Origin of the sequence: Nonomuraea sp. NPDC050663 (assembly GCF_044456985.1) — a bacterium.
Classification (GTDB): Bacteria; Actinomycetota; Actinomycetes; order Streptosporangiales; family Streptosporangiaceae; genus Nonomuraea.
In genome coordinates, this window is sequence record NZ_JBITGL010000022.1 from 1 (window position 1) to 55,767 (window position 55,767).

The window sequence follows — 55,767 nt, forward strand, 5'->3', positions numbered from 1 at the left end:
CCCGGCGCCCGCGCCCCCCCCCCCCCCCCCCCCCACCCCCCCCCCCCCACACCCCCCCCCCCCCCCCCCCCCCCCCCCCCCCCCCCCCCCCCCCCCCCCCCCCCCCCCCCCCGAGTCCGCTGTGTCTCTGGTCGGCCGAGCAAGCTCGGCCGACGTGTTCACGCATGTGGATGGCGTTGTTTGATATCCTGAGAGCCCGTGGACACAAGGCCACACCTCGAGCCACGGGAGACTCCTTGCGCAGCGCATCGCAAACCAAGCATCTGTTCGTCACCGGCGGTGTCGCCTCCAGTCTCGGCAAGGGCCTGACCGCCTCCAGCCTGGGCAGGCTGTTGAAGGCGCGGGGGCTGCGGGTCACGATGCAGAAGCTCGACCCCTACCTCAACGTCGACCCCGGCACGATGAACCCGTTCCAGCACGGCGAGGTCTTCGTCACCGACGACGGCGCCGAGACCGACCTCGACGTCGGCCACTACGAACGATTCCTCGACACCGACCTGCACGGCAGCGCCAACGTCACCACCGGCCAGGTCTACTCCAACGTGATCGCCAAGGAGCGCCGCGGCGAATACCTGGGCGACACCGTCCAGGTCATCCCGCACATCACCAACGAGATCAAGGAGCGCATCCGCGGCATGGCCGGTCCCGACGTGGACGTGGTCATCACCGAGGTGGGCGGCACCGTCGGCGACATCGAGTCGCTGCCCTTCCTGGAGGCCGTGCGCCAGATCCGCCACGAGGTGGGCCGCGACAACGTCTTCTTCCTGCACGTCTCGCTCCTGCCGTACATCGGGCCCTCCGGCGAGCTGAAGACCAAGCCGACGCAGCACTCCGTGGCCGCACTGCGCAGCATCGGCATCCAGCCCGACGCGATCGTCTGCCGCTCCGACCGGCCGATCACCGTGTCGCTGAAGCGCAAGATCTCCCTGATGTGCGACGTCGACGAGGACGCCGTCGTCTCGGCCGTCGACGCCGCCTCCATCTACGACATCCCCAAGGTGCTCCACTCCGAGGGCCTCGACGCCTACGTCGTGCGCCGCCTCGGCCTGCCCTTCCGCGACGTCGACTGGAAGGAGTGGGAGCAGCTCCTGCGCCGCGTGCACCGCCCGGCCAAGGAGGTCACGATCGCCCTGGTCGGCAAGTACATCGACCTGCCCGACGCCTACCTGAGCGTCACCGAGGCCCTGCGCGCCGGCGGCTTCGCCAACGACGCCCGCGTCAACATCCGCTGGGTCAAGTCCGACGAGTGCGAGACCGAGGAGGGCGCCGCCCGCGAGCTCGAGGGCGTCGACGGCGTCCTGGTGCCCGGCGGCTTCGGCGTGCGCGGCATCGAGGGCAAGATCGGCGCCATCCGCCACGCCCGCGAGAACCGCCTTCCGCTGCTCGGCATCTGCCTCGGCATGCAGGGCATGGTCATCGAGGCCGCCCGCCACCTGGCCGGCATCGACGACGCCAACAGCGCCGAGTTCGACCCCGACAGCAAGCACCCGGTCATCTCCACCATGGCCGACCAGCAGGACGTCGTCTCCGGCGAGCGCGACATGGGCGGCACCATGCGCCTGGGCTCCTACACCGCAAAGCTCGGCGAGGGCACCCTGGCCCGCCAGCTGTACGGCAAGGCCAAGGCCGACGAGCGCCACCGCCACAGGTACGAAGTCAACAACTCCTACCGCGAGCAGCTCGAGAAGGTCGGGCTCGTCTTCTCCGGCCTGTCGCCCGACGGCCGCCTGGTGGAGTACACCGAGCTGCCCGCCGACCAGCACCCGTTCTTCATCGGCACCCAGGCCCACCCCGAGTTCAAGTCCCGCCCCACCCGCGCGCACCCGCTGTTCAAGGGCCTCGTCGCGGCGGCGCTTGCGGGGCAGAAGTGACCATCTCCGACTACCCCGAGCAGTGGCCGGTCACGGCCTCCAAGGAACACTTCCGAGGCCGGGTGTTCGGCGTGCGCACCGACACCGTCGAGATGCCGGGCGACGACGTCGCCGACCGCGACTACATCGTGCACATCGGCTCCGTCGCGGTGCTCGCGCTCGACGACGACGACCGGGTGCTGATGATCAGGCAGTACCGCCACGCCGCCGGGCACCAGCTGTGGGAGCTTCCCGCGGGACTGCGCGACGTCGAGGGCGAGCCGCTGGCCCGGACGGCCGCACGGGAGCTGGCCGAGGAAGCCGGGCACCAGGCCGCCACCTGGTACACCCTCGTCGACCTGATGAGCTCGCCCGGGATGACCAACGAGCGCATCCGCGTCTTCCTGGCGCGCGACCTGTCACCGGTGGAGATCGACTTCGTGCGCACGCACGAGGAGACCGACATGCCGGTGGAGTGGATCCCCCTGCCCGACGCCGTGGAACTTGCCCTGATGGGTAAGATCCACAATTCTCCGGCCGTGGCCGGTATTCTCGCCGCATACGCGGCATCGGCCGAGGGTTTCCACACGTTGCGCCCCTCCGACGCCCCGGAGGCCTGAAGGGAGTCCCAGTGGAGGCGGTGCTGTCCAGCTACCTCGCCCACCTGGCGGTGGAGGAGGGACTGGCCGCCAACACTCTCGCCGCCTACCGGCGAGACCTGCGCCGCTACCTCGAGCACCTGCGAGACCTGGGACGCAGCAAGATCGACGAGGTGGGCGAGGCCGACGTCCTCGCCTTCCTGTCGGCCCTGCGCCAGGGCGACGGCGACCACCCCGCCCTGGTCGCCAGCTCCGCCGCCCGCGCCATCTCCGCCGTGCGCGGCCTGCACCGCTTCGCCCTGCGCGAAGGCGTGGCCAGCCACGACCCCGCCCACGAGGTCAGGCCGCCCAGACGCCCGCGCCCGCTGCCCAAGGCGATCTCCGTCGCCGAGGTCGAGGCGCTCCTGGCCGCCGCCGGACCCGCCGACGCGCCCCTCACCCTCCGCAACCGCGCCCTCCTGGAGCTGCTGTACGGCACCGGCGCGCGCATCTCCGAAGCCCTCGCCCTGGCCGTCGACGACCTGGAGCCCGACCAGGTGCGCCTGCACGGCAAGGGCGGCAACGTCCGCGTCGCCCCCCTCGGCACCTACGCCCGCCAGGCACTCGACGCCTACCTCGTGCGCGCCAGACCCCTGCTGACGCCCCGCACGCCCGCCCTCTTCCTCAACGCCCGCGGCGGGCCGCTGACCAGGCAGGGCGCCTGGGAAGTGCTGCAGAACGCGGCGGAGAGAGCGGGCATCGACGGCGTGTCGCCGCACGTCCTGCGCCATTCGTTCGCAACTCACCTCATTGACGGCGGGGCTGACGTTAGGGTGGTGCAAGAGTTGCTCGACCACGCCTCGGTGACGACCACTCAGGTCTACACCCTGGTGACCGTCGACAAACTCCGCGAGGTCTACGCCGCGGCGCACCCTCGTGCCCGTCAGTGATCTATAGTCTTTGCCGACGTGCGGCTATGCGGTGTGTTGCCTTGCCGTACAAAAGCTGACGCCATAGTGTCCGTCCGGACGGTCCGGTTCGGGACCGTCAGGGAGGTTCGAGCTGGTGACTGTGACCGCCAATGGTTCGACCCCGGGGACCCCCGAGAACCCCTGGGGTGACACGAAGACCAACACCGCCAAACGCGGCGGGAATCTCGGCCCCACCGGTCGTCCCCGACCGGTGTTCCCGGAACCCGTCCTGCGCGACACGCACGGACCCGCCCGGGTGGTCGCGATGGTCAACCAGAAGGGTGGCGTGGGCAAGACCACCACGACCATCAACCTGGGCGCCGCCCTGGCCGAGCTCGGCCTGAAGGTGCTGCTGGTCGACTTCGACCCCCAGGGCGCCCTGTCGATCGGCCTGGGCATCAACCCGCTGCAGCTCGATCTGACCGTCTACAACCTCCTGATGGACCGCGAGGTCTCCGGCGAGGACGTGCTGCTCGAGACCGGCGTCGACAACCTCGACCTGCTCCCGTGCAACATCGACCTGTCGGCCGCCGAAGTGCAGCTCGTCACCGAGGTCGCCCGCGAGCAGGTGCTCGGCCGCGTGCTCAAGCCGCTGCTGCCGCACTACGACGTCTGCCTCATCGACTGCCAGCCGTCGCTCGGCCTGCTCACCATCAACGCCCTCACCTGCGCCCACGGCGTCATGGTGCCGCTGGAGTGCGAGTTCTTCGCCCTGCGCGGCGTGGCGCTGCTCATGGACACCATCATCAAGGTCCAGGAGCGCCTCAACGACGACCTCGTCATCGAGGGCCTGCTCGCCACCATGTACGACGCCCGCACCCTGCACGGCCGCGAGGTGCTCGCCCGCGTCGTGGAGGCCTTCGGCGACAAGGTCTACCACACGGTGATCAACCGCACCGTGCGCTTCCCCGACGCCACCGTCGCCGGGGAGCCGATCACCAGCTTCGACCCCACCTCGCTGGGCGCCAGCGCCTACCGCGAGCTTGCCCGCGAAGTGCTCTCGCGGTGGCCGGTGCCTGCGACAATCGGTAGGTGACGTCGGGAGAGGTTGAGCAGCAGCAAGGCTTCCAGGTCCACCTGGACGTCTTCGAAGGACCCTTCGACCTGCTGCTCGGCCTCATCTCCAAGCACAAGCTCGACATCACCGAGGTCTCCCTGTCCAAGGTGACCGACGAGTTCATCTCCTACATCCGGTCACGCGGCCCCGAATGGGACCTCGACCAGACCTCCCACTTCCTGCTCGTCGCCGCCACCCTCCTCGACCTGAAGGCCGCACGCCTGCTGCCCTCCGGCGAGGTCGAGGACGAAGAGGACCTGGCCCTGCTGGAGGCCCGCGACCTGCTGTTCGCGCGGCTCCTGCAGTACAAGGCCTACAAGGAGGTCGCCTCCGTCTTCTCCGGCCTCATGGCCCGCGAGGCACTGCGCTACCCCCGCATCGTGCCCATGGAGGACGCCTTCGCCAACCTCCTGCCCGAACTCGTGCTCGGCATCGGCCCCGACCAGCTCGCCCGCATCGCCGCCCGCGCGTTCACCCCCAAGCTGCCGCCGACCGTCAACCTCGGGCACGTTTACCAACCACTCGCCAGCGTGCGCGAACAGGCCGCTATCCTGGTCGCTCACCTGCGACGCCTGCGGGTGGCCACCTTCCGGCAGCTGACCGCCGACTGCGAGGGCACCATCGAGGTCATCGCCCGATTCCTGGCGGTGCTGGAGCTCTTCAGGGAGTCAGCGGTCACCTTCGAGCAGATCGAACCTCTCGGCGACCTGCACGTGACCTGGACCGGCACCGACGACGGCGACGTCGCGGTGGGTGACGACTACGAGGAAGAGAACCGCTCCGACGATGAGTGAACGGCTCGACGATCTCCCCGCACCCCGGCGCCCTGTCGAGGGCGAGACCTCCCCGCCCCTCCCCGGCGCCGTCCCCGCCCAGGCCCCGGGCGCCGGATGGGAATCGGCCTCCTCCCCTGAAGACGGCGAGGCCCCCGAAGACGGCCAGGCCCCTGAAGACGGCCAGGCCCCGGAGGGCGGCGGTCCCACGCTGCACGCCGCCCTCGAAGCCATCCTGCTCGTCGTCGACGAACCGGTGGCCGAAATCACCCTCGCCCAGGTCCTCGAACGCCCCACCCACGAGGTCGCCGAGGCCCTGCGCACCCTCGCCGCGGAATACACGGAGGCCGGACGGGGTTTTGACCTGAGAGAGGTGGCCGGTGGCTGGCGTTTCTACACACGCGCCGACTGCGCACCCCTCGTCGAACGGTTCGTCCGCGACGGCCAGCAGACCCGGCTGACCCAGGCGGCGCTCGAAACCCTCGCAGTCGTGGCCTACCGCCAGCCGGTCAGCCGCGCCCGCGTGGCCGCCGTACGCGGCGTCAACAGCGACGGCGTGATGCGGACCCTCGTCGCCAGAGGCCTGGTCGAAGAGGCCGGACAGGATCCGGAGAGCCAGGCGGTTCTCTACCGCACAACCGCATATTTCCTGGAAAGGCTGGGCCTCAAGGGCCTCGACGAGCTTCCCGAGCTCGCGCCTTTCCTCCCCGACGACGTAGACAATCTCGACTCTTAGGAGAGTTCAGTGAACAACAGGCGAAGCACCCCGTCCGGTGATGGACGCGGTCGTGGACGCAGTGGGCGTCCCGCCTTCGGATCGAACGAGCGCCGCGGAGGGCCGCGCCGCAACGACTCCGGATCCGGCCGCGACTCCCTGCGCGCCGGCCGCGACGGCTCCAGGTCCGGCGGCACCACCGGCCGCGACGACCGCCGCGGCGGCTCCGGCTCAGGCTCCCGCGACTCGCGGGGCGACTCCCGCGGCGGATCGCGGGGCGGCTCGTACGGCTCAGGCTCTTACGGATCCAACTCGTCCGGCTCGTACGGCTCAGGTTCGTCCGGCTCGTACGGCTCCAGCTCGCGCGGCGATTCACGCGGCGGCTCCTACCGCGACAGCGGCGGCGAGCGCGGCGGCTACTCGCGCGATTCGCGCGACTCCCGCGGCGGCGCCCGCGATTCGCGCGACTTCCGCGGCGGATCCGGCCGCGACTCCCGCGGCAGCGACCGCGGTGGGTTCTCCCGTGACGACCGTGGCGCTTCGTCTCGTGGTGGCGAGCGCGGTGGTTTCTCTCGCGGTGGCGAGCGCGGTTTCTCGCGCGATGACCGCGGCGGCGACCGCGGCTTCTCCCGCGATGACCGTGGCGCGTCGTCCCGTGGTGGCGAGCGCGGTGGCTTCTCTCGCGGTGGCGAGCGAGGCTTCTCCCGCGACAACCGTGGCAGCGACCGTGGTGGCGAGCGTGGCGGCTTCTCCCGTGGCGGTGGCTACTCGCGCGACGACCGTGGCGGCTCCTACGGGGCGGGGAGGCCGCGTGGCGGGTCCTACGACGGCGGCTACGAGCCTCGCGACGAGCGTTCGGCTCCGCGCGCCGGGCGCGGTGGTTCCCGCGTGGACAGCGGCCACGACTTCCGCGACACCTCGGCCGGTGCGGGCACCCGTGGCCGCTACGGCCGCCGCGACGACTCGGCGCAGGAGCGCGGCTTCGGCGGATCCGGTGGGTCCAGCGGGTCCAGCTCCGGCTACGGCGCCCGCGACTACGGCACCCGTGACTCCGCCCCGCGCGACAACGCCCCGCGCGGCGACTACGCCTCCCGCGGCGACCGACGTGACGACCGCCGCGGCGACCGTCGTGATGACCGTCGTGATGACCGTCGCGATGACCGTGGTGGCGACCGTCGTGGTGGGGCGACGCGGGAGAGTGTGAGCCGTGACTTCGGCCGTGGCGCTCGCCCCGGCTCAGGCTCCGGCAGGTCGGCCCGCCCCGGCGTGCAGACCATCGGCGGCGGCCGCGCCTCCGCCGGTGCGGGCCGTACGGCAGGCGGTCAGGGCGACCGCTTCAAGAGCGCCCGCCCGGTCAAGGACCGCGACTTCTACGAGCCGTGGGACCAGGAGGAGCGCGACACCACCGAGGTTCCCGACGGCGTGCGGCTGCAGAAGGTGCTCGCCCAGGCGGGCGTGGCCAGCCGCCGCGCCTGCGAGGAGATGATCGGCGAGGGGCGGGTGACCGTCAACGGCCAGGTCGTGCGTCGCTTCGGCGCGAAGGTCGACCCCGCCAAGCAGGTCATCCACGTCGACGGCAAGCGCATCCCGACCGCCCCCGACCTGGTGTACTACGCCCTGAACAAGCCCATCGGCGTGGTCTCCACCATGGAGGACCCCGACGGTCGTCCGTGCCTGGCCGACTACGTGCAGGAGCTGGCCCCGCGCCTGTTCCACGTGGGCCGGCTCGACACCGAGACCGAGGGTCTGCTGCTGCTCACCAACGACGGCGAGCTCGCGCACCGGTTGACGCACCCGAGCTACGGCGTGCAGAAGAAGTACTGGGCCAAGGTGCCGGGTCCGATCCCGCGTGACCTGGCGCGCCGCCTGAAGAAGGGCATCGAGCTCGAGGACGGCATCGTCAAGGCCGACAGCTTCGCGATCGTGCAGGAGCACGGCCAGCAGGCGCTGGTCGAGATCGTCCTGCACGAGGGCAAGAAGCACGTCGTGCGGCGCATGCTGGAGGAGGCGGGTCACCGCGTGATCGATCTGGCCAGGATCGAGTTCGGTCCGGTCAAGCTGGGCCGTACGAAGCCGGGCACGCTGCGGGCGCTGTCCCTGCACGAAGTCGGCGAGCTGTACGCGGCGGTCAAGCTGTAATCTGTCGGGACATGTCGGGGTCCGTGCCGGGCCCCGACAGCCGTCTTTTTCGAAGGGGCACGACGCATGGTGCGGGCGATCCGCGGAGCGATCCAGGTTGAGGCCAACGACCGCGACGCGATCATCGGAGGAACGGCGGAGCTCGTCACGACGGTGATGGAGCGCAACGAGCTGACCACCGACGAAGTGATCAGCGTGCTGTTCACCGCCACCCCCGACCTGACCGCCGAGTTCCCCGCCCTGGCCGCGCGCAAGCTCGGCTTCCACGAGGTCCCGCTGATCTGCTGCACCGAGATCGACGTGCCCGGCGCGCTGCCCCGAGTGGTGCGGCTGATGGCGCACATCGAGACCGACCGCCCGCGCGACCAGATCCAGCACGTCTATCTGCGCGGCGCTGTCGCGTTGAGGCAGGACATAGCCCAATGAGAACCGTTCTGATCCTCGGCACCGGCCTGATCGGCACCTCGATCGGCCTGGCCCTGCGCGGCAAGGGTGTCGAGGTGCTGCTGGCCGACCGCGATCTGACGTCGGTACGGCTGGCGCGCGAGCTGGGCGCCGGCGAGGAGTGGCACTACGACCACAGCGCCGGCGACACGATCGATCTGGCCGTGGTGGCGGTGCCTCCCGCTCATGTGGCGAGCGAGCTGAAGGGCCTGCAGAGCCGCGGCGTGGCCCAGTTCTACACCGACGTGGCGAGCGTCAAGGCGCAGCTGATCGACGACGCCCGGGCACGCGGGTGCGACATGTCCACCTACGTGGGTTCTCATCCGCTCGCGGGCCGGGAGAAGTCCGGCCCAGGAGCGGCCCGCGCCGACCTGTTCCTCGGCCGTCCCTGGGCGTTGTGCCCCACCGACGAGACCGCGCCGGAGGCCCGCCAGGCCGTGCTCGACCTGATCGGCCTGTGCGGCGCCAACGCCGTCGAGGTCTCCGCCGAGGAGCACGACCAGGCCGTCGCCGTGGTCTCGCACGCCCCGCACGTGGCCGCGAGCGCCGTGGCCGCCCGCCTGGCCGACGCCTCGGACGTGGCGCTCGGCCTGGCCGGCACCGGCGTGCGCGACGTCACGCGGGTCGCCGGCAGCGACCCCGGGTTGTGGCTCGGCATCCTGTCGGGCAACGCGGCCCCGGTCGCCGAGGTGCTGGAGGCGGTGTCGCGCGACCTCGCCGAGGCGGCGCTCGCCCTGCGCGGCCTGGCCACCGGCGATCCCGCCGCCGCGGAGGACGTCACCCAGCTGCTCAAGCGCGGCGTCGCCGGACACGGCCGCATCCCCGGCAAGCACGGCGGTCCCGCCGCGCGCTACGGGGTCGTGCAGGTCGTCATCGGCGACCGTCCCGGCCAGCTCGCCCGCCTGTTCCAGGTGTGCGACGAGCTCGGCGTCAACGTCGAGGACGTACGGCTGGAGCACGCGCCCGGGTTGCCGCTGGGCATGGCGGAGTTGTCGGTACAGCCCGACGCCGTCGCCACGCTCACCACCGGGCTGCACGAGCGCGGCTGGCAGGTTCCCTAGAAGGGGCGATCGTCTAGAACTCGGGCTCGTCGTCGACGCGCAGCACCAGCAGGGCCGTGTCGTCGCCTCCGCCCTTGGTGGCGAAGCGGCGCAGGTCCTCGTGGACCGCGTGGATGAGGTCGTCGGCGGTGAAGCCCGGCGCCGCGGCCAGGGCGGTCGACAGGCGCTGCGGCCCGTAGAGGTGGCCGAACTCGTCGCGGGCCTCGGTGACGCCGTCGGAGTAGACGATGAGCGCCTCGCCGTACGCCAGCTTGATCTCGTGGCACGGGTACAGGGCGTCGTCGAACAGGCCCAGGGGCAGGCCGCCGCCCTCCGCCTGCCGTACGACGCCGTCGGCGCCGCGGACCAGCGCGGGCGGGTGGCCCGCCGAGGCCAGGCGCACGGCCATGCCGCCGCTCACCCGCTCGACGTGCGCGACGATGGCCGTGACGAACCGTTCGGTGTCGGGGTGGCGGATCAGCGCCTGGTTGATCTCGTGGAGCAGCTGGGCCGGGTCGCCCGTGCGCCCGGCCAGCACGCGCAGGCCGTTGCGGGCGATCGCGGTGATGGCGGCGGCCTCGTCGCCCTTGCCGCACACGTCGCCCAGCACCAGCCCCCAGCCCCCGCGGCAGGGGAAGACGTCGTAGAAGTCGCCGCCGACGAGTTCGCCCTCGCCGGCGGGGGTGTAGAGCGACGACAGCTCGCAGCCGGGCACCTCGGGCAGGCGGCGCGGCAGCAGGCTGGCCTGCAGGGCGTGGGCGGAGCTGGTGCGGGCGCGGCGGACCCGGTCGGCGCGCACGGCCAGCGCCAGGTGGCGGCCGATGCGTTCGGCCAGGCGCAGGTCGTCGGTGTCGAAGCCTGGCCGGTCGGAGCGGCGGATGAGGGTCAGCGTGCCGTCCATGCCGGTTTCGTCCCCCACCGGGACGATGACCGCCGATCCGGCGCGCAGCAGCGTGAGCGCGGGCAGTCCTGACTTGTCGCGGCCCAGGGCCAGCTCGTCGTCGATGGGGTTGAGCAGGGTACTGTAGCGGGTCTCCAGCGGCGGCAGGCTCTCGAGCAGGCCGATGCTGTCGAGCTCGCCGGGGTCGCCGACGACGGCGGCGCGGTGGCGGGCGCCGTCGGCGCGGTCGCGGTCGATCACGGCCAGGTCGGCGTAGGCGGCGGTGAGCACCTCGGCCGAGCGGCGCAGCAGCCAGCCCTCGTTGCACTCGCGGTCGGACAGCAGCACGGTCGTCAGCTCGGTGATCACGTCGAGCCGCCCGTCGGGCAGGGGCCGGGCGGTCGCGACGTCGCCGCCCGGCAGGCTCACCGTGACCGCGACCTGTTCCTCGGCCACCAGGTTGATCAGGGTGAGATCCGCCTCGACGGCCTGTCCGTCGAGACACAGGCGGGTGGCCAGCGGCAGCCGGGGCAGGCCGCGCAGCACGGCGCCGAGGTGGGAGCGGAAGACCGGCCGGTGCGGCAGGTCGACCAGGATCGCGAACGGCTTGCCTTGGAGCTGCTGCTTACGGCGTCCGAACGGCTGCCCGGCCGACCGGTTGGTGCGGACGATCGCGCCGTTGCGGTCGAGGATGAAGATCGGTAGCGGCATCTGGTCGAGCAGCGCGCACAGCGACCGCAGGTGGTGGTGTCCGCTCCGGCTGGAAGCGGCGATCTCGTCGCGATAGCTCGCGAGCTCCTCGCTGGCATGCTCGAGTTCGAGCAGGGCCGCCCGGAGGAGTTGCGGTGTCTGCGCAGGGTCGAGGTGGGACACGGCCTTGAGAGCGGAGATCCGCTCGCTCAACGTCATCTCGGCGACCCGGGCGCCATCCATGGACCGAGGGTAGCGGACCGTAACTGTGAGCGAGCGGAATTCTCAGGAGTTGTCCTCCACATTCATCACCAGGATGACGCCCTGGGGCGATCCGCCCTCCGCGCGCAGGCCCGTGAGCTGGATCGTCAGCCGGGTGGGCCGGCCCCGGCGGTTGACCGCGTCGACGGTCAGCTCGCCGGAGAGGTCACCGCCGAGGTGCGGGGCCACCTGGTCGTACGGCAGGCCGATGTCGAGACTCTCCAAGGGCTTGCCCACCGCCTCCTCGGGGCGCAGCCCCCACAGGTCGACGGCGCCGGGGCTCCACACCAGCACCCGGGCCTCGACGTCGATCACCACGACCGCGTCGCCGATGCTGCGCACCAGGGAGGCGAGGAAGTCGTTGGCCAGGTCGAGCTCGATGCTGCGCGCGTTGAGTGTGTCGTTGATGTGCTGGAGCTCGTCGTTGGTCGACTGCAGCTCCTCGTTCATCGTCTCCAGCTCCTCGTTGGTGGACTGGAGTTCCTCGTTGGTGGTCTCGAGCTCCTCGTTGGTGGACTGGAGTTCCTCGTTGGTGGTCTCCAGCTCCTCGTTCAGCGACTGGAGCTCCTCGTAGGCGTGCTCCAGCTCCTTGTTGGCCTGCTCCAGGTCGTCGCGCAGGCGACGGTAGCGGGTGATGTCGTAGAAGCTGATGCCGACGCCCACGAGCGACGCGTCGGGATCCTGCAGCGGCGTCACCGAGATGTCGAACACGCTGGCCTCGGCGGCGCCCGGCCGGTGCCAGACGACCTCGCGCAGCTCGACCGGCCGCAGCTCCACCTGGACCTGCTCGATCACCGAGCGCAGCTCCACCGGCCGGTAGGAGACCTCCAGGTCCTGGAAGGGCCGCCCCACGTCGCGCGGGCTCAGGTTGAACAGCACCTCCGCGCGGCTGTTCACCAGCGCCAGATGGCCCGACAGGTCGAGGGCGATCTGCGCGACGGGCCCGGCGGCCAGGGCGGCGTGCTCCAGCTCGGTCACCCGGGTGCCGGGATCCTGGAGCGTGGGCCCGGAGATCCACGGCGAGCGGTGGCCGGTGTCGTTGTGCACCTTCTTGAACAGGCGCATCCGCAGGTCGACGGGTTCGAACTTGTCGCTGTGGTTGAGCAGCATCTCGGCCTTGCCCAGGAACAGGTAGCCGGGGCTGGCCAGCGCGAAGTGGAACCGCCGCACGATGCTGAGCTGGGTCTCGGTGTTGAAGTACATCAGCGTGTTGCGCGCCAGCAGCAGGTCGACGCGGGAGATGGGCGCGTCGCGGGTCAGGTCGTTGCGCCCGAAGATGAGCTGGCGGCGCAGGTCACGGCGGAAGGCGAACCCCTGGTCGGCGGCCTCGAAGTAGCGCTCGCGCAGCTCGGGCGGCACGTCGGCGAGCTGCCGCTCGCCGTACGTGGCGGCCCTGGCGACCTGCAGCGCCTTCTCGTCGAGGTCGGTGGCGTAGATCTTGACCCGCTCGCGGAAGGCGTCGTGGCCGAGCTCCTCGGCCAGCGCCATGGCCAGGCTGTAGGCCTCCTCGCCGGTCGCGCACCCGGCGCTCCACACCCGGATCGCCTTGCCCGACGGCTTGCCCGCCAGCAGGGCGGGGATGATCTGCTCGCGCAGCGTCTGCCAGGCGGGCGGGTCGCGGAAGAAGCTGGTGACGTTGATGAGCAGGCTGTCGAACAGCCGGCCGAACTCCTCGGGTTCGAGCTCCAGGTAGTCGCGGTACTCGCCGTAGTCCTGCAGCTTCAGAGACTCGAGACGCCTGCTGATGCGGCGCATGAGGGTGGTGCGCTTGTAGCCGGTGAAATCGAAACCGCGGGTCTCCTTCAGCATGAACAGGAGATCGTCGAATTCCCGGTCGTCTTCCGCCTTCACAGCAGACCACCCTACGCCTGATCGGCCTGCTCAGGAGGCGGTCGGAGCACCGCCGATCTGCTGCTGGAGTTCCCTGAGCGTCTCGAGGGCCTCCCGTGTCCCATCGCGGTCCTCCTCGAAGCGCTGGGCGGTGTGGTTCTGGCCGCGCTCGCGGGCCGAACGCATCATGCGGTCTAGGAGCCGGGCACGCTCCTCCAGGCGCAGGATCGCCATCCAGAGGGCCCGTTCCACCGACTCGCCCTGCGATTCGATCATGGACTGCGCGGACCAGGCGTGACCGACCCTGCACTCGTAACGTTCGGGCGGGCCCTCGTAGATCGGGCCGCTGCACTCCGGGCACGTGAAGGCCGTCAGTTTGCCCACCGGCGTGCCGATGGCCTCCTGGCGGAGGAGCAGCGCGATCTCCCGTTCGAGTTCCGGGTCCTTTCTCGGCTCGTGCGTCACTATGGGACTCCTGCTGTGCGTGACGATCCAGTCGGCGATCTTCGCCGCGGGCAGCACCTGCGCTCCGGCCGTGGCGGCCAGCGCGGCGCTGGGCATGCCGGAGAAGGCGCTCTCGTCGGGATCCTGGACGGCGACGGCGCCGCCGTACCTCTCGATGGCCGCGCTGCCCGTCGCCCCGTCGTCGAGCGTTCCGCTGAGCACCACGCCCATGGCGCGCGGGCCGGCGTCGAGCGCGGCGCTCAGGAACAGCGGGTCCGCCGCCGGGCGCATGCCGTTGTGGCGCGGGCCGCGCGACAGGCGCGCGGTCTGCTGGTGCACGAGGAGGTGGTGGTCGGGGCGGGCGACGTAGACCCGGCCCGGCTGGAGCGGATCACCGTCGCGGGCCGCCGAGCAGGGCAGAGGTCCGGACCGGTTGAGGATGTCGGACAGCGCGCTGCCTCCGCGCGGTGAGATGTGGACGACGATCATCAACGCGGCCGGCAGGTGGCCGGGCAGGCGGCCCAGCAGGGTGCGCAGCGGCTCGATGCCACCCGCGGATGCCGCGATGACCACGAGGTCGCGGCCGGGATGCTCCTCCACTCTCTGTCCCTGTCCACATCCTCACGAACTATGCGCGGTGGCGCCGAAAATGGGTAGGGGACCGTGGTGGGGCTGACAGTGGAGTTCGTTCGCAGAGACCGCGACCGGCTCAGCCTGCGACTGGTGGGCGAGCTGGACATCGCGGCCTCCACCTGGTTGCGTACCGGCCTGGCCTCCCTGCCCGGGCAGGGAGTGCGGCGCCTGGAGGTCAACGTCGTACAGCTCAGCTTCTGCGACGTCGGCGGAGCGCGGGTGCTCAAGGACCTGCACGAGCACCTCAGGGGGCTGGGCGGAGGGCTGGTGCTGGTCGGCGGCGGCATGGTGCGCCGCGTCCTTGAGCTGGCCTGGCCCCAGGACTACCCGCACGGGCGGGTCGAGGGCCACCCGCTGCGGGTGCGCGGCGGAGCCCGGCCCCGCACGTCCGTGCGACAAGCGGCCGAGCCGGCCCGGCACCCGGCGCTGGAGCGGGCCGATCGGCTCAAGCGGGAGGCGAGCCTGCGGGTCGAGATCGCCCGGCAGAGCAGCGCGCTGATCTGCCTGCGGCTGGCGCAGATGCACGAGTCGCTGGCCTCGCTGCACGCGGGGCTGGGCTCCGAGTCGGCCTGCCGCCACCTGGAGCTGGCCCGCGGCTACCGCGAAAGGGCCCTGGCCGCCGGCTGACGGCCTCCGCCCCTGTCCGCTGCCCCTGTCCGCTGCCCCTGTCCGCTGCCCCATGTCCGCGGTCATCCACCCTCGCCCGCTGCCCGTGTTCGCGGCTATCCGCGCCAAGCCCGCTGCCCTTGGCCCCCGCCCGGCGGGCACTTCGTGGGGCGGCCTGAGGGCGTGGCGAAGCCGGTAACCTTGACAGGTTGATTCCATACCGCGCCTTGAGCCTGGGGAGAGCCGTGTCCGCTCTGGTCATCGCCGTCGACGGACCTTCGGGGTCCGGCAAGTCGAGCGCTTCGCGTGGCGTCGCCCGCGAGCTCGGTCTGCGCTACCTCGACACCGGTGCGATGTACCGCGCGATGACGTGGTGGATGCTCCACCACGGCGTCGACGTGCACGACTCCCAGGCCGTCGCGGCCAGGGCCGCGGATCCGGGCATCGTCTCGGGCACCGACCCCGACGGCCCGACGATCCACGTCGACGGCGCCGACGTCTCCGGTCCCATCCGGGAGCAGGAGGTCACCGGCGCGGTCTCGGCCGTGTCGGCGGTGCCCGAGGTGCGCAGGCGCCTGGTCGCCCTGCAGCAGGAGATCATCGGCGAGGGTGGCATCGTGGTGGAGGGGCGCGACATCGGATCCGTCGTCGCCCCGGACGCGCCTGTCAAGGTCTACCTGACGGCCTCGGCCGAGGCCCGCGCGCTGCGCCGTACGGCGGAGCTGGCGGGCACCACGGTGGAGGCGCAGCAGGCCGCGATGCGGCGGCGTGACACCCTGGACTCAACGCGGAAAACGGATCCGCTCTCGATGGCGGCTGGCGCCGTCGAGCTCGACACCACGGCGCTCGACCTCGACGAGGTCATCGCGTCGGTGTTGAGACTGGTCAAGGAGCGCGCCTGAAGCACAGGTGCGGTACTCAAAGGATGAAAAATCATGTCAACGGGGGATTCCGGCTGGATCGAGGCCGAGCTCGCCGACCTTGAGGTCGATGCCGAGCACGGCGCGGCCGACGAGGGCCCGCTTCCGGTCCTGGCCATCGTAGGCCGACCCAACGTGGGCAAGTCCACGCTGGTCAACCGCATCATCGGCCGCCGCGAGGCGGTAGTCGAAGACGTGCCGGGCGTCACGCGCGACCGTGTCACCTACGACGCCAACTGGCGTGGCAGGCGCTTCACCGTCGTCGACACCGGCGGCTGGGACCCCGACGCGACCGGGATGAACCTTCGCATCGCCGAGCAGGCCCAGGTCGCCGTCGAGCTGGCCGACGTGATCCTGTTCGTGGTCGACGCCACGGTCGGCATCACCGAGGCCGACCAGGAGGTCGGCAACGTGCTGCGGCAGTCGGGCAAGCCGGTCATCCTGGCCGCCAACAAGGTCGACAACCAGCAACTGGAGCTGGAGGTCCACGCCATGTGGTCGCTCGGCCTGGGCGAGCCGTTCCCGGTCAGCGCCCTGCACGGCCGCTCCAGCGGAGACCTGCTCGACGAGGTGCTCGACAGGCTGCCGGAGACGCCCGCCGAGACCTTCGGCGCCGAGCGCGGCCCGCACCGCGTCGCGCTGCTCGGCAAGCCCAACGTCGGCAAGTCGTCGCTGCTCAACAAGCTCGCCGGCGAGGAGCGGGTGCTGGTCGACCCGATGGCGGGCACCACCCGCGACCCGGTCGACGAGCTGATCGAGCTGGGCGGCAAGACCTGGCGCTTCGTCGACACCGCCGGCATCCGGCGGCGCGACCGCGAGCTGCAGGGCGCCGACTTCTACGCCGCGATGCGCACCAGGGCCGCGCTCGAGAAGGCCGAGGTGGCGATCGTGCTGATCGACGCCAGCGAGCCGCTCACCGAGCAGGACCTGCGCATCATCGGCCTGGTCATCGAGTCGGGCCGGGCCATGGTCGTGGCCTTCAACAAGTGGGACCTGGTCGACGAGGACCGGCGCTACTACCTGGAGAAGGAGATCGACCGGCAGCTCGTGCGCACCCCGTGGGCGCTGCGGGTCAACATCTCCGCGCTCACCGGCCGCCACGTCGACCGGCTGGTCCCGGCGATCGAGACCGCCCTCGACTCGTGGGCGACGCGCGTGCCCACCTCCCGGCTCAACGCCTTCCTCACCGAGCTGGTGCAGCAGACGCCGCCTCCGGTGCGCAGCGGCAAGCAGCCGAAGATCCTGTTCGCCACGCAGGCCTCCACCGAGCCGCCGAAGTTCGTGCTGTTCACCTCGGGCTGGCTGGAGGAGACCTACCGGCGCTTCATCGAGCGGCGCATCCGTGAGGAGTTCGGCTTCGCCGGTTCCCCGATCGAGGTGACGATGAAGATCAGGGAGAAGCGAAAGAAGCCCTGAGCTCGGGCGGCAGCCTGATCAGCCCACCGTGCGGCAGGCGCACGAGACCGCGGTCGTCGGGAACGACCGCGGTCTCGTGCTCTTCGAGGTAGAGCATGCGGGGCGTGGGCACCTCCCCTCCACCCGAATCCGGTTGGCCGGCGTCGGCAGTGCTGGTTATGCTCGTGGGCACGCGCTGAGGGAACCGAGTAGCCCGAGGAGCACGCGGGCCGAGAGAGCCGCCGGCAGCTGGGAAGGCGGTCCCGCGTCCACGGGCGAAGACACTCCCTCGCGACGGCGCGTGCGCACGGCAAGAGGCCGCCGGTCCGGCGGCGAAGGTGTGGTGGCACCGCGAGTATCCCTGCTCGCCCGCACCTCCCAGGGCTCACTCTGAGGAGGTGTGAAGATGTCACGTGTCCTGTCCGCCGCGCTCTCCGAGCACGTGGGACACTCCGTCACGATCGCCGGCTGGGTCCATCGCCGCCGCCGGTTGAAGTCGGTCTCGTTCCTGATCGTCCGCGACCGCGCCGGGCTCGCCCAGGTGGTCGTCCATGAGGGCGAGTTGCCGCCCGAGGAGAGCGTCGTCGAGGTCACCGCCACGGTCGTGGCCAACCAGCAGGCTCCGGGCGGCGTCGAGCTGGTCGAGCCCGAGATCGCCGTGTTGTCGGAGCCGGCCCAGGCGCCGCCGTTCGACCTGTTCCGCCCCGCCGTGCCCGCCGCGCTGCCGACGGTGCTCGACCACGCGCCCGTGGCGCTCAGGCACCCGGCGTTGCGCGCGGTGCTGGAGATCTCGGGCGCGAGCGTGGCGGGTTTCCGCGCGACGCTCGACAGCGCCGGGTTCACCGAGATCCACACGCCCAAGCTCGTCGCCTCGGCGACGGAGTCGGGCGCGAACGTCTTCCAGGTCGACTACTTCGGCCGCCCGGCCTATCTGGCGCAGTCGCCGCAGTTCTTCAAGCAGATGATGGTCGGCGTGTTCGAGCGTGTCTACGAGGTCGGCCCGGTCTTCCGCGCCGAGCCGCACGACACCGCGCGGCATCTGGCGCAGTACACCTCGCTCGACGTCGAGCTGGGCTTCGTGCGCGACCACCGCGACGTCATGGCGGTGCTGCGCGAGGTGCTGTCCGGGATGGTCGAGTCGGTACGGCGCCGCGGCCACGGCGTGGAGCTGCCGCGCGTGCCGGAGGAGATCCCCGCGCTGCACTTCACCGAGGCCAAGGCGCTGGCCGGCGACGACGGCGAGCCCGACCTGTCACCGGCGCAGGAGCGGGCGCTGTCGGAGTGGGCGCTGCGCGAGCACGGCTCGGAGTTCGTCTTCGTCACCGGCTACCCGATGGTCAAGCGCCCGTTCTACACCCATCCGGACCCGGGCAGGCCCGGCTACTCCAACGGCTTCGACCTGCTCTTCCGCGGGATGGAGCTGGTGACGGGGGGTCAGCGGCTGCACAGGCACGCCGACTACCTGGCCGCCCTGGCCGAGCGTGGCGAGCCGGCGGAGCCGTACGAGGGCTATCTGTCGGCCTTCGCCCACGGCATGCCGCCGCACGGCGGCTTCGCCATCGGCCTGGAGCGGTGGGTGTCGCGGCTGGCCGGCCTTCCGAACGTCCGGCAGGCGGCGTTGTTCCCGCGCGACCTGCACCGGCTCTCGCCGTAACCCGGAGGGCTCAAGGCCGCTGCCTTTCGCGGAAGGCGGCGGCCTTGGTGCGGCTGCGGCAGGCGGGGGAGCAGAAGTGCCGCACCCCGTTGCGCGAGCCGTCCACGTAGACCCGGTCGCATTCGGCGGCCTGGCACACGCCGAGCCGTCCGCCCAGGTCGGAGCCGATCGCGAGCGCGAGGCTCGCCGCGCATCCCGCGCTCCACCCGACGGACACGGTGTCGTCGGGGCCGTGGAAGTGCACCTGCCAGGGCTCGCCCGGCGCCTTGTCGAGCTGCGGCCGGGCGCCCGTGGACAGCAGCAGGGCGTTGACCACGGCGGCGGCGGTGTCGAAGTCTCCGGCGTGCGCGGCGTCGAAGACCTTGCGCATCTCCAGGGCGGTCCCGACGAACCGCGCGGCCTCCCGGTCGGTCACCGTTGCCCTGGTGGGCAGCGCGGCGCCGATGGCCGCGGGCAGGTCGGGGCCGCGGGGCGCGGTGTAAGGGCGGCCGCGGGCGTGGCCGTCGGTGAGCAGGTTGACCAGGGACACCGAGGCGTCCAGCAGGTTCACGATGTGACCATCGAACAGCATTTGACTGGTCATCCCTTCGCAAGGCATAGTGACCGGCGAAACACGTTTCGGAGGTCATCCTATGCCGCGTACCGTCTGGCTGCTCATCGGAGCCAGGGCGATCAACCGCCTCGGCGCGTTCTCGATGACCTTCCTGACCGTGCTGGTCGCCACCGAGTTCGGCGTGCCCGCCACCACGGCGGGGCTGGTAGCGGCGGCCTTCGGCGTGGCCACGATCCCCTCGCGGCTGCTGGGCGGCTACCTGGCCGACCGCGTCGGGCGGCGCGCCACGATCCTGCTGGGACTGCTCGGCTGTGCCGTCGCCCAGGCGGGCATCGCGGTCGCGCCCTCGCTCGCCGTCCTGACGCTCTTCGCGGTCCTGCTCGGGCTGGCCTTCGAGCTCTACGAGCCGCCCAGCCAGGCGATGATCGCCGACGAGGTGCCCGTGGCGCTGCGCACCCGCGCCTACAGCCTGCTCAACGCGGCGATGGCGGCGGCCGGGCTGGGCGCGGGGCTGATCGCGGCGGCCGTGGGACGGTGGGACCTGCGCTGGTTGTTCGTCGTGGACGCGGTGACCTGCCTGGCCTGCGCGGTCGTCGTGCGTCTGGTGCTGCCCTCCGACCGTCCGGCCCGCCGCGGGCCCGCGCGGCCCGCGGTGTGGCGCGACCGCGCGCTGCTGGCGATGCTGGGCATCGGCACGGTCTTCGCGACCGTCTACATGACGATCGTCATGGTGCTGCCGCTGACCCTGGCGGTGCCCGCCGACGCGGGCATCCTGTCCACGGTCGCCGCGCTCACGCTCATCGCCGGCCAGCCCCTGGTGCGCCGCCAGAGCCTGACGCTGGGATTCGTGCTGCTGGCCGCCAACCTCGTCGGGTACGGCTTCGCCGACTCGCTGCCCGAGCTCATCGCGGTCACGGTGCTCGGCGGCATCGGCGAGTCGTTCCTCATGGGCCGCCTGATGGCGATCGTCGCCGATCTCGCCCCCGACGACGCGCGCGGCCGCTACCTGGCCTTCTACGGCATCTGCTGGGGTTTCGCGACCGTGATCGCACCGCTGGCGGGCACGTGGCTGCTGGAGCTCGCCGGGGCGCGGGGCCTGTGGCTGACCCTGGCGGGAGTGACGCTGGCCCTCGCCGCGGGCACGGCGAGGGCCAGGGTGACGCGGGTGGCTCAGCCCAGCGCGTTGAGGTAGGCGCGGTGGGCGCGGGAGAACTCGAACCCGTTGTACTTGTCCCAGTTGATCGACCAGGTCATCAGGCCGCGCAGGTTCGGGTAGACCCCGCGAGGCCGGTACGGCCCGCAGTTGGTGCCCTTGGCCAGGCAGTCGAAGGCCTTCTGCACCTCGGCCACGGTGGTGAAGCCGTTGCCCGCCCACGGCGCGGCGGGCAGGCCGATGGCGACCTGGTCCTGGCGCAGCGCGGGGAAGACGTTGTTGACGTCGCCCCTGATGGGGAAGCCCGCGAGCAGCATGTCGGTCATCGCGACGTGGAAGTCGTGGGTGCCCATGGTGTGGTACTGGTTGTCGAGGCCCATGATCGGCCCGGAGTTGTAGTCCTGCACGTGCAGCAGGGTCAGGTCGCCCCGCATGGCGTGGATCACCGGCAGGTAGGAGGCGCTGCGCGAGTCGGCGCCGCCCGTGCCGGGACCGTAGAACTGGTAGCCGAGCTGCACGAAGAAGGTCTCCGGCGCCATGGTCAGCACGAACCGCGTGCCGTACCTGGCCTTGAGGGTGCGCAGCGCGGCGATCAGGTTGACGATCACCGGGGTGGTCGGCGCCGACAGGTTGGTGTCGCCCGCGTTGAGGTAGAGCGAGTGGCCCTCGAAGTCGATGTCGAGCCCGTCGAGACCGTACCTGTCGATGATCGCCGAAACGCTGGAGACGAACGCGTCACGCGCGGCGGTGGTGGTGAGCTGGACCTGGCCGTTCTGGCCGCCGATCGAGATCAGCACCTTCTTGCCGAGCGCCTGCTTGGCCCGGATGCCCGCGATGAAGTCGGCCTCGGACTCGACGTTGGGGCACTCGGCGACCGGGCACTGGCGGAACCTGATGTCGCCCGAGGTGACCGAGGTCGGCTCGCCGAAGGCCAGGTTGATGACGTCCCACTCGTTGGGCACGTCGGCCATGCGGATGTAGCCGGAGCCGTTGGCGAACGAGGCGTGCAGGTAGCCGACCATCACCCGCTTGGGCAGCGTGCCGGGGTTGCCCGCCACGGTGACCGTCGCCTGGTTGGAGGCCGCCGACTCCACGCCGCTCGTGTGGAAGGCCCTGACGTGGTAGGTGTGCGTGCCGGGGCCGGGGGAGTCGGTCGCGCCGGTGCCGGTGACCGTCGCGACGCGCGCCGTGCCGCGGTAGAGGTGGTAGCCGGTCGCGGTGGGGGCGGCGTTCCAGGTCAGCGAGACCGTCGAGCCGCTGACCGAGCCGGTCAGGCCGGTGGGCGCGGGCGGCGGCGGGGGCACGTCGTTGCCGACGGTCACCGAGGCGGCCGCCGACTGCGCCGACTCGCCGGCCGCGTTGGTGGCGCTGACCCGGTAGCTGTGGGTGCCGGGGCTGGGGTTGTCGGTGTAGGCCGCCTCCGTGGCCGAGCCGACGCGCGTGCCGTTGCGGAAGACGTTGTAGCCGGTCGCGCCGGTGACGGCGGTCCAGGTCAGGCGGGCCTGGTTCATGCCGCCGGTCCCGGTGAGCCCCGTCGGTACGGCAGGCGGCTGGCCCTGCCCGGGCGGCCCGTCCAGGACGACGTCGTCGGCGTGGTAGGCGCCCTGGCCGTACCAGCCGTTGACGTGCACGGTCACGCTGGTCACCCCGGTGCCGGTGGTGAATGATGTGGTCAGCTGCGACCAGGCGGCGCCGGGCGAGCCCCAGGTGCTGGCGTTGATCCCGGTGCCGGTGGCGCCGAGGAAGACGTAGCTGCCGCGCACCCAGGCCGACAGCGTGTACGCCTGGCCGGGCTGGACGGCGACGGTCTGCTGGCAGCGGGCGGTGTCGCTGCCGGCGGGGGCCGCCTGCAGGGCGCGGGTGCCGCTGTGCACGGGTGTGGTGACCGCCTGGGCTCCGGAGGTGGCTGAGCAGGTCCAGCCGCTCAACCCGCTCTCGAAGCCGGGGTTGGTCACGATGTTGGCGGCGTGGGCGGGGGAGGCGGGCGCCAGTAAGGCGCCCAGGAGCAGCGCGGCCAGGGCCGCCGGCTTCCAGGCTCTCATCATGGACCTCGTGGGGGGTGAGGCGGCTTTCTTTTAGGAAAGTTTCCTAAGAGTTGCCGTGATGGTAGCCCCGGCCGACGGCGCGGACAAGGCCCAACTAGCGCTCCCGCATGAAGATCGCCAGGACCGCGCCGAGCACGCACAGCACACCCGTGACGAGGAACATCTCGGTGTACTCCACGTGCAGGGCCGCGTTGATCTTCGCGGCGTACTCCGCCATCTGCCGGGCGTAGGTGATCGCGTCGACGCCGACGGGGAGCGGGGTGTCCAGGTCCGCGGTCAGCGACTGGAAACGGTAGAAGCCCCACGACGACACCGCGGCGACGCCGATCAGCATGCCCATCATGCGCGCCACGACCACGGCGGCCGAGGCGACGCCGTGCTGCTCGGCGGGCGTGGTGCGCAGGACCGCCGACGAGACCGGGGCGATCACCAGGCCGAGACCCGCGCCCGCGACGATCAGGGCGAGGTCGATCGGGTGGTTCTTCAGGTCGAGGGGCCACTGGTACATCAGGACGTAGCCGACGGCGGCCAGCAGCATGCCCGCGACCGTCACCGGCCACTCGCCCGCCCGCCGCGCCAGCCAGCCGCCCAGCAGCGCGGCGACGGGCAGGGCGATGAGGAAGCGGGCCAGGACGAGCGAGGCCTCCAGCGGCGGCAGGCCCAGCAGGGTCTGCGCGGCCAGCTGGACGAACACCATCGTGACCAGGAGCGCGGCGCCCGTGGTGAAGCTGACGCCGAGGGTGGCCAGCAGCGGGCCCTTGCGGGTGCCCGACAGGTCGAGCACGCGGACGGGAGAGCGGATCTCCCACCAGACGAACCCCGCGGCGACCGCCAGACCGGCGGCGATCAGCGGCAGGCCCCACGGCGGCAGGACGGCCTTGGCGGGGTCGGGGTTGTAGAGGCCGACGACGAGCAGGGCCAGGGAGGTGGCGAGCAGGAGGCCGCCGACGAGGTCGATCTTCGGCGCGTGCCGTACGGGGCCGTCAAGCCCGCCTGTGGCCACAGGATCGCCGGAGACCGGGGCCCTGGAGCGGCCGGGGACGGTGAAATGGACGGCGACCGCGGCGAGGGCCACCAGCGGCAGGTTGATCCAGAAGATCGCCTGCCAGCTCCCGAACGCCAGCGCCAGAAACCCCCCGTACAGCGGCCCGAGCGCGCTGCCCAGCTCCTGGGCCGCCCCCACCGCCCCGAGGGCCACCGGCCGCTCGCGCTCCTGCCACAGGTCGCCGATGAGCGCCATCGTGATCGGCAGCAGTGCCCCGCCAGCGATCCCCTGCAGCGCGCGCCCCACCACGACGGTCCACAGCCCGGTGCCGAGCGCGGTGACGAGCGAGCCGATCGCGAAGGCGGCCAGGCAGGCGTGGATCAGCGGACGCCTGCCGTAGCGGTCGGACAGCTGCCCGAGCAGCGGCATCGCCGCGATGTAGCCGAGCAGGAAGCCCGTCACCACCGGCGTGATGCGCTCCAGCCGGTTGACGGGCACGCCGACGGTCTTGGCGATGTCGAGCAGCACTGTGACCACGACATACGCGTCGAGCGCGGCGAGCAGGACGACCGCGCCGCCCGCCGCGAGGGCCAGACGCCTCATCCGACCGGCGGCGGGGTGACGGTGACGGCGGCGTCGTAGTCGGACAGCGACACGATCACCGAGCCGCCCTGCAGCGGCAGGGTGACCTTGGTCAGCCGCGAGGTGGCCTTGTCGACCAGCAGGTGGGCGCTGACGTCCTGGGTGACGCCGGGCACGAGCGTGGCCAGCTGAGCCTTGGTCAGCGCGGCGGTGACCTTGTAGGCGCCGCCCTCCTCGCCGTCGACGGTGGGGTTCGTGGCGGCGGCCAGCAGCGTGGAGACGCCCTTGTCAGGGCTGAGCACCTGGGAGGGGTCGTACTGCAGCAGCTGCATCAGCTGGGCGCGGGGCATCTTCTGGTAGGAGCCGGTCGGTCCCTTGAAGTAGACCGTGTCGCCCTGCAGCACGAAGTTCATCTCCGTGAGCTGACCGAACACCTCGACGGAGATCGTGCCGTCGGCGTCTCCCGCGGACGTGATGCGCCCGTCGGCCTTGCGCAGCGGCACCTGCGGGGTGCCTTCCGTGGCTATGGAGAACGAAGCCGACTTGACCGCCTTCATCGCGTCGGCCGTCTTCTTCATCAGGTCGGGCCCGGAGGGGAGTGCTGTCTCGCCGCCGCCCGCGCATGCGGTGGAAACCATGAGCGCGACCAGCAGGAGCAGGAGCCGTTTCACCATGAGGGGAGTCTACGAGCGCAGGCTCTTCAGATGTTCCACGATCGGGGCATATGCCCGTTGCATCTCGGTCAGCTGGTCGGTGCTGAGCCGGTCGACGAAGTGTTCGCGCACCGCCGAGACGTGGTGGGGCGCGACCTCCTTGATGGCGTCCCAGCCGTCGTCGGTGAGCACCGCGAAGGTGCCGCGCCGGTCGTCGGCGCACTCCTCCCTGGTGACCAGCCCCTTGGCCTCCATGCGGGAGATCTGGTGCGACAACCTGCTGCGCGACTGGATCGTGGCGTCGGCCAGGTCGCTCATGCGCATGCGATGGTCCGGACTCTCCGAGAGGTTCACGAGGATCTCGTAGTCGTTGATCGACAGCCCGAACGCGTGCAGCTCGCGGTCGAGCCGGTGCATCAGCAGCTTGTGCACCGTCAGATGCGCACGCCAGGCCTGCTGTTCTGCCTGGGTCAACCACCTTGGCGCACTCATGATCTGAATGTACCGCAAGGTCGGATAACCGGATGCGTACGATGATCTACCATGAGTGACAGCTCGGGAGAAAGCCTGATCACGGTGGTCGTGGCGGGCCTGGCCAACCTGGCCATCGCCGTGGCCAAGCTGGTCGCGGGCCTGGTCGGCGGCTCGGCGGCGATGCTGTCGGAGGCCGCGCACTCCTTCGCCGACACCGTGACCGAGGTCCTGCTCGTCGTGGCGGTGCGGTCGGGCTCCAAGCCCGCCGACCGGCGCCATCCGTTCGGGTACGGCCCCGCCGGCTACTTCTGGGCGCTGCTGGCGGCGGGCGCCACCCTGGTGGGCGGGGCGGGCTTCTCGATCACCCACGGCCTGCACACCATCTCCCACGGCGAGGACCTGTCCGACTTCACCCTGTCGTACATCGTGCTGGCCGTGTCGTTCGCGATCGAGAGCGTCTCGTTCCTGCGAGGGCTGTCGCAGGTGCGCGGCGAGGCCCGCAGGTGGCACGTCAGCTCGTACCGGCTCGTGCGCGCCACGCCCGACACCGCGCTCAAGGCGGTCATGCTGGAGGACACCGCGGCGCTGATCGGCCTCGTGCTGGCGGCGCTGGGCCTGCTGGGCACCCAGCTCACCGGTTCGGCGCTCTGGGACGGCCTGGCCTCGGTGGCCATCGGCGTGCTGCTGCTGGCGGTGGCGCTGAGCCTGATCGTCGCCAACGCCTCGCTGCTGATCGGCCGGGCGGCGCCGCGCACGGTCGAGTCGCTGATCCGCACGGTGCTGATGGAGCAGCCCGAGGTCGAGGACGTCGTGGAACTGCTCACCATGATCCTCGGGCCGGACGAGGTGCTGGTGGCCGCCAAGGTCGACTTCACCGACGAGGCGAGCGCGGCCGGGGTGGAGCGTGCCTGCGAGGAGGTGGACCAGCGGCTGCGCGCCCGCGTGCCGGGCGTCGCGCACGTCTTCCTGGACCCGACTCCGAGCAGGCGTTAGACGTCGAGGGCCATGACGATCGCGATGCCGACGACGTGCATGACGACGACGATCGTGATCAGGGAGATGAACACGAACTTGGCCGGACCGTGCTCGAAGGTCTTGCCCTCTTCGAGCGGCTTGCGCTTGGCCACCCGCTCGGCGATCCGCTCTTCGATGGGCTTCTTGTAGAACACCCCCTCAGCGTATCCGCAGGGGTGGGGCGTCGGTAATCGAGGCCGCCATCACCCCGTCGGGCTCCTCCCACTCCAGCAGGTGCCCGGTCGGCTGCCACGGCATCGACGAGAGCGAGTCGAGGGTGAGCTCACCCCGTTTGACCAGGGCTTCCTTGCGGGTCCACAACCTGATCAGCTCGCGGTTGTCGGACACGTGCTCGCCCGGCGCGCACAGCTGTGTGACCAACACCTCCACCAGCGGCCCGTCGGGCACCCGCTCGGCGTCGACGCCGACCCGGCCGGGGCCGACGGCGGCGCACACGTAGCCGCGCGTGTGGCTGAGGCTGACGCCGAGCTCGGGGGCCTGCTCCAGGTACGGCACGCCGTGGCCGGGGCCGTGCACCGGGCAGTGCTGCAGCAGCGTCACCGTGGCGGGGTCGACGCCGAGGTAGTGCGCGGCGCACTGCCGTACGAGCAGGTGGGCCGCTATGAACGTGGCGCGGTCGTCGTCGCGCAGGAACCGCTCGGCCCGTTCGCGCTCGGCCACGGTCAGCCAGTCCATCGATCCGCCGACGTCGCCCGACCGCGCCGCCATGATCACCGCCTGCGTCATCGGGCCAGCATAGCCTCCGGCGCAATGACGATTTGTCATTACAAATGCTAGTAAATCTTGTAAATGGGCCTTGTGTAACCACTTGAGGTTATTCATATTGGGGCGGTACCCGGGAGAGGCGCCCTCCCGACCTACCCCCGAGGCCAGCCGACGGGGCTGGCCGGCATCCCCCAGGAGGCTCCCCACATGAGCATCCGTCCCCCGCGAGCAGGGCTGATCGTCACCGCGGCCGCTCTGCTCACCGGCTCCCTCATCCTCTCGCCGACGGCTCAGGCGACCCCGCCGACGCCGGAGGCGGCCGACCCGGCGGCCCTGGCCGCCACCGCGCTCGACGCGCAGCTGGGCGTGCGTGACGCGGGCTCGTACTTCGATCCCGCGCAGGGCAAGCTCGTCGTCACGATCACCGACGACGCCGACGCGCAGGCGGTCCTGGCCGCCGGGGCGATCCCGAAGAAGGTGGTCCGCAGCTCCGACGACTTCGACAAGATCATGCGCAGGCTCGACCGCGCCGCCCGCATCCCCGGTACGGCATGGGCCGTCGACCCGGCCGGCAACCAGGTCGTCGTCTGGTTCGACGAGTCCGTCGACACCGGCCAGCGCCAGCGTGTCGAGGCCATCGTCAAGCAGCTCAACGACGAGGAGGCGGCCAAGAGCGTCGAGCGCGCCGCGGCGGGACCCGCCGTGCGCACCGAGAACGAGGCGGGCAAGTTCGACCTGTTCATCCAGGGCGGCGACGCCATCTACACCGGCTCCTCCCGCTGCTCGCTCGGCTTCAACGTGCGCAGCGGGTCGACGACGTACTTCCTGACCGCGGGCCACTGCACCAACATCGGCTCGACCTGGTACGCCAACTCCTCGCGCACCACGGTCCTGGGCACCAGGGCGGGCAGCAGCTTCCCGGGCAACGACTACGGCATCGTGCGCTACACCAACACGAGCATCGCCAAGCCGGGCAGCGTCAACCTCTACAACGGCAGCTCGCGTGACATCACCGGCGCGGGCAACGCCTACGTCGGCCAGTCCGTGCAGCGCAGCGGCAGCACCACCGGCCTGCGCAGCGGCACCGTCACCGCGCTGAACGCCACCGTCAACTACGCGCAGGGCAGCGTCTACCAGATGATCAGGACCACCGTCTGCGCCCAGGGCGGCGACAGCGGCGGACCCCTGTTCTCCGGCGGGACGGCGCTCGGCCTGACCTCGGGCGGCAGCGGTAACTGCACGACCGGCGGCACCACCTTCTTCCAGCCGGTCGTCGAGGCGCTCAACGCCTACGGCGTGGCCGTCTACTAGTCCTTCTTCGACGGTTCAGGGCTCGGCGTGGTCTTCTGCGGGTCGCCCAGCGGCGTCTCCTGCTCCTTGGCCGCGCCGAGCACCGTCACCTCCTGGACCTTCCAGCCGTCGGGCTCCTTGATCATCAGGAGCTTCAGGTGGGAGTCGCTCACCACGCGCATCGCCTGCTCGGACTTGACCTGGGAGTCGACCACCACGATCGCCCTGGCCGTCGTCTCGCTGACGTCGGCGAGGTAGACCTCGCGGGAGGTCGCCTGGGAGACGGCCTTCAGCTTGATGATGACCTGCTCCATCGCGCCGCCGAACTCCTGGTCGTACAGGGTCTGGAAGTCGCCGGTGGCCAGGTCGCGCAGCTTGGCCCTGGCGGAGGGCAGATCCTGGTAGTCGTAGGTCAGCAGGGCCTGGGCGAAGTTGTGGGCGGCCTCGGAGATCTCCAGGCGCAGGGTGCGGTCGGCCTCGAGGCGGGCCTGGGCGTCGCGGGCCTTGCCGGCGCCGATCCACTGGACCAGGGCGAACCCGGCCAGCGCCAGCACCGCCACGACGGCGACGGCGGCCGTGATCCACCGCGCCCACGAGACGTCGGCCCTGGCGGGAGCGCCCAAGGGGGCCTCCGCGTCGGGCTCGGGCTCGGGAACGGGCTCGGCGTCGAGGGCGGCGTCGAGGGCGGCGTCGGGTGCGGGGTCCGGCTCGGGGGCAGCCGACGCGGCCTCGTCCCGATCGCTCACTAAGACAGGCTTGGGCGTGATGCGCCAGGCTCGCCGGACCGCGGGCCTCTGGCCGACGGCAACGTCCTGCTCGGAAGGCATGCTGCTACTCCGTTCCACGGCGGCGGGCCGCCCGGCCCACGGCGATCCAGCCCACGATGCCACCGCTCGCCGCGACTGCGAGGAAAATCGCCACAATCAGCGGGGTGGTGTCCAGCGGGGCGGGGGCGGCCACCTTCTTGGGGCTGCTGGATGCGGTTTCCAGGGGCTCGAGCGTCGGCTCCGGCTCGGTCGTCTCCTCCTGCGTGGGACCGGCCCGCCGTACGGGCTGCTCCTGCGGTTCCTCCCGCTCGCGCTCGCCGCCGGGCACGGCGGCGTCGGGGTGGGAGTGCTCGGCGGCCACGGCCCTGGGGCACGAGCGCACGCCGGGCACGGCCGGCGGGCCCAGCGGGTCGGCGTACTCGAAGGCGGGCTTCGGGCCGCCCGGCACGCTGAAGATGAACGTGTTGCGCCCGTACGTCGTGTTCCCCTGCCGGTCGCTGATGTCGTCGGCCAGCGCGAGCGTGGTGGGCACCAGCCCGAGCAGGTGGTGGGCGTACCGTTCCGACTCGGCGGAGAAGGCCGGCCGGTGCGGCAGCCCCACGGCTGTCAGCGCGCACGACAAACCGGGCCTGGCCTTCAGGATGAGCTCGTGGAGCTGGGCGAACACGCCCGGCCCCTGGTCGAGGAAGGCGTACAGGTCGGTGCGCGAGTCGACGACGGAGCCGGTGACCAGGCCGGTGTCGCGGATCGCCGAGGAGAGCTTGTCCCGCTTGCCCGCCAGCGTGTGGGTGAGCCTGGTCAGCTCGACGGCCAGCTCGTCGAGCACCTTGGAGTTGTCGGCGAGCGTCTCGGTGACGTCGTGCGCGTCGTCGATGATGGCGCGGATGTCGGGTGCGCGCCCCTCCAGGGCGACGGCCAGCTCGTGGGTGATGGTCCGCGCGTCCTCGGGCGGCACGGCGTTGAGCAGCCTGCCGACGCCCTGGAACAGCTTGCGGTAGTCGAGCGGCACGGAGGTCCTGGCCAGCGGGATCAGGTCGCCGGGCGCCAGGACGGGCCCGCCGGCGCCGGTCTTGGGCGGGGTCAGCTCCACGTACGGCTCGCCGATCGCCGACTTGCGGCGCACCTCGGCGGTGACCGATCGCGGCAGCCTGATCTCCTTGTCGATGTCGAGCCCCACGACGATCTTGCCGGGCGCGAGCCGTACGTCGCCGATCCTGCCGACGCGCACGCCGAGGTAGGCGACGTCGAAGCCGTGCACGAGGCCGGGGGAGGAGGCGAACTCGGCCTCGACCCGGTAGGGCTGCTCGATCACGTCGAGCTTGATGATCGTGCTGAACGCCCATACGGTCATCACGATGCCGAGGATCGCGAAGACGGCGAGGTTGAGGTAGACCCGGTTCCTCATCGCGGCGGCTCCATCAGCAGGCGGAAGTCCTCGGCGCGGTTGGGTTCAGGACCGCGGGTGACCTTGGGGTCGTTGGGGACGGTCTGGCCGCCCGGCAGGATGAGCCCCTTCAGCCACACGTAGATGAGCACCTGACCGTTGACGGTGATGGGCGGCGCGTCGATGAACTTCTGCATGCGGTCCACCAGCGCCTTGAGGTCCTCCTTGCCGCGCACCATCGCCGTGGTGATGCCGTCGAGCTCGCGCAGCAGCTCGCGCAGCCGGGCGGCGTGACGTGGGTACACGGTCGTGTTGGCCTCCTCTGCCAGCTCCGTCAGCGCCACGAGGGCCCGCTTGATGTGCTTGCGGCCGTGGTGCACGCGCTCGGTCGCGCGGGCCAGCTCGCCGGGCAGCCTGTCGAGGTCCTCGCTGCCCTTGGCCAGGTCGTCGCCCAGCTTGGCCAGGGCGTCGACGGTGGTGGCGATGTCCTGCCGCGCGGCGGCGTAGGCGTCGGTCACCAGCGCGGTCTGCTTGATCAGCTTGTTGACGTCGTCGCCCTTGCCCGACAGCGCCGTCGAGGCGGCGTCGAGGATGGCGTTGACGTCCTGCGCGCCGAGCGCCTCGATGAGCGGACCCGCCCGTTCGGTGACCTGCTCGATGTCGGGTTCGACGCTCGTGTCGGTGATGGTCGAGCCGCTCTTCAGGTACGGCCCGGCGTCGAGGGCCCGGGGCGGCACGAGCTGCACGTAGTTCTCGCCGAGGATGGAGGTCTTGGCGACGGTGGCGGTGGTGCCGACCGGCACCTGCTCCACCGACTCGATCGACATCGTCACCTTGGCCTGGTAGCCCTCCAGTGCGACGGCGGTCACGGTGCCGACCCGCACGTCGGCGATCTGCACGCTGTGCCCGGCGACCAGGCTCTGCACGTCGGTGAAGACCGCCGACAGGGTGTAGCCGCCGCTCCCGGCGCCGAGCGTCTGGAGCGAGCAGCCCCCGGTGGCCAGGAGCGCGATGATCGCGACGGCCCTTCTCATCGGCTGCTCGCGCAGTTGCTCAGCCCGCCCGGCAGGCACGGTACCCTGCCCAGGTTGAGCGCCTCGAACAGCGGCGTCAGCCAGGCCCTGGTCATGGCGTTGAGCACCACCCGGATCTTCAGCAGGTGGTTCTCTCTGTCCCACGCCTCGACGAGCACGTCGGCGAAGTCGGCCGAGCCCTTGATCGCCTTGGCCATCGAGTCGCTGTTGGCGCGGACCACCAGCACCAGCTCTGCCAGGGTGCCGGCGGCCTGCGGCAGGCGTTCGCCGTAGGCCTCGATGAGCACGTCGCCGCGCCGGACGAATCCCGCCATGCCCTCGATGAAGCCCTTGAGCCTCTGGCGTTCCTCGGCGAGGATCGCGCTGGCGTCGGCGAAGGCGTCGATGGTGGACTTGACCTGCCGCTCGCGGTCGTTGAGGTTGGCGGCCAGCCGGTTGAGGCCCTTGGCCAGGTCGATGAGCTGCTGGTCCTGCTTGGCCAGGGTGCCGGTGAGCTCGGCGGTGTCGTCGAGCGCGTTGTTGATCGCCTTGCCGCGGCCGTCGATGCCGTCGGCGAAGTCGGTCGTGACCTTGCCGATCTTGTCGGCGTCCAGGGCCTCGGTGAGCCTGGTGAAGGCGTCGAGCGCGTCGTCGATCTCCACCGGCAGGTCGGTGCGGTCGAGGGGGATGGTCGCGCCCGCCTGGATCCGCTGTTCGCCCGGCTTCCACGGCGGGTGGAGCACGACGTTGCGCTCGCCCAGGGTGTTCTGCGGGGCGACGACCGCCTGGACGTCGGCCGGGAGCGGGATCTGCGGGTCGATCGAGAGCACCACGCGCACCTTGTCGCCCTCGATGGAGATGCGCTCGACGTACCCGGCGTCCAGGCCCATCACCTTGACCCTGGCCTGCTCGTAGAGCGAGGGCGCGGAGGAGAAGATCGCGGTCAGCCGGAGCGGCTGGGGGCCGAACAGCGTGCACCCGCCCCCCGTGAGCAGCAGGAGTACGGCAGCCGCCACCGCGGTCAGCCTGTTCATCAGGCGTCACCCCGATCCCTGGCGATGGCGCCGATCACCTCGGGGTTGATCGGCCCGAGGCCGGCGGCGATCGCCTCGATCCACGGGCCCTGGCCGCCCATGGTGGCAAGGCCGGAGAAGGTCGGTCCGACCCAGGCGAGCACGCCGTTGAACTGGGCCTTGGTGGCGGCCAGCCGGGTGGTGATGGCGCGGTTGTCGTCGAGCACCTGGATGAGGCTCTTCTCGTGCTCGCTGATCAGCCGGGTGGTGCTGGTGACCAGCTCGCTGCCGGATCCGAGGAGCAGGCGCAGCTCGTCGCGGCGTGAGCGCAGCTCGGCCAGCATGACGTCGAAGGCGTCGATGAGCCGGTTGATCTCCTTGTCCTTCTTCTCCAGCACGTCGATGATGCGGTTGCCGTTGTCGAGGAGCTTCTGCAGCTGCGGCTCGCTCTGGCTGATGGTGTCGGACAGGTCGCCGATGTTCTTCAGCAGCCGGGTGATGCGCCCGCGCCTGCTCGTGTCGATCTTGCCGAGCTCGGTGAGCAGGTCGTCGACCGCCTCGGTGTCGAGCCGCTGGACGAGGCGGGTGGCGTCCTTCAGCGCGTCGTTGATGAGCGTGGGCACGCCGGTGCGGTCGGCGGGGATCACCCGCTGCGCCTGCGGCAGCTGGTCGATGTAGGGCTCGGAGACCGCGCCCGTGAGCTTGACGTAGCGGCCGCCGAGCAGGTTGGAGAGCGTCACGTCCGCGCGGGTCTGGCGGCCGAGCCGTACGTCCGCGTCGACCCGCCAGGTGACCACCACGTGGCCCTGGGTGTAGTCGGCGCGCACCTCGGTGACCTCGCCCACCCGCACGCCCGCCACCCGCACGTCGTTGCCGGACTTGAGGCCGCCCGAGTCGGCGAAGATCCCTGACATGGTGTAGCCGCCCTCGAAGATCCCGAGCGTGCCGACGAGGAAGGTGCCGACCAGCACCGCGGACAGGACGGCCAGCGAGACCAGGCCGACCAGGACGCGGTTGCGGTCGCGGAACGACTTCAGCGCCATCGTCAGCCTCCCACCAGCAGCCGCCGCAGGTCCTTGGCGGTGGAGACCCGGTAGCTGTCGCGCAGCGGAGGCGGCGTGTTCATGGCGTAGGGGCAGGGCGAGGGGCCGAGCGCCAGGCAGGGCACCGCCGAGACGAAGTAGTGGCCCCGGTTGACGCTGCTGAAGGCCCGCTCGAACAGCGGCTGGATGGTGGTGATCGTGCGCTCGATGCGGCCGACGTTGCGCCGGATGCCGCCGGTCAGGCCCGTGAGGTGGTCGGTGAGCAGGCCGAGCTCCCGGGCGTTGCGGCCGAGCACCTGGTTGGCGGTGTCGAACTCGGCCGACAGCTGCACGATCGAGTCGTCGACGAGCTTGCGGTTGCGGGCGAACCCCTCCGACAACAGCACGAGGTTGTCGACCAGCCGGGCGATCTGCTTGTCGCGCTTGGCCACCACCTCGGCGACGGTGGCGTAGTCCTTCAGCAGCTCCTTGATGGTCTCCTTGCGCTGGGCGACCGTCCCGGTGATGTCGTTGACGTTGTCGAGCAGGCGCGGCAGGTTCCTGTCGTTGCCGTGCAGCGCCTTGGCCGCAGCGGTGAGCAGCTGGTTGATCTGCTCGGGGTCGAGGCTGCGGGTCAGCGGGCCGAGGTCGCTGACCAGCTCGCCGATGTCGACGACCGAGGAGGTGCGGGTGATCCGCGAGCCCGCGGCGAGCATGCCGGGCGCGGTGCCGGGCACCAGGTAGACCACGCGCTGGCCGACGGCGTTGCGCCAGCGCACGGCGGCCTCGGTGTCGGCGGGCACCCTCACCTTCTCGTCGACCTCCAGTACCACCTCGGCGCGGCCGGCGACGACGCGGATCGACCGCACCTGGCCGACCGGCGCTCCGGCGATCTTCACCTGGTCGCCTTCGAGCAGGCCGGAGACGTCGTCGAAGACGGCCGTGAGGGTGTAGCCGCCGCCGGTGCTGACCCGCGCGATCTGGATCGTGATCACCACGATCAGGCTGAGCGTCACGCCCAGGAAGAGCAGGAAGCGCAGCATCAGCCAGGCGCGGGAGGACCTCATCGTTTCCTCCCGTCGGTGGGGCCGCAGGAGCCGACGATGAGCTGGCAGACGTCGCCGAGCAGGAAGGAGACGGTCTGCAGCTGGTGGGCCTGGCCGGGACCGGGCGCCTCGATGAGCTCGTTGAGCAGGTCGACCAGCGTGGTCAGCCCGCGCACGCCGTCGCCGGCCAGGCCGAGCTGGGCGTAGATGAGCGAGGCGACCCGCTCGCCCGAGTGCACCCCCGCGCGCAGGTTGCCGCGGTGCTTGCGCAGGCCGTGCGCGCCCAGCTCGGAGACGGAGGTGATCTCCTTGAGCAGGACGCGCACCTTGTCGGCGCGCTGCAGCAGTTCGGGGGTGAGGGTGTTGATGTCGCGGGCGATGAGGACCAGGTCGTCGCCCTTGTCCTGCAAGGCGCCCGACAGCAGGGCGCTGTCGCTCAGGAACTGCCTGGCCCGGTCGCGGTGCCGGTAGGCGACCTCGATCACGGTGCCCGAGTCGTCGATGAGCTCGCGCAGCGGCTTGCCCTTGCCCTCCAGGCCCTTGGCCAGCGTGTGCACGATGACGGTGACCTCGCGCGGATCGACCGCGTCGACGCCCCGATACAGGTCGCCCAGGGAGTCGGACAGGTCCACCGGCTCCTCGCCGTCGCGGATGACCGCGCCGGAGGCCAGGTAGGGGCCGGTGCTCTCGCCCGATCCGAGCTTGAGGTCGACGAACTTGGGGCCGAAGACCGAGCTGGGCTCGACCGCCGCCGTGGTCGTCTGCGGAAGCCGTACGGCAGGCTCGATGTGCATGGTGACCACGGCCCTGCCCTGCGGGTCGAGCGTCACGGCGGTCACGCCGCCGACGGTGATGCCGCGCACCTTGACCGGCGAGTTGGCGTCCAGCCCCTGGCCGGCGCGGTCGAACATCGCCACGATCCTGGTTCCGGCCACCTCGGTGACGCCGCGCACCACGAAGAAGGTCCCGGCGGCCAGCGCGGCCACGACGGCCACGGCGATGGCCAGTCTCAGCGGCAACGAGTGGTTCACGCCCTCACCCCGTCAGCTTCAGGCTTCCGCCGCCGCCCCAGAAGAGCCACGACAGCAGCAGGTTGAGCAGGACGATGGTGACGATCGACTGGCGGATCGCCCGGCCCGCGGCCACCCCGACGCCGACGGGGCCGCCGGTGGCGTAGAAGCCGTGGTAGCAGTGGATGACGATCACCGTGAAGGCGAAGACGCCGACCTTGACGACGCTGAAGACGATGTCGCTGACCGGCAGCCCGATGTAGAAGTAGTAGTCGTAGACGCCCGGCGCCATGCCGAACAGCGCCGTGCACATCAGGCGGGTGGCGAAGAAGCTGGCGAACAGGGCGATCAGGTAGATCGGCATCAGCGCCACGAGCGCGGCGACCACGCGGGTGCAGATGAGATAGGTGAAGGCGTTGATGCCCATCACCTCCAGCGCGTCGATCTCCTCCGAGATGCGCATCGCGCCCAGTTCCGCGGTGAAGGCCGAGCCCACCTGGGCGGCCAGGGCGGTGGCGGCGATGATCGGGGTGATCTCGCGGACGTTGGCGAAGCTGCCGACCAGGCCCATGAACGACTCGGCGCCGATCGAGGCCAGGCCCTGGTAGCCCTGCAGGCCCACGGTGGCGCCGACGACGAAGGCCATGGTGAAGACGACGAAGATCATGCCGCCGCCGATGACGGTCGCGCCGACGCCCACGACCACGTCGCTGATCTGGCGTAAGACGACCTTGAAGTACTTCAGCCGCAGGATGACGTCGCGGACGGCGTAGAACAGCACCTTCCACACGAACAGCGGCCAGTCGCCCAGCTGGGCGAACCGCTCGGCCAGGTCGCGGCCCTTCAGCGCGGCTCTGGCGCCCGCCGTCCGGGTGACCATCAGAAGGCCTTGGGCGGGTAGGCGAGGAAGTACACGGCCGAGATCACGTAGTTGAAGGCGAAGACCAGCATGAACGTCACGACCGTCGACTGGTTGACCGCGCGGCCCACGCCCACCGGGCTGGTCTGGCAGGTCATACCCTTGTAGCAGGCGACCGCGGCGGCGATGAAGCCGAACACCCAGGCCTTGAAGAGGGTGACGTACAGGTCGCTGCCGACGACGAGGCTGAGCGCGCCGTCGAAGTAGGCGCCGGGCGTGACGCCCTGGACGACCACGTTGAAGAAGTAGCCGCCGGTCGCGCCCGCCAGGATGACCAGCGGGCACAGGCACACCGCCACCGTCGAGGCCGCCCACATGCGCGGGGTGACCAGGCGGTGGATCGGGTTGACCGCCATGACCTCCATCGCGGCCAGCTCGTCGCGGATGTTGCGGGCGCCGATGTCGGAGGTCATCGCGCTGCCGCCGGCCCCGGCGATGAGCAGCGCGCTGGCCAGTGGCGCGACCTCGCGGATGAGGCCGACGAAGACCGCGCTGCCGGTCGCGCTGGCCGCGCCCAGCTGCCAGGCCAGCTCGCCCACCTGCAACGCCACCGTCGCGCCCAGCGGCAGGCTGACCAGCAGGACCGGGACGCTGGTGATGCGGGCCAGGAACCAGCACTGCGCGACGAACTCCCAGAACCAGTTCCGCACGTCCCACGTGCGGCGCAGCCCTTCCAGGACGATCACGAACAGCTCGCCCACCTGGCCCAGCGCGGACCCGGCCTTCCGGCCAACGAAACCGGTCAGGGCCATCGGCACCTCGACATCGTGGGGGCAGCTACGGATCAGCAACCTTACTGACGGGTTGTCCAGTAAGTCGATGATTTGGCGGTAATTTGCGGTTTCCGTATGACTGCAGGCCAGGCGATTGTCGGGGGCGGATAATCCGCTACGAACGCGCCCCGGGAAGCCACACCGTGAACACCGTGTCACCCGGGACACTCGAGACCTCGACCCTGCCCCCGTGGGCGGCCGTCACGGCGGCCACGATGGCCAGGCCCAGGCCGGTGCCGCCCACCTGGCGGGAGCGTCCCGCGTCGCCGCGGGTGAAACGGTCGAACAGGTCGGGCAGCACTTCGGGGGCGATGCCGGGGCCGTCGTCGCGCACCCGCAACGCCAGCCACCCCGACTCGACCGTCAGCGTCGTGCTGACCGTGGTGCCGGGCGGGGTGTGGGAACGGGCGTTGGCCAGCAGGTTCGTCACCACCTGGTAGAGACGGTCGGCGTCGCCCAGCACGACCGGCTCGTCGTCGGCCGGCACGCCCGGGTCGGTGTCGCCCGGGTCGGTGTCGCCTGGCTCGGTGTCGCCCGGGTCGGTGTCGCCTGGCTCGGTGTCGCCTGGCTCGGTGTCGGCTGGCTCGTCGTCGCCCGGCTCGTCCTCGGCAGGGCCCGGCTCGGGGTCGGAGCCGGGGAAGTCGACCAGCCACTTGTGCTCGCGCGAGGCCGCGTACGCGTCGCTCACCGCGTTGACCAGCAGCGGCCGCAGATCCAGCTCCTCGCGGGCCAGCGGCCGCCCCGCGTCGAGCTTGGCCAGCAACAGCAGATCCTCCACCAGCGCCGTCATGCGTGTCGTCTCCGAGCGGATGCGCCGCAGCGAATGCTCGTGGGTCTCGGGGTCGCGGGCGGCCAGCTCGGCGTATCCGGCGATCGAGGCCAGCGGGGTGCGCAACTCGTGGCTGGCGTCGGCGACGAACTTGCGCAGCCGTACCTCACCGGCGTGCCGGGCGGCCAGCGACTCCTCGATGTGCCCCAGCATCTGGTTGAGCGCGACGCCCACCTGGCCCACCTCGGTGCCGGGATGGGAGTAGGCGTCCGGCACGCGTGCCAGCCGTACGACGTCACCTCGGTCCAGCGGCTGCTCGGAGACGCGGGTGGCGGTGGTGGCCAGGCGGTGCAGGGGACGCATCGCGCGCCGCACCATGGCCGTGCCCAGCAGGGCGGCCAGCACGACGGCGGTCAGCGCGACGACGGCCTCCATCGCGATGAAGCGGCTGATCGTGGCGTTCATCGGCGCTTCCGGCAGGCCCGTGACGATCACGTCGCCGGCGCGGCCGCGCTCGGCCACCATGCGATAGTCGCCCAGCTCGTCGCCGAGGGACACGGTCACCGGCCGGCGGCCGACGCCGAGCAGCTCCGGCGGCGCGTCGACCGCGTCGATCGCGGTCTCCGACGACAACACGGTCGCCTCCGCCACCACGCCGCCGCGCAGCCGCGCGCCGAACGTGCCGATGCTCTGTCCGGGCACGAACAGGTAGTCGGCGGGCGCGTCGCCCGGGATGCGCGAGGCGGCCATCACCGCGCGCCTGGCCGCGTCACGGACCCGGTCGTCGAGCTGGGCCCGCTGCGAGGCGTGCAGCTGCAATGTCGTGGCGGTCGCGATGACCAGCGTCAGCGCCGTCAGCAGGACGATCGCGACCGCGACCACCCGGCTCGTCAGCGAGGCGGTTTGACGACGTAGCCAGCCCCGCGGACCGTGTGGATCAGCTGCATGCCCAGCTTGCGGCGCAGGTACGACACGTAGAGTTCCACCACGTTGCTGTTGCCGCCGAAGTCGTAGCCCCACACGTGCTCCAGGATCTGGGTCTTGCTCAGCACCCGCCGGGGGTTGTTCAGCAGGAAGCGGAGCAGCTCGAACTCGGTGGGAGTGAGCTGGACCGGCTTGCCGCCCCGCCACACCTCGTGGGTGTCCTGGTCCATGACCAGGTCACCGAGCGTCAGCCGGGAGTCCGGCGGCGCCTGGGCGGCCCCCGAGCGCCGCAGGAGGCCGCGCATCCGCACGATGATCTCCTCCAGGCTGAACGGCTTGGTGACGTAGTCGTCCGCGCCGGCCGTCAGCCCGGCGATCCGGTCGGCGACCTCGTCCTTGGCCGTCAGCATCAGCACCGGCAACGTCGGGCTGAGCGCCCGCAGCCGCTGCAGAACCTGCAGGCCGTCCATGTCGGGCAGCATCCAGTCGAGCACGACGGCGTCCGGCAGTACGGCACGCGCCTGTTTGACGGCGCTCTCCCCGTCATGCGCCGGCAACGCCTCCCAGCCGGCCAGCCGCATCGCCATCGTGAGCAGCTCGGTCAGCGGAGGCTCGTCATCCACCACGAGGATGTGGATCTGCCTGTCGTTCATGGATTCCAAGGAAACGTGCCCAACGTGAGAAAAGGGTTAGAACCCTTCCGGCCAGCTGCTGTCGGGGAACCCGCCCGCCGAGGCGTCGGGCAGCACCACCTGATCCTTCTCGCCCAGCCCGGAGACGATCTGCACGTACTGGTCGCCGCGCACGCCGAGCTCCACGGGCCTCACGCCCTCGCGCGTGGTGACCACCGACGTGCCGTCCGGGCGGGTGGTCACCGCCTGGACCGGCACATAGACCGCGGCCTCCGCCTCGTCGAGCGTGAGCACCACAGCCGCCGTCTGGCCGACCATCAGACCGGACGGCGGCTCGTCGAAGGCGACCGTGACCGCGTAGCGCACCAAGCTGTTGCTCGTCGTCGCGGTGGGGGCGATGTGGGTGACCATGCCGGTGAGCTTGGACTCCGGGGCGCTCGCCAGCGTCACCGCGGTCTGCTGGCCGATCCTGACCTGGGCGATGTCGCTCTCGGTGAACAGCGCCTGGACCTGGAGCTCGTCGAGATCGCCGAGAGTGATGAAGGCGCCGGCGCCGGAGCTCTCGCCCACCTGACCGGCCACCATCAGCACGGTGCCCGCGGCGGGGGCGACGATCTTCGTGCCGGTGAGCTGCTCCTTGGCCTTCTCCAGGGCGGCTTCCGCTTGGTTCAGCTGCGCTTCCGCCCTGTCGCCGGTAGAGCCGCCGGTGGTCGCGGCACCGCCCGTGGTCGGGGAGCCGCCGGTGGTCGTGGAGCCGCCGGTGATTCGGGCGCTGCTTGTGGGCGTGGCGCAGGCGCCTGCCTTGGTGGTGTCCTTGGCGCTCGTGCTTGGACGGGCGGTGGGATTCCCAGACGGCTTGGCGGACGGCTTGGCGGACGGCTTGGTGGACGGGCTGGTGGACGGGCTGGCGGACGGCTTGGCCGTTGCCGACCGGCTGGCTGACGGTGATGCGGCGGGGGAGGCGCTCCTGCTCGGGGCGGCGCTGCTCGGCGGCGGGGTGCCGGGTGCCGGGGTGCTGGGGGCGGTGCTCGGCGTCGCCGTCACGGTCACCGTCGCGGTGGCCGTGACCGTGGCCGTCGCGGTGACCGTCACGGTGACGGTCGGCACCGGCTCGGGCGAGGGCTCGCCGGTGGGCTCGGGATCCGGCCCGGGTTTGTCCCCGGTCGCCGAGGGCGAGGGTGTGGCCGGGCCGAGCTCCAGGGCCGCGGGCCGTACGGTGGCACGGGCCCCGTCGACGCTGCCCGGCGTGGCGCCTGAAGACGCGGCGGGCGACACAGACGCGCTGGGCGACACCGCCGCGCTAAGCGGTGCGGCAGCACCCGGCGACACCGCCGCGCCGGGCGATGCCGCCGCGCTGCGTGACGCCGCCGCGCTGGGTGACGCCGACGGCTGCGGGCCTGTCGTGCAGGGTGCCGACGAGCCCTTGCCCGCCGAAGCCTCCGTCGACGTCGAGGCCTCCACCGCCTCCTGTGCGGCGGCCAGGTCCGCCTTGGCCTGGACGTAGGCCTCCTGGGCGGCCGTCGCGTCGATGCGCGCCAGGACCTGCCCCTTCTTCACCCGGTCGCCCACCTTGACGCTCAGCCTGGTGACCGTGCCCGAGGCGGAGAAGGCCAGGTCCCGGCTGTCGCCTGCGGCCGTGTTGCCCGGGGCGGAGATCGCGGACGTCACCGTCCCGCGCTCGGCGGAGGCCAGCCGTACCCTGGCCGCCTCCGGAGCTTCGTCACGGAGAGTGAAGTAGCTCGCGCCGGCGACGGTGAGGGCCGCGGCGGCTGCCAAGGCGCCGATCCGCACCCTTTTTGCACTCATGGGCGGCCATCATGGCTGGTAGATATGGGAATTTGCTAGGCGCCACCTGTGCCTTCGCTATGGTTTTCTATGCGGTTCCTTTCTCATCATATTTTAAGGAAAACGCAGAAAAATCCACATCTAAGCGTGCCACGGTCACGCAGTGTGAAGTTCAGACGCAGAGGCCTGCTGATCAACGGGGCCCTCGGAATCCTCCTGCTGGGTGGCGCCGGCGCGATCCACAACGCGCTCGGGCTCGGCGGCGCCACGCAGGAGGCCGCCGTGCGCACGGTCGCCGCCTCCCGCGGCACCGTCGTCGCCTCGGTCTCCGCCTCCGGCTCCGTCGAGAGCGCGCAGACCCGCTCGCTGTCCTTCGGCACCACCGGGACGGTCGAGAAGATCTACGTGCAGGTCGGCGACAAGGTGAGCAAGGGGCAGATCCTGGCCCGCCTCGACGACGACAGCGCGCGCGAGGGCCTGGAGGCGGCGCTGGCCGACTACCAGGCCGCGGCCGAGGACTCCGGCTCCTCCTCCGCCGCCTACGCCGCCTACGTGAAGGCACGAATCGCCTATCGCGAGGCGCAGCGAGAGGTGACCGGGACCGTGCTCAAGGCGCCCTTCGGCGGCACGATCACCGCGCTCAACGGCGCCGTCGGCGGCTCGTCGTCGTCCTCGGAAGGCTCCGGCGCGACCACCTCCGGCCAGTCGGGCGCGAGCACCGGCGGGTCGACGGGCTTCCTGACCCTGACCAACATCGCCAAGCTGCAGCTCACCGGCAACTTCACCGAGACGGACGTGGCCAGGCTCAAGGTCGGCCAGCAGGCCACGGTCACCTTCGACGCGCTCTCCGGCGTCTCGGGCAAGGGCGAGATCACCCAGATCGAGCCGGTCTCGTCCACGAGCAACAACGTCGTGCAGTACCCGGTGACCGTGGCTTTCACGCAGGTGCCCAAGCAGGTCAAGCTCGGCCAGACCGCCACCGTCAGCGTCGAGGTGGGCCGCGCCGACGACGTGATCGCCCTGGCCTCCAGTGCGATCACCACCGCCGGCGGCCAGAGCACGGTCACCCTGCTCAAGGACGGCCGGCAGGTGCGCACGCCGGTCACCCTGGGCGTCAAGGGCACGGTGACGACCGAGATCAGGTCCGGGCTGTCGGAGGGCGACCAGGTCGTCCCGCCCGCCACCACGACCACCACCGGCCAGCAGGGCAACCAGATGCGCGGCTTCGGCGGCGGCGGAGGCTTCACCGGCGGCGGCGGCCAGCCCCCGGGCGGTGGCGGCCGATGAGCCGTCCCGTCCTGCGCGTGGAGAACCTCGTCAAGGAGTACGGCGAGGGCGACGCGACCGTGCGCGCCCTGCGCGGCGTCACGCTCGACGTCGAGAAGGGCGACTACGTCGCCATCATGGGCGCCTCCGGATCCGGCAAGTCGACGCTGATGAACATCCTGGGCTGCCTGGACGTGCCGAGCGCCGGCCGCTACCTCATCGACGGCGTCGACGTGGGCGACCTCAGCGAGCACCAGCTGGCCGTCCTGCGGAACCGCAAGATCGGTTTCGTCTTCCAGTCGTTCAACCTGATCCCGCGCATGAGCGCGCTGGCCAACGTCGAGCTCCCGCTGACCTACGGCGGCGTCGGCCCGGCCCCCAGGCGCGAGCGGGCCCTGGCCGCGCTGGACCAGGTGGGCCTGTCCGACCGCGTCCACCACGACCCCAACCAGCTCTCGGGCGGCCAGCAGCAACGCGTGGCCGTCGCCAGGGCGCTGGTCACCGCTCCCGCGATGCTGCTGGCCGACGAGCCCACCGGCAACCTCGACACCAGCTCGACGCGGGACGTGCTCGACATCTTCGACCGGCTCAGCGTCTCCGGGCGCACGATCGTGATCATCACCCACGAGGACGACGTCGCGGCGCACGCCAAGCGGGTGATCAGGCTGGTCGACGGCCAGGTCATCGAGGACCGGCGTCAGGCCCCGGTCGACGGGCCGCCCCCGCGCACCACGGAGGCCGTGCTGTGAACCCGCTGGAGATCCTGCGCTTCGCGCTCAGGGGCCTGGTGGCCAACAAGCTGCGCAGCGCGCTGACCACGCTCGGCATCCTCATCGGCGTCGCCGCCGTGATCCTCCTGGTCGCGGTCGGCGAGGGCTCGTCGCGGTCGATCACGCAGAACATCCAGAGGCTGGGCGCCAACACGCTCACGATCTCCTCCTCCACCACCGGAGGCGGGGGCTTCCCCGGCGCCGGAGGGGCGGCCGGACGTTCCAACGGCGGCCCGCGCACCCAGGCGCGCCAGCTCACCCTGGCCGACGCCAAGGCCCTGACCGACCGGGCGCAGCTGCCGTCGGTCAGGACCGTCTCGCCGATCGTCACCGCGAACTCGGCCACCGCGACCTTCGAGGGCGCCAGCCACTCGATCGCGCAACTCGTGGGCACCTATCCCAGCTACTTCGAGGCCGCCAACAAGCCGGTGGCCCAGGGGCAGTACTTCGTCAACGCCGACGTCGGCGCCGCGCGCAAGATCGTGGTGATCGGGCAGACCGTGGCGGAGAACCTGTTCGGCGCCCAGGATCCGATCGGGAAGGCCGTCACGATCTCCGGTGTGCCGTTCACGGTGGTGGGGGTGCTCAAGGAGAGCGGCTCCAGCGGCATGCAGGACGCCGACGACGTGGCCATCGCGCCGCTGCCGGCCGTACAGCAGTCGCTGACCGGCTTCGGGTCGCTCAGCCAGATCCTCGTCCAGGCCACCTCGGCGGGGGCGGCGACCACGGCGCAGGCCGAGATCACCGCCGTGCTCAACCAGCTCCACGGCATCCCGGCCACGGGAACCGCCGACTACCGCATCCTCAACCAGGCCACGCTCCAGGAGACGGTCAGCGCGGCCACCGGCACCTTCACCGTGCTGCTCGGCGCGGTGGCGGCCATCTCGCTGCTGGTCGGCGGCATCGGCATCACCAACATCATGCTGGTCACCGTCACCGAGCGGACCAGGGAGATCGGCATCCGCAAGGCCATCGGCGCGCCCCGGGGGGCGATCCTCGGCCAGTTCCTGCTGGAGGCGACGCTGCTCTCGCTCGTCGGCGGCCTGTCAGGCGTGGCGATCGCGGTGGCCGGGGCGCAGTTCACCATCGCCGGCATCGAACCGGTGATCGTGCCCTCCTCGATCGTCCTGGCCCTGGGCGTCTCGGTCGCCATCGGGCTGTTCTTCGGCAGCTATCCGGCCAACCGGGCCGCCAAGCTCCGCCCCATCCAGGCACTTCGGCACGAATAGAGGTTCATGATCATGAAGGACACGCTGGAGAACTCGCCGTTCGACGGCGATCTCGAGTCCGAGTTGCGGGCCGCGCAGAAGAAGGGGGTGGGCAGGCTCACCGTGGTGCTGGGCGCGTGCGTGGTGCTGGCCGGCGGGGTGCTGCTCGGCATCCAGGCCCAGAAGGCCTTCGGGTCGTCCGCCGGCGCCTCGTCCGGTACGGCACAGCAAGCGGGCGTACGGCCAGGCGGCATGGGCCAGACGGGCCAGATGGGCCAGAACGGCGGCCGTCAGATGGGCGGCTTCGGCGGCCAGGCGACCGTTGGCACCGTGACGAAGATCGACGGCGACACGCTCACGGTCAGGACCCAGGACGGCACGGAGATCACCGTCACCACGACCGACGAGACCGCCGTGCTGGTCACGGGGAAGCTCTCGGAGCTGAAGAAGGGCGGCACGATCACCGTCCAGGGCGCCACGGGCGACGACGGATCGGTCAGCGCCACGACGATCAGGGAGGGCGCCGCCGCGGCCCGCCCGCCGAGGTGAGCCCTCGGCCCTTTTCCCGGCGGCGATTCCTGATTGAAGACTCCCCATTCTCCTGTGCATTCACTGTGGATGCCCATAACCGGCGCACAGCTTCATCTCATCTTCCTTCAATGTTCACCTGGTGTTCTGTTCGTCATGGAAATGAAGGACGCCGGTCACGCGCTTCGTGCGCCCAGCAGGCTGCACGCCTTCAACCGGTACGAAATCAAGTACCTGGTCGACCAGTCCGTGGTGCCCGCGCTGCGCGAGGATTTCGCGCGGCGCCTCGACGAGGACGAATATTCGGGATACGGCGGCTACGCCGTCGAGAGCGTCTATTACGACACCCCCGCACTGCGTTTCTACTGGGAGAAGATCGAGGGGCTGCGATTTCGCCGGAAACTGCGCGTGCGGCATTACGGGGACGGCGCCAGGCTCACCGATGAGACGCCGGTGTTCGTGGAGATCAAGCAGCGGGTCAACCGGGTGACGCAGAAACGCCGCATCCGCGTGCCGTACAACCTGGCCAGGAGGTTGTGCGACAAGCGCGAGATGATCCCGCACGACGTGTCCCAGCGGGGCTTCGTCGAGGAGGTGCTCGGGCTCGTCGGCACGCTCGACCTGCGGCCGGTGGCCACCACCGGCTACCAGCGGGAGGCGTTCAAGGGCCGCGACGCCGACGTGGGGTTGCGGGTCACGATGGACCACCGGGTGCGCGGCAGGGACCGGGACTTCGAGCTCGGCGCCGCGGCGACCAACCGCTTCACCATCGCGCCCAACCTGGCGGTGCTCGAGGTCAAGGCCAACGAGCGCGTGCCGTACTGGATGACCGACCTCACCGCCCGCCACGGCCTGCAGGTCGTGCGCATCTCCAAGTACTGCCAGAGCATCGAGGCCCACGGACTGGCGCCCCGATCCGTTTTCCACGTCCCCGAGGAGCTGTAAGTGGACTTCAGTTTTCAGGATCTGTCCGGCACGTTCAGCGTGGCGGACATCGCGATCTCGCTCACGCTGTCACTCGTGCTGAGCATGATGATCGGCTGGATCTACCGCGCCACCCACCGGCACGTCTCCTACAGCCAGTCCTACGTGCACACCCTGGTCATCCTCGGCATGCTCGTCTCGGTCATCATGCTCGTCGTCGGCTCCAACATCGCCCGCGCCTTCGCCCTGGTCGGCGCGCTGTCGGTGGTGCGCTTCCGCAACGCCATCAAGGAGACCCGCGACGTCGGCTTCATCTTCCTGGTGATGGCGATCGGCATGGCCGTCGGCACCCGCTTCTACGCGCTGGCCGCCATCGCCGCCGTGACGATCTGCCTGGTGGTGCTGGCGCTGCAGCGCTTCAACCTGTTCGCCCTCAACGTCCAGCGTCAGGTCGTCAAGGTCCAGGTGCCCGCCGACGAGGACTACACCGGCGCCATCCAGGACGCGCTGATCGCCCACACCGACGAGTTCGAGCTGGTCAGCCTGGAATCGATCCGCGGTGGCGCGCTGACCGAGCTGATGTACACGGTCAAGCTCAAGAAGGGCAAGGAGCCCGGCGAGCTCATCACCGCGCTGCGCCAGCGCACCTCCGGGCAGCGGGTGACCATCCTGACCGGGTACGACCAGACGGACCTGTGATGAGGCGGCTCATCCACCGGCTCCCGGTACGGCTGCGCCACCACTGGAAGCTGCCCGCCGCGTTCGCGGGATTCCTGCTCGTCCTGGGCCTGGTGGCCGGGACCGTACGGGTCACCCCGATCGTCGCCTCGGGCGGCAGCGAGGTCCAGGCCGCCGCGGCGGAGGACGTCGCGGGCACGTCGGACCTCTGGAGCTCCACCGACGGCCACGCGATCGCGGTCTCCTACGACGCGACCGAGTACGACGAGATGCTCGACGACTACTTCGACGACGACGAGAAGACCTGGATCAAGGCGGACGTCGTCATCGACGGCACCACGATCCGGAACGTCGGCATGCGCCTGAAGGGCAACTCCACGCTGCGCGGCCTCAAGGACGCCCGCCCCGGCGCCAAGACGACGACGCAGCAGCAGGGCCCCGGCGGCCGCGGCGGGTTCGGCGGCATGACGAACCTGTCCACCGACAAGCCCGCCGACCTGCCCTGGCTCATCGACTTCGGCAAGTACGAGGAGGGCCGCACCTACCAGGGTCTGGAGCAGCTGTCGGTGCGTCCCGCCGCGCAGGGGTCGGCGTCGTCCGTCAACGAGGCGCTCGCGCTGTCGCTGGTCGCCGAGTCGGGCGAGCCGTCGCAGAAGTACGCGTACTCGTCGTTCGCCGTCAACGGCGGTCAGGCGGCCGCCCGCCTGGTGGTGCAGCACCCCGACGAGGAGTACGCGTCGTCGCTCGGCGAAGGGGTGCTCTACAAGGCGCTGGCCACCGGGAACTTCGCCTACCAGGGCGACGACCTGACCGAGTACACCGACGACTTCAAGCAGATCAACAAGACCGGGTCGCAGGACCTCACGCCGGTGATCACGTTCCTGAAGTGGCTGGACTCGGCGTCGGACGAGGAGTTCGCCGCGCACCTGGCCGACTACGTGGAGGTGGAGTCGTTCGCGAAGTACGCGGCGTTGCAGAACCTGCTGCTGAACTTCGACGACATGGCCGGGCCGGGGAAGAACTTCTACCTCTGGTACGACCTGGGCAACGATAAGCTCAGGGTCATCACCTGGGACCTGAACTTCGCCTTCTCGGGCGATACGGCCCTCAAGCCCGGGGAGACGGCAAGCATGGGCGGCGGCATGACGCGCCCCGGCGGCCGGCAGGGCGGTCCCCCCGAGGGCCTGCCCCAACCGGACCAGGAGCGGCGCGGCGGTGGGGGCGGGATGCGGATGGGCAACACGCTCAAGACGAGGTTCCTGGCCGCCGAGGCGTTCAAGGACGACTACGAGCAGGCGTATCGCGAGCTGTACAAGACCCTCTACGCCGACGGCAGCGCGAAGGCGGTGCTCGACGCGCTGGAGCGGGTCGTCGGCGCCGACCAGGTGACCCAGCTGCGGGAGACCGTCGCCGCCCGCACCGAGGCTCTCGCCGCCGACCCGGTCGTCACGGGTGGCTGAGCCGGCATGAGCGGCCCTTTCCTCCGCTCGTGCCAGAGCTTCCTCCACCCGCGTCTCGACCACCCAGGAGGCGCTCACGCAGTCGCCCTGGGCGAGGGTTGCCTGGCGGTGTCGGGTTGCACCCCGCCCTGTGACTGACTGGCCCGTTGATGAAGACGCGCTCGTGGGGGACGACGGTCAGCCCAGGAGGGCGGCCATCCACCCCTCGACCTCGTCCGGGTGGCGGGGGAGCCCCGCCGACATGAGCCGGGCCCCGTCCGAGGTGATCACCAGGTCGTCCTCGATGCGCACCCCGATCCCGCGGAACTCCTCCGGCAGCGTCAGGTCGTCCGCCTGCAGGTACAGCCCCGGCTCCACGGTGAGGACCTGGCCCTCCTCCAGCACCCCGTCGAGGTAGACCTCCGCCCGCGCCCTGGCGCAGTCGTGCACGTCCAGGCCGAGCATGTGGCCGCTGCTGCACAGCGTGTAGCGCCGGTAGAGCCCCGACTCCATGAGCGAGTCGACGCTCCCCTCCAGCAGCCCCCACGAGGTGAGGCCCTCGCAGATGACCCGCATGGCCGCCTGGTGGAAGTCGCGGAAGCGGGCGCCGGGCTTGAGGGCGGCGATGCCGGCGTTCTGGGCCTCGTACACGAGGGAGTACACCTGCCGCTGCACGGGGGAGAAGGTGCCTGACAGGGGGAGGGTGCGGGTGATGTCGGCGGTGTAGAGGGTGTCGGTCTCGACGCCGGCGTCGAGCAGCAGCAGCTCGTCGCGCGACAGCCGGCCGTCGTTGCGGATCCAGTGCAGCACGCAGGCGTGCGCGCCGGAGGCGACGATGCTGTCGTAGCCGACGGCGTTGCCCTCCAGGCGGGAGCGCAGGCCGAAGACGCCCTCCAGGTAACGCTCGCCGCGCGCCTCGCGCAGGGCCGCGGGGAAGGCGCGCACGACGTCCTCGAAGCCGCGTGTGGTGGCGTCGACGGCGTGCTGCAGCTCGCCGATCTCCCACTCGTCCTTGACGAGGCGCATCTCCGACAGGAACGTCGCGAGCTCGGCGTCGCCGTCGTGCGAGGGGACGGCCGAGTCGACGGCCGGGTCGACGCCGCGCAGCACGCGGGCGGGGCCGGACAGGGACAGGTCGCGGATGTGGGCCGTGGTCAGGCCGTACAGGTCGGTGGCCTCGCGCAGGTCAGGGCGGCGGCCCACCCAGAACTCGCCGTAGCGGCGGTCGCGGTAGAACTCCTCGCCCGACGAGCGCGGGGAGCGGGGGCGCAGGTACAGCACGGCCTCGCCCGACGGCTCGACGACGAGGACGTCGTCGGGCTCGCCGTGGCCGGTGAGGTAGGAGAAGGCGCTGTGCGGGCGGAAGCGGAAGTCGCTGTCGTTGCTGCGCACCTTGAGCGTGCCCGAGGGGATGATCAGCCGTTCGCCGGGGAAACGCCCGGCCAGGACGGCGCGCCGCTTGGCGGCCCAGGGAGCGATGGGCAGCGCGGCCAGGTCGGTGCGGGCGGTGTCGGCCCACCCGGTGGCCATGAAGGCGGTCAGTGCCTCGGTGACCGGGAGGTCGTGGCTCCCGGTGTTCAGCTGCTCGGTCACGATGGAGGATCCCCTTCAAGCAATCTCGGTGGTATTTCACATACTAATCAGGAAAACGTGCCCTAGGTGTTTGCCCGATACGGCGCTTAGTCTGGTGCCTCCGAGGGGAAGGTCCCTCCTAACGGCCGCCGAGGAGGTACACATGCTGATCGGATCGATCCTGCGTGCCAAGGGCAGCGAGGTCATGACCGTGTCGCCGGATGCCACCGTACGTGAACTGCTCGCCCAGCTCGCCGAGCACAACATCGGTGCCGTGGTGGTGTCGTCGGACGGCACGACGATCTCGGGCATCGTGTCCGAGCGCGACGTGGTGCGCAGGCTGCACGACCGGGGTCCGGAGGTGCTCGACGCCACCGTCTCCTCGATCATGACGACCGAGGTGCGGACCGTCGGGCCCAACGCCAACGTCGACGATCTGCGCCGCACGATGACGACGCACCGTTTCCGCCACGTGCCCGTGGTCGACGCCGGCCGGCTGGTCGGCATCGTCAGCATCGGCGACGTGGTCAAGAGCGCCATCGAGGAGCTCGAGACCGAGCGCGCCTCACTGGTCGACTACCTCCACCGGTAGGCCGCCGAACGTCAGGGTCCTGTCGGCCCACCGTTCCAGCAGCACGTCGTCGTGGCTGATCGCCAGCACGCCGGCCCCGCTGTCCTCGCGGTAGTCGCGCACGACCCCGACCAGCAGCGCCTGCGTCGAGGCGTCGAGCATGCTCGTCATCTCGTCGCACAGCAGGTAGCGAGGCCGCAGCGCCAGGGCCCGTGCCAGGCATGCCCGCTGCAACTGCCCGTCGGACACCTCGTGCGGCCGCCGCGTGAGCAGGTCCGACGTGAGCCCGACCCGGTCGAAGACCGTCTCGTCGAGGGCCATCCCGGTGGCCGCGCACGGCTCGGCCACGATCGCGCGCAGCGTCAGCCGCGGGTCGACCGCCAGGCGCGGCTGCTGGTAGAGCAGGGCGACGCTGGTGCGCAGCGGGCGCGGCGCCCGCTGCCGCCACCCGCGCACCGGCGTGCCGTCCACGCTCACCGCCCCGGAGGCGGGCCGCAGCATGAGCGCCAGCACCCGGGCCAGCGTCGACTTGCCGCATCCGCTCGGCCCGGCCAGCCCGACGATCGCGCCGGGCTCCAGCTCGAAGGAGAGCCCGTCCAGGACGGTCCGCCTGCCGTACCTGACCGTGATGCCGTCAGCTCGCAACATGGCAGGCCACCCCGTTGTCGAAGGCCGGTACGGCGGAGCAGGCCGGCACCGCCGAGGCGCAGCGCGGCTCGAAGGCGCAGCCGGAGGGCAGGCGGGTGAGTTCGGGCGGCATCCCGGGGATGGGCACGAACGCCCGGTCGGGTTGCGCGTCGACCAGGCCGCGCGCGTAAGGGTGGCGGGGCGCCTCCAGGGAGCCGATCTCGACGATGCGCGAGGCGTACATGATCGCGAACTCGTCGGCGATCCGTTCCGCCGCCCGCAGGTCGTGGGTGATGAGCAGCACGGCCCTGCCCTCGTCGCACAACGAGCGCAGCTCGTCCATGGTGCGGTCGACGAGCGGCCGGTCCAGCCCCGAGGTGGGCTCGTCGGCGACGAGCAGCCCTGGATCGCCGGCCAGCGCGATCGCGTTGGCGACCCGCTGCGCCATGCCGCCGGACAGCTCGTGCGGGTAGCGGTCGAGGTCGGCGGGCCGCAGGCCGAACCGCTCCGCCAGCGACGAGGCGTCGGAGGGCGACTCGAGCTCCCGCAACGCCTCCTCCAGCTGGGCGCGGGCGGTGCGGACGGGGGTCAGGTGGGTGGCGGGGCTCTGTGGGATGAGCCCGACCCGCCGCCCGCGCACCCGCCGCGCCATGACGGCCGGCGGCGCCGAGACCAGGTCGAGCTCCCCGTCCAGTACAGCGGAGCCCGACACGGAGGCGTTGCCCGGCAGCAGACCCAGCAGGGCGTGGGCGAGCACCGACTTGCCGCATCCCGACTCGCCCACCAGGGCCAGGCAGCTGCCCGGCCGTACCTGGAAGGAGACCTCGGACACGGCCCGCACCACCCCGCCGGGGATGCGGAAGGTCACCGTCAGCCCCTCAACGTCGAGTTTCATAGGGCCAGCTCCGATCGCATGCGGGGGTTGAGCCGGTCGCGCCAGCGTTGCGACAGCACCGAGACGGCCAGCGTCGGCGCCAGGATGAACAGGCCGGGCGCCAGGCTCGACCACCAGTCGCCCGCCAGCAGCGAGCGCTGACCGTCGTTGATCATGTTGCCCAGCGAGGCCAGGTGAGGCGGCAGGCCCAGGCCCAGGAAGCTGAGCGCGGTCTCGTGCCAGATCGCGTGCGGCACCATGAGCACCATCGCCAGCAGCAGATGGGGCAGCAGGTGCGGCAGCAGGTGCCGGGTCAGGAGCCTGCGGCGGCTCGCTCCTCCGGAGATGGCGGCCTCGACGAAGGGCCGCTCGCGCAGCGACAGCACCTCCGAGCGCACGATCCGCGCCGCGGTGGTCCAGTGGGTGACGCCCACCGAGACGATCACCGCGTACGGGCTGGGCGCGAACATCGCCACGATGAAGATGCCCAGGAGCAGGTGCGGCAGGGAGGAGAAGCCGTCGACGCAGCGCATGAGCAGGCGGTCGGGCATGCCCCCGAGGCTGCCCGCCACCAGGCCCACGGTGCCGCCGATGATCATGCTGACCAGGGCGGCGACGAGCCCCACCATGAACGACACGCGCAGGCCGTACACGCAGCGCAGGAGCACGTCGCGGCCGACCTCGTCGGTGCCGAGCGGGTGGGAGAAGGAGGGCGGCAGACCCGCCCGTGACAGGTCGACCAGGTGCTGGTCGAGCTGGACGATCGGCGGGACCAGCAGCACGGCCAGGCCGAGGACGATGAGGGTGAAGGCAGCGAACCGTGTCATACGGCGACCGTCCTGGTGCGCGGGTCGGCGACCCGGTAGGCGAGATCGGCCAGCAGGTTGCCCGCCACGACCGCGATCGTGCCCATCAGGGTCAGGACGGCCAGCAGCGGGAAGTCCACGGCGAGCGCGGCCTGCACGGAGGTGGAGGCGACGCCCGGCCAGGAGAAGACGGTCTCCACCAGGATGGCGCCGGTGACCAGCTCGGGCACGCGGGCGCCGAGGATGGTCAGGAACGGCAGCAGCGCCGAGCGCAGCGCGTGCCGTACGAGAACGGTCCGCTCGCGCAGGCCGCGGGCGCGGGCCCCGATCACGTAGTCCTCGCGCAGCGTGCCGATCACCGACTCCCGCACGTACAGCACCAGCCACGACGACTGCGAGATCGCCAGCACGACGACCGGCAGGATCAGGTGGTGGGCGACGTCCAGCGGCTCCAGCGTGCTGGAGGCCGCGTCGCTCAGCCCGCCCGCGGGCAGCCAGCCGAGCTTGAGCGCGAACACGTAGATCGACAGCAGCGCCAGCCAGAACACCGGCACCGACTCGTTGGCGAACGCGCCCCCGGTGATCACCCGGTCCAGGAGCGAGCCCTTGCGCCAGGCCGCCAGCGTGCCGACGACCAGGCTGCCGGCCAGCATGAGCACGATGGCGCTGCTGGTGGCCAGCAGGGTCCAGGGCAGCCGCTCCGCGACGATCTCGGCTACCGGGCGGTGGAAGGAGCGCGACTCGCCGAGCTCGCCGGTGACGAGGTTGCCCAGCCAGGTCGCGTACTGCTCCAGGAAGGGCCGGTCCAGGCCCCAGTTGGCGCGGATCTGCGCGACGACGGCCGGGTCGGTCACCATCGCGCGGTCGCCGAGATACTGCCTGACCGGGTCGAAGGGGGAGGCCTGGGCCAGGGCGAACATGCCCGCCGTCACCGCGACCAGCAACGGCAGGGCGAAGGCCGCCCGCCAGGCGATGACTCTGATCACGCCGCGAGCTTCCAGGTGTGCAGGTCGCGGAACAGGCCGCCGGTGGCGTGCTCGTGGGCGTCGACGCCCGGCCGCACGCCCTCGACCTGGCCGCGGATCACGTAGACGTGCTTGAGGAAGACCAGGTGGGTCCAGGGCTGGTCGTCGTGGACGAGCTGCTGGAAGCGGGAGTAGGCCTGCTTGCGCTCGGCCTCGTCGCCGGAGGCGCGTCCCCGCTCCAGCGCCGCGTCGACCTCGGGGTTGTCGTAGTGGCCCGGGTTGAAGAAGCCCTTGCCCGCGTAGGCGGAGTGGTAGAGCTCGTAGTTGACGTAGTCGGGGTCGTACGGCGAGCCGTACCCCATGATCAGCGCGTCCTTCGCCATGCGCGGCTCGATGGCGTCCCAGTCGAGGCCCTCGGGCTTGACCTCCAGGCCGATCTTCTTGGCGTCGGAGGCGGCGGCCAGGGCCAGTTCCTTGCGCAGCGAGTCGCCGGCCGGGTACATCAGCGTGAAGGCGGCCCTGACGCCGTCCTTGGCGCGCACGCCGTCGTCGCCCTGCTTCCATCCGGCGCCGTCGAGCAGGGCGGCCGCGGCGGCCTGGTCGGGCCTGGGCGATCCGGTCACGGCCGGGTCGTGCCAGGCCACGTCGGGGGAGATCGGCCCGAAGGCGGGCTTGCCCGCCCCGGCGAGGATGGTGTCGACCATGGCCTGCCGGTCGACGGCCAGCCCGAAGGCCTTGCGCACGGACGCGTCGGCGGTCACCGGGTTCTTGAAGGGGAACATGACGCCCCGGTAGTCGGCGCTGTCGACCCGGTGGACCGTGGTGCCCTGCTGGTTCTCGAACCGCTTGGCCGCCTTGGGCGGCAGCACCGTGGCGTCGAACTCCCCGGCCTCGAGGCGGGTGGCGCGCACGTTGTCGTCCTCGGCGAAGGCCAGCACCACCCGCTTGATCGAGGGCGCCCCGCCGAAGTAGGAGTCGTTCGACTTGAGCGTGATCTTGTCGCCGGGTGTCCAGGAGACGAAGGAGTAGGGCCCGGTGCCGACGGGCTTGGCGGGGTCGGTGACGCCGCCTGGCACGATGCCGAGGGTGGTGCGCTGCACGAAGGGCGCGTAGGGGTACTTCAGCCTGAACTCGACCGTGCGCCGGTCCTTGGCGGCGACGCTCTCGACGGCGGCGAAGTCGCCGCTGATGGGGGAGTTGGTCTTCGGGTCGAGGACGCTGCGGTAGGTGGCCACGACGTCCTCGGCGCTGAGCGCCCGGCCGTCGTGGAACGTCACGCCCTCGCGCAGGGTGAAGGTCACCGTCTTGCCGTCTGGCGCGGTCACCGGGGCGGCGTCGGCCAGCGACGGCTCCAGTGTCAGGTCGGGCTTGCGCCTCATCAGGCCGTCGAACATCAGCGCGCCGCCGTCGGCGGCGAAGCCCAGGACGGGGCTGAGATTCTCGAACTCCGAGCTCAGGCCGATGACGAAGGCGTCCTCGGCGGGGCCGGTGGGTGCCTGGCAGGCGGCCGCCAGGCCGGCGGCGACGATCAGGGCTGCTGCGCGCGTCCTCATGGTTGCGAGACTCTATTAGATGCAAATAAATCGCAATAAGCCGGGGTAGGTGCCGGCATGGCAGGCTTGCCCTGTGACGTACGGCCCCCCAGAACCCACGCGCGCCCCCACCAGCCCGACGATCCTGCTGCTCGTCTCCGGGCTCACCGGCATGATCGGCTTCCTGATCGGGCTGTTCGCCGGGATCGGCATGGCGGAACCCGTCGCGCAGGAACGTCCGAACCCCTCCTCGACGCTGCACCTGGAGCCCGAGGAGTCGCCCGGCGCCGAGACGACTCCGCCCATCACGGAGAACCCGACGCTCCCTCCGGCGGCACCCACCGATCAACCCACCCCGACGCCGCCCCCGGGCCAGCAGACCCCGCCCGCCGGGCAGCCCACCGAGACGGGCGGGCCCCTGGCAGGCATGCGGATCATGATCGTGGGCACCGACATCCAGCCCGGCACCTACCGCACCACCGGCGTCGCCCCCGGCCAGCAGCAGTGCTTCTGGGCCCGGCTGAACAGCACCGACCCCAGCCTCGACAGCGCCATCGACGGCGGCATGGCCACGGGCGAGACCACGGTCACCATC

The 55,767-nt window shown here is 71.1% G+C and carries 54 protein-coding genes (1 of these 54 only partly in view); 25 read left to right on the top strand and 29 right to left on the bottom strand.

Going from position 1 to position 55,767, the window contains the following annotated elements:
* Positions 1-236 precede the first annotated feature (236 nt).
* From ACIBH1_RS42390 to ACIBH1_RS42430, 9 genes are all read left to right on the top strand, one after another.
* Entirely contained in the window at positions 237-1,871 is a 1,635-nt protein-coding gene (locus ACIBH1_RS42390; RefSeq protein ID WP_397319752.1) for a CTP synthase, read from the top strand.
* On the top strand, positions 1,868-2,470 hold the full coding sequence (locus ACIBH1_RS42395; protein WP_397319753.1) for an NUDIX domain-containing protein: 603 nt from the start codon (positions 1,868-1,870) through the stop codon (positions 2,468-2,470). The genes ACIBH1_RS42390 and ACIBH1_RS42395 overlap by 4 nt, the downstream gene beginning before the upstream one ends.
* Before the next feature lie 11 nt (positions 2,471-2,481).
* A complete protein-coding gene (locus ACIBH1_RS42400) occupies positions 2,482-3,378 on the top strand; it encodes a tyrosine recombinase (protein WP_397319754.1) in 897 nt (298 codons plus the stop codon).
* A gap of 115 nt (positions 3,379-3,493) precedes the next feature.
* On the top strand, positions 3,494-4,435 hold the full coding sequence (locus ACIBH1_RS42405; protein WP_397319755.1) for a ParA family protein: 942 nt from the start codon (positions 3,494-3,496) through the stop codon (positions 4,433-4,435).
* A complete protein-coding gene (locus tag ACIBH1_RS42410; RefSeq protein ID WP_397319756.1) occupies positions 4,432-5,250 on the top strand; it encodes a segregation and condensation protein A in 819 nt (272 codons plus the stop codon). The genes ACIBH1_RS42405 and ACIBH1_RS42410 overlap by 4 nt, the downstream gene beginning before the upstream one ends.
* The gene (scpB, locus tag ACIBH1_RS42415; protein ID WP_397319757.1) at positions 5,243-5,965 is read left to right on the top strand and encodes an SMC-Scp complex subunit ScpB; all 723 of its coding nucleotides are present in this window, start codon (positions 5,243-5,245) and stop codon (positions 5,963-5,965) included. The genes ACIBH1_RS42410 and scpB overlap by 8 nt, the downstream gene beginning before the upstream one ends.
* Positions 5,966-5,974: 9 nt before the next feature.
* Complete coding sequence (locus ACIBH1_RS42420; protein ID WP_397319758.1) at positions 5,975-8,083, top strand: pseudouridine synthase; 2,109 nt, start codon at positions 5,975-5,977, stop codon at positions 8,081-8,083.
* 66 nt (positions 8,084-8,149) lie between these two features.
* Entirely contained in the window at positions 8,150-8,509 is a 360-nt protein-coding gene (aroH, locus tag ACIBH1_RS42425; protein WP_397319759.1) for a chorismate mutase, read from the top strand.
* On the top strand, positions 8,506-9,588 hold the full coding sequence (locus ACIBH1_RS42430; protein WP_397319760.1) for a prephenate dehydrogenase: 1,083 nt from the start codon (positions 8,506-8,508) through the stop codon (positions 9,586-9,588). The genes aroH and ACIBH1_RS42430 overlap by 4 nt, the downstream gene beginning before the upstream one ends.
* A 13-nt stretch (positions 9,589-9,601) precedes the next feature.
* On the opposite strand, the gene ACIBH1_RS42435 is transcribed toward ACIBH1_RS42430, so the two are convergent.
* The 3 genes from ACIBH1_RS42435 to ACIBH1_RS42445 are packed head-to-tail and all read right to left on the bottom strand — an operon-like array spanning position 9,602 to position 14,272.
* Entirely contained in the window at positions 9,602-11,380 is a 1,779-nt protein-coding gene (locus tag ACIBH1_RS42435) for a SpoIIE family protein phosphatase (protein WP_397319761.1), read from the bottom strand.
* Positions 11,381-11,422: 42 nt separating this feature from the next.
* Positions 11,423-13,249, bottom strand: a complete 1,827-nt coding sequence (locus ACIBH1_RS42440) for a CheR family methyltransferase (protein ID WP_397319762.1) — start codon at positions 13,247-13,249, stop codon at positions 11,423-11,425.
* Between the two features lie 30 nt (positions 13,250-13,279).
* Positions 13,280-14,272 carry a chemotaxis protein CheB gene (locus ACIBH1_RS42445; protein ID WP_397319763.1) on the bottom strand — a complete coding sequence of 331 codons (993 nt, stop codon included), beginning with the start codon at positions 14,270-14,272 and terminating at the stop codon, positions 13,280-13,282.
* A 78-nt stretch (positions 14,273-14,350) separates the two neighbouring features.
* Between ACIBH1_RS42445 and ACIBH1_RS42450 the strand changes: the two genes are divergently transcribed.
* The 3 genes from ACIBH1_RS42450 (at position 14,351) to der (ending at position 17,247) form a co-directional block, all read left to right on the top strand.
* On the top strand, positions 14,351-14,932 hold the full coding sequence (locus ACIBH1_RS42450) for an STAS domain-containing protein (RefSeq protein WP_397319764.1): 582 nt from the start codon (positions 14,351-14,353) through the stop codon (positions 14,930-14,932).
* 224 nt (positions 14,933-15,156) lie between these two features.
* Positions 15,157-15,813 (top strand): (d)CMP kinase, encoded by a 657-nt coding sequence (gene cmk, locus ACIBH1_RS42455; RefSeq protein WP_397319765.1) that lies wholly within the window; start codon positions 15,157-15,159, stop codon positions 15,811-15,813.
* A gap of 33 nt (positions 15,814-15,846) precedes the next feature.
* Positions 15,847-17,247: a ribosome biogenesis GTPase Der gene (gene der, locus ACIBH1_RS42460; RefSeq protein WP_397319766.1), complete on the top strand. Its 1,401-nt coding sequence runs from the start codon at positions 15,847-15,849 to the stop codon at positions 17,245-17,247.
* On the opposite strand, the gene ACIBH1_RS42465 is transcribed toward der, so the two are convergent.
* Positions 17,222-17,359 (bottom strand): hypothetical protein, encoded by a 138-nt coding sequence (locus ACIBH1_RS42465; RefSeq protein WP_397319767.1) that lies wholly within the window; start codon positions 17,357-17,359, stop codon positions 17,222-17,224. The genes der and ACIBH1_RS42465 overlap by 26 nt on opposite strands.
* A 273-nt stretch (positions 17,360-17,632) precedes the next feature.
* On the opposite strand from ACIBH1_RS42465, the gene aspS reads away from it, so the two are divergent.
* Positions 17,633-18,880 carry an aspartate--tRNA(Asn) ligase gene (gene aspS / locus ACIBH1_RS42470; protein WP_397319768.1) on the top strand — a complete coding sequence of 416 codons (1,248 nt, stop codon included), beginning with the start codon at positions 17,633-17,635 and terminating at the stop codon, positions 18,878-18,880.
* A gap of 10 nt (positions 18,881-18,890) precedes the next feature.
* On the opposite strand, the gene ACIBH1_RS42475 is transcribed toward aspS, so the two are convergent.
* Complete coding sequence (locus ACIBH1_RS42475) at positions 18,891-19,430, bottom strand: CGNR zinc finger domain-containing protein (protein WP_397319769.1); 540 nt, start codon at positions 19,428-19,430, stop codon at positions 18,891-18,893.
* An 82-nt stretch (positions 19,431-19,512) separates the two neighbouring features.
* Here ACIBH1_RS42475 and ACIBH1_RS42480 point away from each other — a divergent pair, with 82 nt between their 5' ends.
* The gene (locus ACIBH1_RS42480; protein WP_397319770.1) at positions 19,513-20,625 is read left to right on the top strand and encodes an MFS transporter; all 1,113 of its coding nucleotides are present in this window, start codon (positions 19,513-19,515) and stop codon (positions 20,623-20,625) included.
* Here the strand turns inward: ACIBH1_RS42480 and ACIBH1_RS42485 are convergent.
* From ACIBH1_RS42485 to ACIBH1_RS42500, 4 genes are all read right to left on the bottom strand, one after another.
* Positions 20,604-22,628, bottom strand: a complete 2,025-nt coding sequence (locus tag ACIBH1_RS42485; RefSeq protein WP_397319771.1) for a carbohydrate binding domain-containing protein — start codon at positions 22,626-22,628, stop codon at positions 20,604-20,606. The two genes, ACIBH1_RS42480 and ACIBH1_RS42485, sit on opposite strands and share 22 nt — an antisense overlap.
* Before the next feature lie 97 nt (positions 22,629-22,725).
* The gene (locus ACIBH1_RS42490) at positions 22,726-24,219 is read right to left on the bottom strand and encodes an MFS transporter (RefSeq protein ID WP_397319772.1); all 1,494 of its coding nucleotides are present in this window, start codon (positions 24,217-24,219) and stop codon (positions 22,726-22,728) included.
* Positions 24,216-24,872, bottom strand: coding sequence for an LppX_LprAFG lipoprotein (locus ACIBH1_RS42495; RefSeq protein WP_397319773.1), 657 nt, complete (start codon positions 24,870-24,872; stop codon positions 24,216-24,218). Before ACIBH1_RS42495 ends, ACIBH1_RS42490 begins: the two co-directional genes overlap by 4 nt.
* A gap of 9 nt (positions 24,873-24,881) precedes the next feature.
* A complete protein-coding gene (locus ACIBH1_RS42500) occupies positions 24,882-25,343 on the bottom strand; it encodes a MarR family winged helix-turn-helix transcriptional regulator (RefSeq protein ID WP_397319774.1) in 462 nt (153 codons plus the stop codon).
* Positions 25,344-25,394: 51 nt separating this feature from the next.
* Here ACIBH1_RS42500 and ACIBH1_RS42505 point away from each other — a divergent pair, with 51 nt between their 5' ends.
* On the top strand, positions 25,395-26,318 hold the full coding sequence (locus ACIBH1_RS42505; protein ID WP_397319775.1) for a cation diffusion facilitator family transporter: 924 nt from the start codon (positions 25,395-25,397) through the stop codon (positions 26,316-26,318).
* Here the strand turns inward: ACIBH1_RS42505 and ACIBH1_RS42510 are convergent.
* A complete protein-coding gene (locus ACIBH1_RS42510; RefSeq protein ID WP_181608615.1) occupies positions 26,315-26,494 on the bottom strand; it encodes a hypothetical protein in 180 nt (59 codons plus the stop codon). The genes ACIBH1_RS42505 and ACIBH1_RS42510 overlap by 4 nt on opposite strands.
* 4 nt (positions 26,495-26,498) lie before the next feature.
* Positions 26,499-27,086 carry a 4'-phosphopantetheinyl transferase family protein gene (locus tag ACIBH1_RS42515; protein ID WP_397319776.1) on the bottom strand — a complete coding sequence of 196 codons (588 nt, stop codon included), beginning with the start codon at positions 27,084-27,086 and terminating at the stop codon, positions 26,499-26,501.
* A gap of 186 nt (positions 27,087-27,272) precedes the next feature.
* Between ACIBH1_RS42515 and ACIBH1_RS42520 the strand changes: the two genes are divergently transcribed.
* Complete coding sequence (locus ACIBH1_RS42520) at positions 27,273-28,376, top strand: S1 family peptidase (protein WP_397319777.1); 1,104 nt, start codon at positions 27,273-27,275, stop codon at positions 28,374-28,376.
* On the opposite strand, the gene ACIBH1_RS42525 is transcribed toward ACIBH1_RS42520, so the two are convergent.
* The 12 genes from ACIBH1_RS42525 to ACIBH1_RS42580 form a co-directional block, all read right to left on the bottom strand.
* Positions 28,373-29,101, bottom strand: coding sequence for a hypothetical protein (locus tag ACIBH1_RS42525; RefSeq protein WP_397319778.1), 729 nt, complete (start codon positions 29,099-29,101; stop codon positions 28,373-28,375). The two genes, ACIBH1_RS42520 and ACIBH1_RS42525, sit on opposite strands and share 4 nt — an antisense overlap.
* An 85-nt stretch (positions 29,102-29,186) precedes the next feature.
* Positions 29,187-30,527 (bottom strand): MCE family protein, encoded by a 1,341-nt coding sequence (locus tag ACIBH1_RS42530; RefSeq protein WP_397319779.1) that lies wholly within the window; start codon positions 30,525-30,527, stop codon positions 29,187-29,189.
* Positions 30,524-31,540: an MCE family protein gene (locus tag ACIBH1_RS42535; RefSeq protein ID WP_397319780.1), complete on the bottom strand. Its 1,017-nt coding sequence runs from the start codon at positions 31,538-31,540 to the stop codon at positions 30,524-30,526. Before ACIBH1_RS42535 ends, ACIBH1_RS42530 begins: the two co-directional genes overlap by 4 nt.
* Positions 31,537-32,553: an MCE family protein gene (locus tag ACIBH1_RS42540; RefSeq protein WP_397319781.1), complete on the bottom strand. Its 1,017-nt coding sequence runs from the start codon at positions 32,551-32,553 to the stop codon at positions 31,537-31,539. Before ACIBH1_RS42540 ends, ACIBH1_RS42535 begins: the two co-directional genes overlap by 4 nt.
* A complete protein-coding gene (locus ACIBH1_RS42545; RefSeq protein WP_397319782.1) occupies positions 32,553-33,575 on the bottom strand; it encodes an MlaD family protein in 1,023 nt (340 codons plus the stop codon). Before ACIBH1_RS42545 ends, ACIBH1_RS42540 begins: the two co-directional genes overlap by 1 nt.
* 2 nt (positions 33,576-33,577) lie before the next feature.
* Entirely contained in the window at positions 33,578-34,621 is a 1,044-nt protein-coding gene (locus ACIBH1_RS42550) for an MCE family protein (protein WP_397319783.1), read from the bottom strand.
* Positions 34,618-35,631 (bottom strand): MlaD family protein, encoded by a 1,014-nt coding sequence (locus tag ACIBH1_RS42555; RefSeq protein ID WP_397319784.1) that lies wholly within the window; start codon positions 35,629-35,631, stop codon positions 34,618-34,620. The genes ACIBH1_RS42550 and ACIBH1_RS42555 overlap by 4 nt, the downstream gene beginning before the upstream one ends.
* Positions 35,632-35,635: 4 nt before the next feature.
* Positions 35,636-36,490, bottom strand: a complete 855-nt coding sequence (locus tag ACIBH1_RS42560) for an MlaE family ABC transporter permease (RefSeq protein WP_397319785.1) — start codon at positions 36,488-36,490, stop codon at positions 35,636-35,638.
* Positions 36,490-37,281, bottom strand: coding sequence for an ABC transporter permease (locus tag ACIBH1_RS42565; RefSeq protein WP_181608981.1), 792 nt, complete (start codon positions 37,279-37,281; stop codon positions 36,490-36,492). The genes ACIBH1_RS42560 and ACIBH1_RS42565 overlap by 1 nt, the downstream gene beginning before the upstream one ends.
* Before the next feature lie 136 nt (positions 37,282-37,417).
* Positions 37,418-38,953: a sensor histidine kinase gene (locus ACIBH1_RS42570; RefSeq protein WP_397319786.1), complete on the bottom strand. Its 1,536-nt coding sequence runs from the start codon at positions 38,951-38,953 to the stop codon at positions 37,418-37,420.
* A gap of 8 nt (positions 38,954-38,961) precedes the next feature.
* On the bottom strand, positions 38,962-39,648 hold the full coding sequence (locus ACIBH1_RS42575; protein ID WP_397319787.1) for a response regulator transcription factor: 687 nt from the start codon (positions 39,646-39,648) through the stop codon (positions 38,962-38,964).
* Between the two features lie 36 nt (positions 39,649-39,684).
* A complete protein-coding gene (locus ACIBH1_RS42580) occupies positions 39,685-41,433 on the bottom strand; it encodes an efflux RND transporter periplasmic adaptor subunit (RefSeq protein ID WP_397319788.1) in 1,749 nt (582 codons plus the stop codon).
* A 144-nt stretch (positions 41,434-41,577) separates the two neighbouring features.
* Here ACIBH1_RS42580 and ACIBH1_RS42585 point away from each other — a divergent pair, with 144 nt between their 5' ends.
* The 7 genes from ACIBH1_RS42585 (at position 41,578) to ACIBH1_RS42615 (ending at position 48,246) form a co-directional block, all read left to right on the top strand.
* Positions 41,578-42,699 (top strand): efflux RND transporter periplasmic adaptor subunit, encoded by a 1,122-nt coding sequence (locus ACIBH1_RS42585; protein ID WP_397319789.1) that lies wholly within the window; start codon positions 41,578-41,580, stop codon positions 42,697-42,699.
* On the top strand, positions 42,696-43,427 hold the full coding sequence (locus ACIBH1_RS42590) for an ABC transporter ATP-binding protein (protein ID WP_397319790.1): 732 nt from the start codon (positions 42,696-42,698) through the stop codon (positions 43,425-43,427). Before ACIBH1_RS42585 ends, ACIBH1_RS42590 begins: the two co-directional genes overlap by 4 nt.
* The gene (locus tag ACIBH1_RS42595; protein ID WP_397319791.1) at positions 43,424-44,677 is read left to right on the top strand and encodes an ABC transporter permease; all 1,254 of its coding nucleotides are present in this window, start codon (positions 43,424-43,426) and stop codon (positions 44,675-44,677) included. Before ACIBH1_RS42590 ends, ACIBH1_RS42595 begins: the two co-directional genes overlap by 4 nt.
* 12 nt (positions 44,678-44,689) lie before the next feature.
* Positions 44,690-45,205, top strand: coding sequence for a hypothetical protein (locus ACIBH1_RS42600; RefSeq protein ID WP_397319792.1), 516 nt, complete (start codon positions 44,690-44,692; stop codon positions 45,203-45,205).
* A 135-nt stretch (positions 45,206-45,340) separates the two neighbouring features.
* Positions 45,341-46,129: a polyphosphate polymerase domain-containing protein gene (locus ACIBH1_RS42605; RefSeq protein WP_397319793.1), complete on the top strand. Its 789-nt coding sequence runs from the start codon at positions 45,341-45,343 to the stop codon at positions 46,127-46,129.
* Positions 46,130-46,807, top strand: coding sequence for a DUF4956 domain-containing protein (locus ACIBH1_RS42610; protein ID WP_397319794.1), 678 nt, complete (start codon positions 46,130-46,132; stop codon positions 46,805-46,807).
* On the top strand, positions 46,807-48,246 hold the full coding sequence (locus tag ACIBH1_RS42615; protein ID WP_397319795.1) for a CotH kinase family protein: 1,440 nt from the start codon (positions 46,807-46,809) through the stop codon (positions 48,244-48,246). Before ACIBH1_RS42610 ends, ACIBH1_RS42615 begins: the two co-directional genes overlap by 1 nt.
* Positions 48,247-48,423: 177 nt before the next feature.
* Here the strand turns inward: ACIBH1_RS42615 and ACIBH1_RS42620 are convergent, their stop codons facing one another.
* A complete protein-coding gene (locus tag ACIBH1_RS42620; RefSeq protein WP_397319796.1) occupies positions 48,424-49,818 on the bottom strand; it encodes an aminopeptidase P family protein in 1,395 nt (464 codons plus the stop codon).
* A gap of 142 nt (positions 49,819-49,960) precedes the next feature.
* Between ACIBH1_RS42620 and ACIBH1_RS42625 the strand changes: the two genes are divergently transcribed.
* Positions 49,961-50,389, top strand: coding sequence for a CBS domain-containing protein (locus tag ACIBH1_RS42625; protein WP_397319797.1), 429 nt, complete (start codon positions 49,961-49,963; stop codon positions 50,387-50,389).
* On the opposite strand, the gene ACIBH1_RS42630 is transcribed toward ACIBH1_RS42625, so the two are convergent.
* The 5 genes from ACIBH1_RS42630 to ACIBH1_RS42650 are packed head-to-tail and all read right to left on the bottom strand — an operon-like array spanning position 50,363 to position 55,193.
* On the bottom strand, positions 50,363-51,016 hold the full coding sequence (locus tag ACIBH1_RS42630) for an ABC transporter ATP-binding protein (RefSeq protein ID WP_397319798.1): 654 nt from the start codon (positions 51,014-51,016) through the stop codon (positions 50,363-50,365). The two genes, ACIBH1_RS42625 and ACIBH1_RS42630, sit on opposite strands and share 27 nt — an antisense overlap.
* Positions 51,003-51,890 carry an ABC transporter ATP-binding protein gene (locus ACIBH1_RS42635; RefSeq protein ID WP_397319799.1) on the bottom strand — a complete coding sequence of 296 codons (888 nt, stop codon included), beginning with the start codon at positions 51,888-51,890 and terminating at the stop codon, positions 51,003-51,005. Before ACIBH1_RS42635 ends, ACIBH1_RS42630 begins: the two co-directional genes overlap by 14 nt.
* A complete protein-coding gene (locus ACIBH1_RS42640; RefSeq protein WP_397319800.1) occupies positions 51,887-52,696 on the bottom strand; it encodes an ABC transporter permease in 810 nt (269 codons plus the stop codon). The genes ACIBH1_RS42635 and ACIBH1_RS42640 overlap by 4 nt, the downstream gene beginning before the upstream one ends.
* A complete protein-coding gene (locus ACIBH1_RS42645; RefSeq protein WP_397319801.1) occupies positions 52,693-53,661 on the bottom strand; it encodes an ABC transporter permease in 969 nt (322 codons plus the stop codon). Before ACIBH1_RS42645 ends, ACIBH1_RS42640 begins: the two co-directional genes overlap by 4 nt.
* On the bottom strand, positions 53,658-55,193 hold the full coding sequence (locus ACIBH1_RS42650) for an ABC transporter substrate-binding protein (RefSeq protein ID WP_397319803.1): 1,536 nt from the start codon (positions 55,191-55,193) through the stop codon (positions 53,658-53,660). Before ACIBH1_RS42650 ends, ACIBH1_RS42645 begins: the two co-directional genes overlap by 4 nt.
* 73 nt (positions 55,194-55,266) lie before the next feature.
* On the opposite strand from ACIBH1_RS42650, the gene ACIBH1_RS42655 reads away from it, so the two are divergent.
* Positions 55,267-55,767: the 5' portion of a hypothetical protein gene (locus tag ACIBH1_RS42655; RefSeq protein WP_397319804.1), read on the top strand. It continues 60 nt past the right edge of the window; 501 of the gene's 561 nt are visible here — the first part of the coding sequence; its start codon is at positions 55,267-55,269; the stop codon falls past the right edge of the window.

What these genes read in the sequence shown, in the direction of transcription:
- scpB (WP_397319757.1), top strand. Translation starts at nt 5,243, where the DNA reads ATGAGTGAACGGCTCGACGATCTCCCCGCACCCCGGCGCCCTGTCGAG.
- aroH (WP_397319759.1), top strand. Translation starts at nt 8,150, where the DNA reads ATGGTGCGGGCGATCCGCGGAGCGATCCAGGTTGAGGCCAACGACCGC.
- ACIBH1_RS42430 (WP_397319760.1), top strand. Translation starts at nt 8,506, where the DNA reads ATGAGAACCGTTCTGATCCTCGGCACCGGCCTGATCGGCACCTCGATC.
- ACIBH1_RS42435 (WP_397319761.1), bottom strand. Translation starts at nt 11,380, where the DNA reads ATGGATGGCGCCCGGGTCGCCGAGATGACGTTGAGCGAGCGGATCTCC.
- der (WP_397319766.1), top strand. Translation starts at nt 15,847, where the DNA reads ATGTCAACGGGGGATTCCGGCTGGATCGAGGCCGAGCTCGCCGACCTT.
- aspS (WP_397319768.1), top strand. Translation starts at nt 17,633, where the DNA reads ATGTCACGTGTCCTGTCCGCCGCGCTCTCCGAGCACGTGGGACACTCC.
- ACIBH1_RS42480 (WP_397319770.1), top strand. Translation starts at nt 19,513, where the DNA reads ATGCCGCGTACCGTCTGGCTGCTCATCGGAGCCAGGGCGATCAACCGC.
- ACIBH1_RS42485 (WP_397319771.1), bottom strand. Translation starts at nt 22,628, where the DNA reads ATGAGAGCCTGGAAGCCGGCGGCCCTGGCCGCGCTGCTCCTGGGCGCC.
- ACIBH1_RS42490 (WP_397319772.1), bottom strand. Translation starts at nt 24,219, where the DNA reads ATGAGGCGTCTGGCCCTCGCGGCGGGCGGCGCGGTCGTCCTGCTCGCC.
- ACIBH1_RS42495 (WP_397319773.1), bottom strand. Translation starts at nt 24,872, where the DNA reads ATGGTGAAACGGCTCCTGCTCCTGCTGGTCGCGCTCATGGTTTCCACC.
- ACIBH1_RS42500 (WP_397319774.1), bottom strand. Translation starts at nt 25,343, where the DNA reads ATGAGTGCGCCAAGGTGGTTGACCCAGGCAGAACAGCAGGCCTGGCGT.
- ACIBH1_RS42505 (WP_397319775.1), top strand. Translation starts at nt 25,395, where the DNA reads ATGAGTGACAGCTCGGGAGAAAGCCTGATCACGGTGGTCGTGGCGGGC.
- ACIBH1_RS42515 (WP_397319776.1), bottom strand. Translation starts at nt 27,086, where the DNA reads ATGACGCAGGCGGTGATCATGGCGGCGCGGTCGGGCGACGTCGGCGGA.
- ACIBH1_RS42520 (WP_397319777.1), top strand. Translation starts at nt 27,273, where the DNA reads ATGAGCATCCGTCCCCCGCGAGCAGGGCTGATCGTCACCGCGGCCGCT.
- ACIBH1_RS42530 (WP_397319779.1), bottom strand. Translation starts at nt 30,527, where the DNA reads ATGAGGAACCGGGTCTACCTCAACCTCGCCGTCTTCGCGATCCTCGGC.
- ACIBH1_RS42535 (WP_397319780.1), bottom strand. Translation starts at nt 31,540, where the DNA reads ATGAGAAGGGCCGTCGCGATCATCGCGCTCCTGGCCACCGGGGGCTGC.
- ACIBH1_RS42540 (WP_397319781.1), bottom strand. Translation starts at nt 32,553, where the DNA reads ATGAACAGGCTGACCGCGGTGGCGGCTGCCGTACTCCTGCTGCTCACG.
- ACIBH1_RS42545 (WP_397319782.1), bottom strand. Translation starts at nt 33,575, where the DNA reads ATGGCGCTGAAGTCGTTCCGCGACCGCAACCGCGTCCTGGTCGGCCTG.
- ACIBH1_RS42550 (WP_397319783.1), bottom strand. Translation starts at nt 34,621, where the DNA reads ATGAGGTCCTCCCGCGCCTGGCTGATGCTGCGCTTCCTGCTCTTCCTG.
- ACIBH1_RS42560 (WP_397319785.1), bottom strand. Translation starts at nt 36,490, where the DNA reads ATGGTCACCCGGACGGCGGGCGCCAGAGCCGCGCTGAAGGGCCGCGAC.
- ACIBH1_RS42565 (WP_181608981.1), bottom strand. Translation starts at nt 37,281, where the DNA reads ATGGCCCTGACCGGTTTCGTTGGCCGGAAGGCCGGGTCCGCGCTGGGC.
- ACIBH1_RS42575 (WP_397319787.1), bottom strand. Translation starts at nt 39,648, where the DNA reads ATGAACGACAGGCAGATCCACATCCTCGTGGTGGATGACGAGCCTCCG.
- ACIBH1_RS42580 (WP_397319788.1), bottom strand. Translation starts at nt 41,433, where the DNA reads ATGAGTGCAAAAAGGGTGCGGATCGGCGCCTTGGCAGCCGCCGCGGCC.
- ACIBH1_RS42590 (WP_397319790.1), top strand. Translation starts at nt 42,696, where the DNA reads ATGAGCCGTCCCGTCCTGCGCGTGGAGAACCTCGTCAAGGAGTACGGC.
- ACIBH1_RS42600 (WP_397319792.1), top strand. Translation starts at nt 44,690, where the DNA reads ATGAAGGACACGCTGGAGAACTCGCCGTTCGACGGCGATCTCGAGTCC.
- ACIBH1_RS42605 (WP_397319793.1), top strand. Translation starts at nt 45,341, where the DNA reads ATGGAAATGAAGGACGCCGGTCACGCGCTTCGTGCGCCCAGCAGGCTG.
- ACIBH1_RS42615 (WP_397319795.1), top strand. Translation starts at nt 46,807, where the DNA reads ATGAGGCGGCTCATCCACCGGCTCCCGGTACGGCTGCGCCACCACTGG.
- ACIBH1_RS42625 (WP_397319797.1), top strand. Translation starts at nt 49,961, where the DNA reads ATGCTGATCGGATCGATCCTGCGTGCCAAGGGCAGCGAGGTCATGACC.
- ACIBH1_RS42630 (WP_397319798.1), bottom strand. Translation starts at nt 51,016, where the DNA reads ATGTTGCGAGCTGACGGCATCACGGTCAGGTACGGCAGGCGGACCGTC.
- ACIBH1_RS42635 (WP_397319799.1), bottom strand. Translation starts at nt 51,890, where the DNA reads ATGAAACTCGACGTTGAGGGGCTGACGGTGACCTTCCGCATCCCCGGC.
- ACIBH1_RS42640 (WP_397319800.1), bottom strand. Translation starts at nt 52,696, where the DNA reads ATGACACGGTTCGCTGCCTTCACCCTCATCGTCCTCGGCCTGGCCGTG.
- ACIBH1_RS42650 (WP_397319803.1), bottom strand. Translation starts at nt 55,193, where the DNA reads ATGAGGACGCGCGCAGCAGCCCTGATCGTCGCCGCCGGCCTGGCGGCC.